We start from the raw sequence: 49,004 nt of genomic DNA, 5'->3' as shown, positions 1-49,004 counted from the left end.
GCGGCCTAAGTCAAAGTCCCCCCTCACCCGGCCAATGGGCCGGGAGCTCCCCCAGCGGGGGAGCATCTCTGCCGTGTCCCTACGCCGCCGGCAGGGCGCCGGCCTCGACGTTCAGGCGCCGCACCATCTCCATGGAGAGATAGCCGTCGGCGGTCAGGCCGCGGGCCTTCTGCCAGTTGCGCAGGGCCGTGCGGGTGTTGACGCCCACCACCCCGTCCGGCTCGCCCGGATTGAAGCCGAGCCGCAGCAGGGCGGTCTGGGCGCTGATCCGGTCACCGATGGCCAGCGGCGTCTCGTAGGGCCAGGCGGTGACCAGCGGCGCGCCGCCGGCGAACCGGTCGGCCAGCAGCCCCACGCCCAGCGCATAGGCCGTCGAGTTGTTGTAGGTGCGGATCGCGAAGTGGTTCGGCAGCAGCAGGAAGACCGGCCCGCTCGCGCCTGCAGGCGCCGCCAGCTGGGCCTTGGCCAAGAGGTCGGCGGCGGACCACGGGCGGCCGTCGGCGGGGCGCACGCCGATCTGGGCCCACCAGTCCGGCGTCTCGCGTGGACCCTCGGTCAGGCTGTAGTCGAAATCGGCGGGCAGGGTGACTTCGCGCGCCCAGCTCTGGCCGCGCACCCAGCCGCCCTTGGCCAGCAGGTTGGCCGCCGAGGCCAGGGCGTCGTTGCTGGAGCCCCAGATGTCGCGCTTGCCGTCCCTGTCGCCGTCCACGGCGGTGGCGAGGTAGTTGGACGGCAGGAACTGGGTCTGGCCCATGGCGCCGGCCCAGGAGCCCTTGAGCTGGGCGCGGGAGGCCTCGCCCGAATCGATGATCCGCAAGGCCGCGATCAGCTCGCCCTCGGCGAAGTTCCGGCGGCGGCCGTGATAGGCGAGGCTGGCCATGCAGCGGATGACGTCGAAGTCGCCCTGGACGGCCCCGAAGGCGCTCTCCATGGCCCAGACCGCGATCAGGATGTCGCGCGGCACGCCGTACTGCTGCTCTATACCCGGCCAGAACGGCAGCTCGCTCCGATAGCGCTGGCCGCGCGCGATGCGTTCATCGCTGACCGTGCCCTTTATATAGTCGCCGACCGGCTTGGAGAATTCCGGCTGGGCCGAATCCAGGCTGATCACCCGGGGATTGGGCGTAACCCCTGTCAGTTCCCGGTCGATCAGGCCTGCGGACAGCCCTGCGCCCATGGCGCGGGTGCGAAACTGGCCGCGCCATTCGTCGAACCCGGCGTCGCCTGACGAGGGCGGCGCGGCGGGTCCGGCCGGCGGCGTCGTGGGGGCCGGCGCGGGCGTGGCCTGCGCCAGGTTGGGCGAGGAGGGGCTGCTGCAGCCGGCGAGAAGCAAGACAAGGAATATGCGACGGTCCATAAGGCAGCCTAGCGGTGCGTCGCGCAGGCCTCAATCACAAGGCCGCGATGGACATCAATCGCGCCGGGCGTTGACTCAAAAGCCTCAGCCCCGTATACGCGCCCGCTCTGTAGATAACCCCCTGGGTGAAAACCCGGCGCCCGAGAATTAGGTCCATGAAGGTCAGAAGCTCGCTTAAGTCGCTCAAGACTCGCCACCGCGACTGCAAGCTCGTGCGTCGCAAAGGCGTCGTCTACGTCATCAACAAGACCAACCCCCGCTTCAAAGCCAAGCAAGGCTGAGATGCCTGAGGCGGCCGTCAAAGCCGTCTTGTGGGACATTGGTAATGTCATCGTGCGCTGGAACCCGCGCACGCTCTACGACAAGTTCTTCAAGGAACCGGCCGAAGCCGACCGGTTCCTTTCCCATGTCTGCACCATGGACTGGCACGTCGCCCACGACCTGGGCGTGACGTTCGCGGACAACCGCGCGCCGCTGCTGGCGCGCTTCCCGGAATATTCCGATGCGATCCACGCCTGGGAGACCAGGTGGTGGGAGATGTTCTCCGGTCCGATCCCGGAGACCGAGGCCGCCATCGAGGCGCTGCACGCCGCTGGCGTGCCCCAGTTCGGCGTGACCAACATGTCCCACGAGACCTTCCCGGGGACGATCGCCATGAGCCCGGCGTTCAAGCGGCTGCGGAACTATGTGGTTTCAGCCCACGACGGGGTGATGAAGCCCGATCCGGCCTTCTACGCCCTGGCCTGCGAGCGGTTCGGCCTGACGCCGGCCGAGGTGCTGTTCGTCGACGATTCGGCGTGGAACATCCGCGCCGCCGAGACCTTCGGCTTCGACGTGCATCACTTCACCGATCCGGCGGCGCTGCGCCCCGCGCTGGAAGCGCGTCGCCTCCTCTGACTGTGAACGGGCCTAAGCCGCCGCCGCCCTATGGGCAGCGCCGCCTCAGCCGTTCCTGACGAACTCCAGGAACTCCTGGCGGGTGCGCGGATCGTCGCGGACCACGCCCAGCAGATGGCTGGTGGTCAGGCGCGAGCCGGGCGTGTTGACCCCGCGCATGGTCATGCAGCTGTGCTCGGAGACGATCACCACCCCGACGCCCTTGGGCTGCAGGATGTCCTGGATCGCGCCGGCAATCTCGGCGGTGAGCTTCTCCTGGATCTGCAGCCGCCGGGCGAAGCCGTGGACGACGCGGGCCAGCTTGGAGATGCCCACCACGCGGTTGGACGGCAGGTAGCCGACATGGGCCTTGCCCAGGAACGGCAGCATGTGGTGCTCGCAGAAGCTCACCACCCGGATGTCGCGCAGCACCACCAGTTCGTCATAGCCCCCGACCTCGTCGAAGGTGCGCTCAAGATAGTCGCGCGGGTCGGTCTCGTAGCCGGAGAACAGCTCCTTATAGGCCTTGGCGACCCGCGTCGGGGTCTCCAGCAGGCCCTCGCGGTCGGGATCATCGCCCGCCCATTCGATCAGGGTGCGCACGGCGGCCTCGGCCTCGCTCTGGGTCGGACGGTTCTTGGAATGGGGCATGGGAAACTCCGCGTCGTTCCGTCTCAACGACTTGGCTGCAGCTAAGGTTCAGCGCGCGGATGACAGAGCCCGGTCTCGCCGCTAGGTTCGCGCGCCTTTCCGCCACCCCAGACCTGTGAGACCTTGATCCCATGTCCGACGACTCCGCCCACGGCGATATCCTGAACCAGGCCGCCCAGGGCCAGCTTAAGAGCATCATCGAGCGCATCGAGCGCCTCGAGCAGGAGAAGTCGGAGATCGCCGAGCAGATCAAGGAAGTCTTCGCCGAGGCCAAGGGCAACGGTTTCGACGTCAAGATCCTGCGCAAGGTGGTCCGCATCCGTAAGCAGGACCGCGCCAAGCGGCTCGAGGAAGAAGCTATCCTCGACCTCTACCTCTCGGCGATGGGAGAGATTTGAAGCGAGCCCCGCCAGACCGGAAGGAGCAGGCCAAGCGGGCCGCGCTCAACGCACTGAAGCGGGTCCGTCGCCAGGCGGACCGCGCTGATGTGAAACTTTCGGACTGGGAGGGGGAGTTCCTCGGCTCGGTCGAGGAACGCGTGAAGACCTTCGGTCGCGCCTTCGGGGATCCCGAGAAGGGCGCGGCCGGCGAGGCGCTCTCGGCGCTGCAGACGGTGAAGCTCAAGGAGATCGCCGCCAAGGCCAAGGGCGAGAAGAAGGAGCTGCAGAGGCGGCCCTTCAAGCGGCGAGCCAAGCCGTATTCCGAAGATTGACCAGCATAGGTCGCTCACCCCGCGCAGTCGGGGAACCCAAGGCTCGTCATCCTAGGCCTTGTGCCTAGGACCCCTCGAGCCGTCACTCGAACAGTGAAAGCCGGTAGCTCGACCTCGTCGCTCCGCCCCCTCAGTTCAGTTGAAGCCGCGGGAGGGGTCCTAGGCACAAGGCCTAGGATGACGAGGTGTGTGGGTTTGCCCCTAGGCCGCCGCCGTGGCGTCGTCGGCCTCGCCCTCGGAGGCGCCCTTGATGTTGTCTTCCAGCCCCTGCTCGCGAACCTTGCGATAGAGGGTGGAGCGGCCGATGCCGAGGCGGCGGGCCACCTCGCTCATGTGGCCGGCATAGATCTCGATGGCTAGGGCGATCAGGTCGCGCTCGATCTCCTCCAGCGTCCGCAGATGGCCGCGCTGGTCCAGGATGCGGACCGGCGCGTCGGCGGGCATTTCGGCGACCAGCTGCTCGGCGGTCGGCAGGCTGATCGGGCGTTGGTGGGCGACGGCCTCGTAGGCTTCCGGCGGCGGCGCCGCGACGCCCGAGATCGCCGGGAAGTCGAAGGGCTGCAGATAGGGCGCGTCGGCCAGGACGATGGCGCGATAGACCGCGTTCTCCAGCTGGCGGACATTGCCCGGCCAGTCATAGGCGGTCAGGAAGGCCAGGGTCTCGGCCGAGGCCCCGACCACGCTCTTGCCCTCTTCGATATTGAAGCGGCGGACGAAGTGCTCGACCAGGGCCGGAATGTCCTCGCGGCGATTGCGCAGGGCCGGGGCCTCGATCGGGAAGACGTTCAGGCGATAGAACAGGTCCTCGCGGAACAGGCCGTCCTTGACCGCCTGGGCGGGGTCTCGATTGGTCGCCGAGACGATGCGGACATCGACCTTGATCGAGCGCTTGGAGCCGACCGGGTCGATCTCGCTCTCTTGCAGGGCGCGCAGCAGCTTGACCTGAGTGTCCAGCGGCAGTTCGCCGACCTCGTCGAGGAACAGGGTGCCGCCGTTGGCTTCCTGGAACTTGCCGACGTGCTTGTCGGTGGCGCCGGTGAAGCTGCCCTTCTCGTGACCGAACAGGATGGATTCCACCAGGTTCTCGGGCAGGGCGCCGCAGTTCACCGCGATGAACGGCTTGCCGGCGCGATCCGACGAGCCGTGCACGGCGCGCGCGATCACTTCCTTGCCGACCCCGCTCTCGCCGGTGATCAGGATGGGGATCGAGGACTTCGCCGCCCGCTCGCCCATCCGCTTGACCATGGTCATGGCGGGCGAATTGCCGACCATGTCGGCGAAGCTGGCGCGGCCGGTGGCGTGCTTCTTCAGGCGGTCGACCTCGCCCTTCAGCGCACCCATCGACAGGGCGTTGCGGATCGAGACCAGGATGCGTTCAGGGCTCGCCGGCTTGATGAAGAAGTCGCTGGCCCCGGCCTGCATGGCCTGGACCACGGTGTCGATGCCGCCGGTGGCGGTGACCACGATCACCGGCTGGGGGAAGTTGCGCGCACGCATCTCCGTCAGCGTCTCCTGGCCGGTCATGCCGGGCATGACTAGGTCCAGCAGGATGACGTCGATCGGCGAGCCGGACTGCAGGCGCGCGATAGCCGTGTCGCCGTTCTCGGCGTGGATCACGGCGAAGCCTTCACGCTCCAGGACGGCCTGGATCAGTCTGCGCTGCGTCGGGTCGTCATCGACGACGAGGACCGTCTTGGTCATTTGAAACACCCACACCTGGAACGGACGCTCGTTTCGCCGATGGACTGGTCGAACGAGGCTCTTGTTGGCTCGAATTGATACAGGAGGGGGGTAAAGGCGGGGTTTCGGAGTCCTGAGTCGGGCGTTAACGGGCATGGTTAGGTTCGGTAAACCATGCCTGCGTCGATCAGGTTTGAATCCGCTCCAGCAGGGACTTGAGGGTCTCCACCTCGGCGGCGGAGAAACCTCGCACCAGTTCGCGGTCATGTGCGCGGACCAGGTCCACGATCTGCGGCAGCTTCACCTCGCCGAACGGCGAAAGGAACAGCGCCTGGGCCCGCGCGTCGCCGGGGGCCGGATGCTGCTTAATCAGACCATGCGCGATCAGGGCCCGGGTGATGGCGAGCGCGCCGGAGCGGGCGATGCCCATGAGGCTGGCCAGTTCGGTCTGCTTCAGGCCTGGGTTCGACGCGATCAGCACCAGGGCCGAGAAGCGCTGGGTGGTGACGCCGAGCCCGCCCAGTTGGGCGTCGAAGGCCTCGGTCATCCGGATCTGCGCCCGGCGCAGGCCATAGCCGATCAACTCGTCCAGGACCCCGTAGTCGACGCCCGGCCGATGCGGATCAAACCGCCGCTTTTCATCCTGGCTCATCGCGTCCTCGCCCTCGCATCGCCCTGCGGTCACTAGGCTGATCGCAACGGAGCGTTGAAGTCCAAACCCATATTGTTATGGTGCATAACAAATAGCGTTCGAGAGGACGACGGATATGCGCGTGATCATCGCCGGCGCCGGCATAGGCGGCCTGGCCACCGCCCTGGCCCTGCATGCGGCGGGGCACGAGGTGAGCGTCTTCGAGGCCGCTCGCGAGATCCTGCCGCTGGGCGTCGGCATCAACCTGTTGCCGCATGCGGCGCAGATCCTGGCCGAGCTTGGGCTGCTGGACGATCTGGTCGCGCAAGGCGTGGCGACCCGCGAACTTGTCTATTTTAACCGGCTGGGCCAGCGGGTCTGGGGCGAGCCGCGCGGTGTCCTGGCCGGTCACGCCGCGCCGCAGATTTCGCTGCCGCGCGGCGTGCTGCAATCGGTGCTGCTGGAGGCGGCCATCGCGCGGCTTGGCCCTGAGCATGTGGTCTGCGACCGGCGGCTGGCGGGGTTCGACCAGGACCAGCGCCAGGTGACAGGGCGGTTCGTGAGCGCCGGGGGCGAGGCCTTCACGCTGCCGGCCGACATTCTCGTCGCCGCCGACGGCATTCACTCGTTCGCCCGTTCGGCCTTCTATCCGGGCGAGGACCCGCCAATCTATTCGGGGCGGATCCTGTGGCGCGCCACGACCCTGGCGGCGCCCTTCCTGACCGGCGCCAGCATGATCATGGCCGGTCACCAGGATCAGAAATTCGTCGCCTATCCGATCAGTGCGCCGCGCGCCGACGGCCGCCAGCAGATCAACTGGATCGCCGAACTGCGCATCGCCCAGAGCTTGCGGCGCGAGGACTGGAACCGGCGCGGCGCGCTGGAGGATTTCCTGCCCCGGTTCGAGGACTGGCGGTTCGACTGGCTGGACGTGCCGGGCCTGATCGAAGGCGCCGAGGCGGTCTACGAATACCCGATGGTGGACCGCGATCCGTTGCCGCGATGGAGCCATGGCCGGGTCACGCTGCTGGGAGACGCCGCCCACCCGATGTATCCGATCGGCTCGAACGGGGCGAGCCAGGCGATCCTCGACGCGCGGGCCTTGGCTCAGGCCCTGGCGGCGAACGCCGAGCCGGCGGCCGGTCTCGCGGCCTACGAACAGGCGCGGCTCTCGGCCACCGCGGCCATCGTCCTGGCCAATCGCGGCAATGGTCCCGAGCAGTGCATGCAGCTGGCGCAGGAGCGTGCGCCAGGCGGCTTCGAGCGCATCGAGGACGTGTTCGCGCCTGGTGAGCTGGAAGCCATGGCCGCCCGCTACAAGGTGCTGACGGGCCTGCGCCCCAAGGAGGTTTCTCGATGACGCCCGCCCTCACGCCGCTGATGACCTTGGAGGTGCTGGTCGCCCCACCCGTCCAGATCGACGCCGGCAGGCGGTTCATTCCCATTGTCGGCGGCACGGTGGGCGGCGGCCTGACCGGCAAGGTCCTGGCCGGCGGCGGCGACTGGCAGAGCATCTGGCCGGACGGCCGGATGGATATCGCCGCCCACTACGTCCTGCAGATCGACGGCCACGGGACGGTGGAGGTGGCCTCCGACGGCTTGCGCCATGGCCCGCCGGCGGTCCTGGAGGCCCTGGCGCGTGGCGAGTCTGTTGATCCGGCCAGCTACTATTTCCGGACCGCCGTGCGCCTGCGCACCGCCGCGCCCGGCCTGTCGCGCCTCAACGCCCTGATGGCGGTCGCTGTCGGCGAGCGCGCGCCGGACTGCGTGCGGCTGCGCGTATTTGAACTTAGCTAAGGCAAGCGCCTTGGCGTCGCCGCCCTGGGGTGCAGGGCGGCGAGAGCCTTAGCCCAGGGCGCGCTTATAGAGCGCCAGCAGTTCGGCCCAGGCCTTTTCGGCGGCGGGCTCGTTGTAGACCTGGCTGCCTTTGACGGTCCAACCGTGGGCGGCGCCGGCATAGACCTCGACCTTGTTCGGACGCTTGGCGGCGTCCAGGGCGGTCTTGATCTTTTCCTTGGCGGTCGGGTCCTGCTTGTCGTCGTTGTCGGCGACCAGGACCAGATATTCCGCGTGGCTCCCCGGCAGGGTCAGGTGCGGGCTGTTGGGCTGGTCGGTGTAAAGACCCCCGCCATGGAAGCTGGCCACCGCGCCCACGCGGGCCGGGACCGCGCCGGCGGTGAAGAAGGCCAGCGGGCCGCCCATGCAATAGCCCTGGGTCCCGACCTTCTTCTTGCGGTTGGTCTGCGGCTGGGCGTCCAGGAAGGCGATATAGGCGGCTGCGTCGCGGGCGGTCCCCTCCGGGGTGACGGTGGCGCGCATCGGCGCCAGCTTGGCGCGATCGTCGGGATTGGCGAAGTTGAAGCCGCCCTCCACGACCGGCGCGCGCTTGACCCGGTAATAGAGGTTGGGAACCAGCACGACATAGCCCTCGGCGGCGAGCCGACGGCCCATCTCGCGGAACACCGGGCGCAGGCTGACCACGTCGGGCCAGATCACCACGGCGGGCCAGGAGCCCTTGCCCTGCGGATAGAACAGGGCGGCGTCGGCCATGCCGTCCGGCGTCTTCACCTCGACGTCCTTTTCGACCACCGGGGCCGCGGCGCGGGCCGAGCCGGCGATCCCGGCGGCGGCCACGGTCATCAGGCCGAAGGCGCGGCGCGAGACGGTCGGATCGTCGATCAGGCCCTGATGGATATCGTCGTCACACATGGCGTCTGCTCCCTTGGTTCTATGGCTGCGCAGTCTTGACGGTATATTGTGTGCTGGAAAAGGTCCCGCCTGTGCGTTTGCGCATGGCGGCGGTTCACAAACCAGTGGTTGCGCATTGTCGCAGCAAGCTGGACCTTGGCGTCCTGATCAACAGGAATATGACGCCATGTTCGTCGGCCACTACGCCGCTGCGCTCGCCGCCAAGGCCGTGGCGCCGCGCGCGCCGCTCTGGACCTATGTCATCGCCGCCCAGGCGATCGACATCGGCTGGGCCGGGCTGGTCATGGCCGGCGTCGAGAAGGTGCGGATCGACCCCAGCCTGCCGGGCAGCGCGCTCGACCTCTACCACATGCCCTTCACCCACAGCCTGCCGGCGGTGGTGCTGTGGTCGCTGGCGGCGCTGGGGCTGGCGCGGGCCTTCCGCTTGCCTTGGGGCGCGGCGATCGCCATCGCCCTGACGGTGTTCTCGCACTGGCTGCTCGACCTGCTGGTCCACCGTCCGGACCTGGAGCTGTGGTTCGGCGGGGCCAAGGTGGGTCTTGGTCTCTGGAACTATCCGGTCCCCGAACAGGCCGTCGAGATCGGGCTGCTGGGGCTGGGCGCCGCGGCCTGGGCTTGGACGCGCAGCAAGGGCGGACAGTCGCTGTGGCCGGTGCTGGTGTTCGCCACCATCCTGGTCGCCGTCCAGGTCATAGAGATGGTCATGCCGTCCAGCGGCGGGACCGAGAGCCTGGGGCCGAGCGCCCTGGCGGTCTATCTTGTGATGGGCGCGATCGCCTGGGCGCTGGACCGTAGGCGCGCCTGACCTCGCGGCACGCTTGCCCAGCCCGAACTTCCGCGCATAGTTCCCTAAAGGCCGCGATTGAACGGCCGCCTGGGAGGCGCACGGATGAAGACCCTGAAGTTGGCGGCGGTTCTCGCCGCGACCGCGTTGCTCGCCGCTTGCAGTCAGGCCGGCGGCGGAGGCGGCAAGGGCGCGGGTAATGTCGACGGCGCCCGCATCACGGCGGCCAACGCCAATGGCGAATGGCTGACGGCGGGCCGGACCTATGACGAGCAGCGGCACAGCCCGCTCGACAAGATCAACGCCGGCAATGTCGGCCAGCTCGGCCTGGCCTGGATGCACGAGTTCGACACCGACCGCGGCCAGGAGGCGACGCCGGTCATGGTCGACGGGGTGCTCTACACCACCACCGCCTGGTCCAAGGTCTACGCCTTCGACGCCAAGACCGGGGCGTTGAAGTGGTCCTACGATCCCAAGGTCGAGGGCAAGAAGGGCTTCGACGCCTGCTGCGACGTGGTCAATCGCGGCGTCGCGGTCTGGAAGGGCCGGGTCTATGTCGGCGCGCTCGATGGGCGCCTGATCGCCCTGGACGCGGCCACCGGCAAGGAGGCCTGGAGCGTCCAGACCACCGACACCGGCCGTCCCTACACGATCACCGGCGCGCCGCGGGTCGTGAAGGACAAGGTGCTGATCGGCAACGGCGGCGGCGAGTACGGCGTGCGCGGCTACCTGTCGGCCTATGACTCGGCCACCGGCAAGCTGGTCTGGCGCTTCTACACCACGCCCAACCCCAAGGGGCTGCCGGACAACGCCGCCTCCGACAAGATCATGAAGGAGAAGGGCGCGGCCACCTGGTTCGGCGAAGGCTGGAAGGACAGCGGCGGCGGCGGCACGGTCTGGGACTCGATGGCCTATGACCCGGACCTCGACATCCTCTACGCCGGGGTCGGCAACGGCTCGCCCTGGAACCATGTGAAGCGCTCGGACGGCAAGGGCGACAACCTCTTCCTGTCCTCGATCCTGGCGCTCAAGCCCGACACCGGCGAGTACGTCTGGCACTATCAGACCACGCCCGGCGAGAGCTGGGACTACACCGCCACCCAGCACATCATCCTGGCCGACCTGAAACTGAACGGTCAGGACCGCAAGGTGCTGATGCAGGCGCCGAAGAACGGCTTCTTCTATGTGCTCGACCGCGCCAACGGGCAGCTGATCTCGGCCAAGCCCTATGTGCCGATCACCTGGGCCTCGGGCGTCGATCCGGCCACCGGCCGACCGATCGAGAACCCCGGCGTGCGCTATGAGAACGCGCCGTCGCTGCAGATCCCGGCGCCGTTCGGGGCGCACAACTGGCACCCGATGGCGTTCAACCCGAAGGAGGGCCTGGTCTATATCCCGGCCCAGGTCGTGCCCTTCGCCTATACGCCGGACAAGAACTACAGCTTCCGACTGGGCGCCTGGAACGTCGGCACCGACTTCCTGGCCAACGCCCTGCCGAGCGACAAGGCCCAGATCGCCGCCGTCAAGGCGATGGTGAAGGGCGAGCTGATCGCCTGGGACCCGGTGGCCCAGAAGGCGCGCTTCACCATCCAGCATCCGTATTTCTGGAACGCCGGCGTGCTGTCGACCGCCGGCGGCCTGATCTTCCAGGGCGCGGCGGAAGGCGAGTTCGCCGCCTATAGCGCCAGCGACGGCAAGAAGCTGTGGTCCTACAAGACCGACAACGGCGTCATCGCCGCGCCGATGACCTACGAGTTGGGCGGCGAGCAGTATGTGGCCCAGATGGTCGGCTATGGCGGCGCCGGCGCGCTCTCGGCGCCGACCTTCCTGCCCGATCGTCCGCGCCTGCCGGGCCGGCTGATGGTCTTCAAGATCGGCGGAACGGCCACGGCCCCGGCCTATGTGCGGCCCGAACAGGTCGCCCTCGACCTGACTGGCGTGACCTCGACCGGCGACGCCAAGCACGGCTTCGCCCTGTTCCACCAGAACTGCCAGGTCTGCCACGGGCCGAACGCCGGCGGCGCCTTCCTGCCGAACCTGCGCCAGTCGCAGATGCTGCTGTCGGCCGACAGCTGGAAGTCGGTGCTGATCGACGGGGCCCTGGCCGAACGCGGCATGGCGAGCTTCAGCCGCTTCATCAACGCCAAGGACGCCGAGGACCTGCGCGCCTACGTGCTCAGCGAAGCCCGCGCCGCCCAGGCGCCGGCGCCGGCGGCGGCGTCGGCCAAGGGAGGGGCTACGCCGAAGAGCTAATCCCACTCGTCATCCTCCGGTCGTCTGAAAGACGATCCCGGGGGACCCAAGCTGAGTTGCAGAACTTGATAGGCCGCCGCCAACGTCCCCCGGATCTCGCTTCGCGAGCCCGGAGGATGACGAGGTGAGTGGGGGATAGGGCGACGCGAACTCCCCCACGCCACCTCAGCCCTAGGAGTGACACGGCCGAAGGTCTATCTGTCCCCCCATGAATGCACCCGTGAAACTCGACGCCCTTCCTGAGTGGAACCTCGCCGACCTCTATGACGGCCGGGACGACCCCAGGATCGAGACCGATCTGGCCGCCGCCAAGGCCGCCAACGACGAACTGATCAAGATGAAGGGGCGCTTCACTTCGCTGCGTTCCGACGCGCTGCACCTGGGCGAGTTGCTCGATCACGGGATCAATCTCTACGAGACCGCCACCAACGGCCTTTGGGGCGTAGGCGCCTACGCCTCGCTGGCGGCGTCGACCGCCCGCGACGACTCGGCCTGGGCCAAGTTCGAGGCCGACCTGCGGGCGCGGTCCTCGCAGATCGCCGCCGACAGCCTGTTCTTCACGCTGGAACTGAACCAGCTCGAGGACAACGAGATCGAGATGGCCTTCAAGGCCCATCCGCCCGCCGCCCGCTGGCGGCCCTGGATGCGCCGCGTGCGGCTGTCGCGGCCGCACGAGCTGTCGCCTGACCTGGAGCGCATGCTGATCGACCGCGGCCCGGCGGTCGCCAACTGGACGCGGCTCTATGACGAGACGCTGGCGCGCCTGACCGCCAAGGTCGGCCGCGAGACCCTGACCCTGCCCGAAACGCTGAACCGGATGTCGGACCCCGACGCCACGCGCCGCAAGCAGGCGGCGCAGGGCTTGGCCAAGGCGCTGGAAGAGCGCACCCCGACCCTGGCGCTGTCGATGAACACCCTGGCCTTCGAAAAGCAGGTCGAGGACCGCTGGCGCAAGTACCCCGAGCCGGCCGCCTCGCGTCACCTGGCCAACGAGGTCGACGCCGACGCCGTCGAGGCGCTGGAAGCCGCGGTGGTCGAGGCCTATCCCTCGGTCAGCCATCGCTACTACGCGCTGAAGGCCAAGGTCATGGGCCGCAAGACCCTGGACTATTGGGACCGCAACGCCCCGCTCGATACCGCCCAGCCCCGCACCTATAATTGGGACGAGGCCAAGGGCATGGTGCTGGAGAGCTTCTCCGACCTGGCGCCGAAGTTCGCCGACACCGCGCGGACCTTCTTCAACGAGCCCTGGATCGACGCACGTCCGCGGGCCGGCAAGCAGTCGGGCGCCTATTCGCACCCGGTGACCGCCAACCGGCACCCCTATGTGTTCATGAACTATATGGGCGAGCGCCGCGACGTCCTGACCCTGGCCCACGAGCTGGGTCACGCGGTCCACCAGACCCTGTGCAGCCCGCTCGGCACCCTGCTGGCCGACACGCCGCTGACGCTCGCCGAGACCGCTTCGATCTTCGGCGAGGGCCTGGTGTTCGAACGCCTGCTGGCCGGCGCCTCCAAGCCGGAGCGCATGGGCCTGCTGGCCGGCAAGATCGAGGACGGCCTCAACACTGTCGTGCGCCAGATCGCCTTCCACCGCTTCGAGACCCAGTTCCACGCCGCGCGCCAGGAGGGCGAGCTTTCGCCCGACCACATCAGCGGCATCTGGCTCGACGTCATGGCCGAGAGCCTTGGCCCGGCGGTGAAGCTGAACCCCGGCTACGAGCACTACTGGGCCTATGTCAGCCACTTCGTGCACGCGCCCTTCTACGTCTACGCCTACGCCTTCGGCGATCTGCTGGTGCGCGGGCTGATGGAGAAGCGTCGCGAGGATCCGGTCGCCTTTGCCCCGCTCTATGAGGACTTGCTCGCCGCCGGCGGCACCCGAACCTATGTCGAGGCGTTGAAGCCATTCGGACTGAACCCGCGCGAGAAGGCCTTCTGGGCCGCGGGGGTGTCGCAACTGGAACGCCTGGTCGACGAGTTCGACGACCTGGTCTGAGGAAGACGCAGATGACCTCGAATGTCTCCAATCCCTGGCCGGAACTCGATTTCACCAAGGACAGGGAGACCTTCGAGGCTCTGCACCTCTGGAGCCAGATCGTCGGCAAGGCCCGCACCGCCTGCGCGCCCTGGCTCAATCACGGCTGGCAGGTGGCGCTCTATGTCAGCCCACGCGGCCTGACGACCTCGTCGGTTCCCAATGGGGCGGCGATCTTCGACATCGAGTTCGACTTCATCGACCACCTGCTGCGGGTGCGGACCAGCACCGGCTATGGCGGCGCCTTGCCGCTGGCCGGGCAGACAGTGGCCAGCCTCTATCGCGAGTTGGAGGGCATGCTGGCCGAGGCCGGCGTCCCGACGCAGATCAACGGCGCGCCGAACGAGATCGCCGACCCGACGCCCTTCGCCGCCGACGACCGGCCGCGCCGCTACGACCCTGACGCCGCCTCGCGGCTATGGCGGGCGCTGATCCAGATCGACCGGGTGCTCCAGGTTTTCCGCACCGGCTTCCTCGGCAAATCGAGCCCGGTGCATTTCTTCTGGGGCAGCTTCGACATGGCGGTGACGCGGTTCTCGGGCCGGCCCGCGCCGCCGCATCCGGGCGGCGTGCCGCACCTGCCCGACGCCGTGGCCCGCGAGGCCTATTCGCACGAGGTCTCCAGCGCCGGCTTCTGGCCGGGCGGCGGGCTGATCGACTATCCGGCCTTCTATTCCTACGCCTATCCAGAGCCGGCGGGGTTCAGGACCGCGCCGGTCGCGCCGCAGGCGGCGCTGTTCCACGAGGGGCTGGGCGAGTTCATCCTGCCCTATGAAGCGGTGCGCACGGCGCCAGATCCAGACGCCGCCCTGCTGGCCTTCCTGCGCAGCACCTATGCGGCGGCGGCCGACGCCGGGGCCTGGGATCGCGCGGCGCTCGAATGCGACTTGGGAACGCCGGGCGTGCCGCGGCCGTGCTGAGGCCGCTCCCTGCGGTTGCTGCAGCGCCGATCAGCCCCTAAGCCTCGCGGGTCTAAAAGGGTCTGATTTCCATGAGTAAGCACTGGTCTCGCGTCGAGTATCTGCATCTCGCCGTCACCAATCCGAACATCCACCTTCGCGGTACGCACAGCTATTACAGCGACGCCTGGACGGGCGGGTTCGAGGACAGCGTGGTCCGCTATCACTACGGCGACGCCTACAGCCGCGAGGCCTGGACCCCGCAGTGGCCGATCGATCAACTCCACATCGGCGACTATGTCTGCATCGGCGCCGAGGCGGTCATCCTGATGGGCGGCAATCACACCCATCGTACCGACTGGTTCAGCCTCTATCCCTTCGAGGACGTGATCCTCGAGGCCTATCAGGGCAAGGGCGACACGGTGATCGCCGACGGCGCCTGGATCGGCATGCGCGCCATGCTGATGCCCGGCGTGACCATCGGCGAGGGCGCCATTGTCGCGTCCGGCGCAATCGTCACCAAGGACGTTGCGCCCTACATGATCGTCGCCGGAAATCCCGCCACGCCGGTGCGCTCTCGCTTTGAGGCGCGCACTGTCGAGCGACTGCTCGAGCTCAAGATCTACGAGTGGCCGCAGGCCAAGTTCGACGCGTTGCGGCCGATGGTCTGCGCCGCCGACATCGAGGCGCTCGCCGCTGAATCAGCCCGTTGGGACGAGGCGCAGGCGCGCGCCTAGCGCCCCGCCTTCGCCCGCACGAACGCGGCGAAGCCTTCGAGATAGCCCTTCAGCATTTCCTCGATGGCCGGGTCGGCGAAGCCCTCGTCAGGGGCCAACGCCTTGTGGGCGCGTGAGACCATCAGCCGGCCGCCGAAATAGGGCTCGGTGCCCAGGGTCCGCAGCACCGGCAGCCAGGCGTTCTGGCTGAGGATGGTGCCGAACCCGCCCGGCGAGGCGCCGATCAGGCCGACCGGCTTGGCGCCGAACACGCGGGCGATGTCGCCCGCGGGCCGGGTCAGCCAGTCGACGGCGTTCTTGAACACGCCGGGGATGGAGTTGTTGTACTCGGGCGTCACCAGCAGCAGGCCGTCGGCGTCGGCGATATCGTCCTTCAGCGCGGCGACCAGCGGCGGAACGCCCTCGGCGGCCTCGACGTCGCCGTCATAGAGCGGGATGCCGCGGATCGTGCCGGCGGTGATCGTGACGCCCTCCGGCGCCAGGGCGACGGCGGCGCGTAGCAGTTGGGTGTTGAACGAGCCGCTGCGCAGGCTCCCGGACAGGCCGACGATGCGGATGGGGGAGGCGGTCATGGGGGATCCTCAGGGAGGTGAGCATCCATTGGTAAACGCAGAAAGCCCCCTCCGTCTCGGCGCTTCGCACCGATCCACCTACCCCAGAGGGGGAGGATCTGATCGGGTTAGATGCTCCCCCTCTGGGGGAGCTGTCAGCCCCCGGGACCGACTGCAGGTCGGCCCGAGGATAAACTCCGCTGACTGAGGGGGCTCTTTCGCGCCCTAGATCAGATCACCCCCCGCCGCCGAGGCGGTGGTGCCGTGCTGCTGGTAGGCCTTGATCACGTTGCGGCCGACCGTCCAGCGGTGGACCTCGTCGGGTCCATCGACCAGCCGTTGCGAGCGGATGTGGGTGTACCAGCTGGCCAGCGGCGTATCCTGGCTATAGCCGAGCGCGCCGTGCAGCTGGATCGCGGTGTCGACCACCTTGTGGACCATGTGGGCCAGGAACACCTTGGCGATGGAGTTCTCCTGCCGCAGGTCCAGGCCCTTCTCGGCCTTGTAGGCGATGTGCAGCAGCATCAAGCGGGCCATGTAGAGTTCGCTGGCGCACTCGGCCAACATGAACTGGACGCCTTGGCGCTCGTGCAGCGGCTTGCCGAAGGTCTCGCGCTGGGTGACGTGGGCGGCGGCCATGTCCAGCGCCCGCTGGGCCATGGCGACATTGTGCATGCCGTGGCGCAGGCGGCCGTAGGCCAGGCGATGCTGGCCCATGTTGAAGCCCTGTCCCTCGCCGCCCAGCAGGTTCTCGGCCGGGACCACCAGGTCCTTGATTTCGATCTCGGAGTGACCGCCGCCCATGATGTGGCTGAGCGGGCTCTCGACCGCCATGGTCTTGATGTCGCGCTTGATGTTGTAGCCGGGGTTCGGCAGCTCGACGATGAAGGTCGAGAACTGCTGATGGCGCGGGGCGTCAGGATCGGTGCGGGCCATCACCACGGCGATGTCGGCGGCGCTGGCGGCCGACGAGAACCACTTCTCGCCGTTCAGCACATAGTTCTCGTTGCCATCCTTGACCGCGGTGGTGCGCATGCCGGTGGCGTCGGCCCCGGCCGCCTTCTCGGTCATCGAGTAGCAAACCCGCTTTTCACCGGCCAGTAGCGGCTTGAGGTACTTCTCCTTCTGGAACTCGGTGCCGTGCGCCAGCAGGGTCAGCATGGTGGCGTCGTCGGGGCCCTGGCTGTTCATCGACAGCGCGCCAAGGTGGCTCTGGCCTAGCTCCATCTGCACCAGGGCGTTGGCGAGCGGCCCCAGGCCCATGCCGCCGTACTCGGTCGGGATGAAGGGCAGCCACAGACCCCGGGCGCGGGCCTTGGTCCGTAGCTTGGCCAGCAGCTCCTTGTAGTCGGCGCCGGCGTGCAGTTCCTTTTCGGCGGGGATGCACTCGTCCTGCACCCATTGGCGCACCTTGGCGCGGACGGCCTTGGCCTCTTCCGGAATCTCGAAATCGATCGCCATGGCGGGTCTCTCCCTATTTGAACTCTTGATTTGTGGCCGAGAGCGTCGGTCCATGTGAACCTCTCCAGCAAGCTTGATTAGCTGGGCTGCCGCCGGGGCAGGCCAGATATCGTGGTTTTCGAACGTCCTTCCGCGAGTGAAGGCGAACGGCCCGGCCGCCTTGACGCCGCCGGCCGAAAAACAAGGGGGAAGCGATGCACTACAAGGAGCTGAAGCAGGCCTGGTCGGAACTGATCGCGCCGGGGTCGCCCTTCGAAATCGCCGAGGTCGAGGTCCGGGGCCAGGCCTTGCGGATGTTCCGCCACGCCCCGCCCTCGGTGCGGGAGGTCTGGCTGTCGACCGCCCAATATGGCGACCGCGACTATCTGGTCTACGAGAACGACCGTCTGACCTACGCCCAGGCCCACGCCCAGGTGAACGCCATCGCCGCCTGGCTGGCCGCGCAGGGCGTGAAGTCCGGCGACCGGGTGGCCATCGCCATGCGCAACTACCCCGAATGGATGCTGCTCTACTGGGCCTGCGTCTCGACCGGGATCGTGGTCGTGGGCATGAACGCCTGGTGGGTCACCGACGAGATTGAATTTGGGATCAAGGATTCCGCGCCCAAGGTGATCTTCGCCGACGCCGAGCGGCTGGCCCGCATCCTGGAGCGTCCTGACGCCGTCAAAGGCGTCCCGCTGGTGGCCGTGCGCACCGATCCGGTTCCTCCCGGTGTCATCGCCTTCAGCGACGTGATCGCCGGCGGCGGCGAGATGCCGGTGGTGAGCGTCGATCCCGACGCCGACGCCTGCATCTTCTACACCTCGGGCACCACCGGCTTCCCGAAGGGCGCCCAGCTCACCCATCGCGGCTGCGTCGCCAACCTGATGAACATGGGCTTCTCGGCCCAGGTGCAGGGCCTGGCCACCGCGCGCGCCACCGGCGTCGCGCCCGATCCCAACGCGCCGGTTCCGGTTCCCGTGGGCCTGGTCGTCACCCCGCTGTTCCATGTCACGGCCAACAATTGCGCCGCCTACGCCGTCACCGCCGCTGGCGGCAAGATGGTCCTGATGTACCGTTGGGACGCGGGCGAGGCCCTGAAGCTGATCGCGGCCGAGAAGGTCACCGCCATGAGCGGCGTGCCGACCATGGCGCGCGAACTGATCACCCACCCGGACTTCCCGACGACCGACACCTCCAGCCTGGTGACCCTGGGCGGCGGCGGCGCGCAGCTCCAGCCGGACCTGGTCGGCAAGATCGACGAGCAGGTGAAGACCGCCCGGCCGAACACCGGCTACGGCATGACCGAAACCTGCGGGATCATCACCTCGGTCTCGGCCGACTTCTTCGTCGACAAGCCGGCCAGTTGCGGCCCGGCCATGCCGGCCTTCGAGGTCAAGTGCGTCGACGACGACGGCAAGACCGTCCCGGTCGGCGAACTGGGCGAGCTGTGGGTCAAGGGCGCGCCGGTCATCAAGGGCTACATCAACCGCCCCGACGCGACGGCCGAGTCGATCACCGACGGCTGGCTGCACACCGGCGACGTCGCCCGCATCGACGAGGACGGCTTCATCTTCATCGTCGACCGCAAGAAGGACATGGTCCTGCGCGGCGGCGAGAACGTCTATTGCGCCGAGGTGGAGGCCAATATCTTCCGCCATCCGTCTGTGGCCGAGGCCTGCGTGTTCGGGGTGCCGGACCCGCGCCTGGGCGAGGAGGTCGGGGCCGCCGTGGTTCTGCGTCCGGGCGAGAGCCTGTCGCCGGAAGCGCTGCGGGCGCACCTGGCAGGCATCAGCGCCAAGCATAAGATCCCGCGCTATGTCTGGTTCCTGGACGAGGCCATTCCGCGCAACGCCAGCGGCAAGTTCCTGAAGCGGCAGCTTCGCGAAACGCTGAAGCCGGAGGCGGCGGTTTAGACCAGTACGATGGTGTCATCCCGGAAGCCGCGCAGCGGCTGTCCGGGATGACAGTCTTAGGCAAGCTCGCCGCCGCTAGAGCCCCAGCACCGCCTTGGCCATGATGTTGCGCTGGATCTCGTTGGTGCCGGCGTAGATCGAGGCGGCGCGGTCGTTCAGGTATTTGGCGGCGGCCGTCAGGCTGTGGTCGGGGCCGACATGGCCCTGGTCGGCCGGCGGGCGATAGTTCGGGGTCGGTCCGCCGGGCCGCGTGGCGTGCGGTTGATACGGCTGCGCATAGACGCCGGCGGCCTCGACGGCGAGTTCGGTCAGCCGCTGGCTGATCTCGGTGCCGACGGTCTTCATCATTGAGGACTTGGCGCCGGGCGCGTCACCCTGGCTAAGGTTCGACAGAATCTGCAGCTCGACGGCCGCCAGGGCGTCGATCTCGATGGCCAGGGCGCTCAGGCGCGCCATGAAGCCGTGGTCGCCGGTCAGGCCCTCGGCCGTCGCCATCGCGCCGATGCGGCCTAGCCGCGCCTTCAGCCCCGGCGTGGCGACGCCGCCGCCGCGCTCGAACTCCATCAGGTACTTGGCCACGGTCCAGCCCTCGCCGATCTTGCCGACCACATTGGCCTTGGGCACGCGGACCTCGCTGAAGAACACGTCGTTCTGGATGTGCTCGCCCGACAGCATCAGGATCGGGCTGACGCTGACGCCCGGCGTGGTCATGTCGATCAGCAGGAAGGTGATGCCCTGCTGGGGGATACGCTCCTGCGAGGTGCGGACCAGGCAGAAGATCCAGTTGGCGGCGTCGGCGTGGGTGGTCCACAGCTTGTGGCCGCTGCAGATGAAGTCCTCGCCATCCTCCACCGCGCTCATCCGCAGGGAGGCGAGGTCCGAGCCGGAGCCTGGCTCGGAATAGCCCTGGCACCACAGGTGTTCGCCCGACAACATCCGCGGCAGGAAGTGGGCCTTCTGCTCCGCCGTGCCGTGGCCGATCAGCACCGGGCCGCACATGCCGATCCCCATCGGCGACAGGGGCGGCGCGCCGGCGGCGGCCAGTTCGCTGGCGTAGATGTAGCGCTGGGCCGCGCTCCAGCCGCAGCCGCCGTATTCGACCGGCCAGGCCGGGGCCGCCCAGCCGCGCGCATGCAGGATCTTCTGCCAGGCCGTGGCCAGGTCGTGCGGGGCGTAGACGCTGGTCATCAGCGCCGTGGCGCGCCGCATCTCCGGGGTCAGCTCGGCGTCCAGAAAGGCGCGGACCTCATCGCGAAACTTCAGTTCCGCCTCGCTCCAGCGAACGTGCATCGCGCGCCTCCCATGGCCTTTTGAGACATGTTGAGCAGATGCCGCCCCGGCAGGCTACTCCCGCAGGAACAGCGCGATCAGCGCGTCGGCGTGCGCCTCGATCTCTGCGTCGGTGGCGGTGTCGACGCCGTAGGCGTGGCGCACCTCGCCGGCCAGGGTGAAGGGGGCCTGGGCGGCGGCGGCGATCATGTAGATCAGGTGGCGCGGCTCCATCCGTGGCAGGCGGCCCTCGTCCATCAGCATGGTCAGGGTCTTGCGCCCGGCCCGGTGCTGGGGCCGCACGATCTCCTCGGCGATCCAGGCGGTGCGGTCGGAATCGCCGACCGTCTCATGGACCATGATCCGCGCATGCTCGGGGTGGTGGGCGCAGTAACGGACATAGTCGCGTAGATATTGCTTGAAGCGGTCGACCAGCGGCTGGCCCCGCGTGGCGCGCCAGCTGATGGCGCGCTCAGTGTTCATCCTGTCGATCAGATCGCGCAGGGCCGCCCGCCAGAGCGTCGCCTTGTCGGTGAAGTGGTAGCGGACCAGGCTGTGCTCGACCCCGGCCTTGGCGGCGATGTCGCGCAGCGCCACGCCTTCGAAGCCGCGCTCGGAAAACAGCGTCAGGGCCGACTGCAGGATAGCCTCCCGCGTCTCCTCGACCGACCGCGCGTTGCGGGCCGGCCGGCCTCGCTGTTTCGCCGCCAACATCGTCATGCGCTGATTATTGCCCGCTTGGGTAAAAATAGATAGCCTTGGGCCGTCGCCTCTGAGGAAACGCCAAGATGACCGCCCAGCCCTGGATGGATACGAGCCGCTCGCCCGACGAACGGGCCGCCCTGTTGATCGAGCAGCTGACGCTGGACGAGATGATCTCGCTGGTCCACGGGCCGATGCCGTCCATGCTCGACACCCCGCCGGCCGACGCGGCGATGGGCGCGGGCTATATCCCCGGCGTCGCGCGACTGGGCATCCCGCCGCTGAACGAAACCGACGCCAGCCTGGGCGTCGCCAATCCGCGCAAGATCCGTAAGGGCGACGGCGCCACCGGCCTGCCGTCGGGCCTGTCGCTGGCCTCGACCTGGGACCCGCAGCTGGCCTATGCGGCCGGTGCGATGGTGGGATCCGAAGCGCGCGACAAGGGCTTCAACGTGCTGCTGGGCGGCGGCGCGAACCTGACCCGCGAACCGCGCAACGGCCGTAACTTCGAATATCTGGGCGAGGACCCGCTGCTGGCCGGCGTGCTGGTCGGCGAGGCCATCAAGGGCGCGCAGTCCAACCAGATCGTCTGCACCCTGAAGCACTTCGCCCTGAACGATCAGGAGACCTGCCGCCACGTGGTCGACGCCCGTATCGACGAGGGCGCGCTGCGTGAAAGCGACCTGCTGGCCTTCCAGATCGCCATTGAGATCGGCGCGCCCGGCTCGGTCATGTGCGCCTACAACCGCGTGAACGGCGAGTGGGCGGGCGAGAACGACTTCCTGCTGAACCAGGTGCTGAAGACCGACTGGGGCTACCCCGGCTGGGTGATGAGCGACTGGGGCGCGGTGCACACCACGGTCAAGGCGGCCTTGGCCGGCATGGACCAGGAGAGCGGCGAACAGCTCGACCGCGAAGTCTATTTCGGCGAACTGCTGAAGGCGGCGGTGCAGCAGGGCGAGGTGCCGTTCGAGCGCCTGTCCAACATGGTCCACCGCATCCTGCGCAGCCTGATCGACAAGGGCGTGTTCGATAAACCCGCCGAGAAGCGGCCGACCGACTACGAGGCCAACGCCAAGGTCGCCCAGGCCGCCGCCGAGGCCGGCGTGGTGATGCTGAAGAACGACGGCGTGCTGCCGCTCAAGGGGACCTTGCGCAAGATCGCGGTGATCGGCGCCCATGCCGATGTCGGCGTGCTGTCGGGCGGCGGGTCGTCCCAGGTGCTGCCGGTCGGCGGCGCGGGTCTGGAGATCCCGGTGACCATGGGGATGTCCTCGGCTTTCTCGCAGGTCACCTATCATCCCTCGGCGCCGCTGGCGGCGATCCGCGGCCTGACCCGCAACACGCAGGTCGTCTATGCGAGCGGCGAGGACCACGCCGCCGCCGCCGCCCTGGCCAAGGACGCCGACGTCGCCATCGTCTTCGCCGATCAGTGGGCGACTGAGGCCGAGGACCTGCCGACCCTGTCGCTGCCGAACAACCAGGACGCCCTGATCGAGGCCGTCGCCGCGGCCAACGCCAAGACGGTGGTGGTGCTGGAAACCGGCACGCCGGTCCTGACGCCCTGGCTGGATAAGGTCAGCGCCCTGCTGCAGGCCTGGTATCCGGGCACGCGCGGCGGCGAGGCCATCGCCCGCATCCTGTTCGGCGAGGTGAACCCCTCGGGCCGCCTGCCGATCAGCTTCCCGCGCGATGTCGCCGATCTGGTGCGGCCGGAAATCCCCGGCATGATCTTCGGCCCGCCGGTCGAGGGTAAGACCCTGCCGACCTCGTTCCCCGGCGTGCAGCAGCACAAGGGCCGGTTCTCAGTCGAGCACCCGGAGGGCGCCGACGTCGGTTATCGCTGGTTCGCCAAGACCGGGAAGCCGACGCTGTTCCCGTTCGGCTTCGGGCTCTCCTACACGGCTTTCGCCTATGCCGGCCTGGCGGTGGAGGGCGGTGAGACCCTGACCGTGAACCTGGACGTCACCAACACCGGCGCGGTCGCGGGTATCGACACCCCGCAGGTCTACGCCCTGGTGACCGGCTCGGACGGCAAGGAGAGCCAGCGCCTGATCGGCTGGTCGCGCGTGACGCTGGCGCCGGGCGAGACCAGGCGCGTGACGGTCGTCGCCGACCCGCGCCTGCTGGCCAACTACGACGCTGCCCTGCCGGGCTGGCGGATCGCGGAAGGCAAGGTCGGCGTGGTGGTCGGGACCTCAGCCGAGGCCCTGACCCTGCGCGGTGAAGCGACGCTCACAGCGCGGACGATGAAGCCGTAGCATCATCGATCGTCATCCTCCGGGCTCGCGAAGCGAGATCCGGGGGACCCAAGCTGAGTTGCAGAATTTGATAGGCCGCTTGGGTCCCCCGGATCGTCTTTCAGACGACCGGAGGATGACGAGGTCTGGGGATTACCGCGAGTACCCCTCCGGATACGCGCCGCCGAGGGTCTTGTAGCGGTCGCGCAGCTCGAGTTGGCGCGAGGTCATCGGCTGGCTTTCGCCGCGGATGAAGACAGCGGTGGCCTGCGACAGCGGCTCGAAGGGGTCTGCGGTCCAGATCACCAGGTCGGCGTCATTGCCGGGCTCCAGCGAGCCGATCTTGTCGGCCACGCCGAAGATGCGTGCTGGGTTGAGGGTCACCGCCGCCAGCGCCGCGTGATAGGGCATGCCATAAGCCACGGCGTTGCCGGCGTTGTAGCGCAGCTCGCGAACCCGGTGGGCGCCGCCTTGCCCCTCGATGGCCAAGGTCACCCCGGCGGCGTGCAGCTTGGCGGCGTTCTCGAGCGAGGACCCCAGCATCTGGAAGCTCTCGGGTCGGTCGCTCAGCGGATTGACTAGCACCGGCACGCCGGCGGCGGCGATCTCGGCGGCCGCCATCCAGCCTTCCTCGGCGCCGTTCAGGATCACCTTAACCCGCTCTTCGCGGGCGAACTTCAGCACGGCGCGGATATCGGCGACCTTGTGCACGCTGGCGATGATCGGCATCCGGCCCTCGACCACCGGGATCAGCGCCTCCAGGTCGTTCTTCGACAGCGCCAGGTCGCGGACCCCGGCCCGGTCGTAGGCGGCCCTGTTGCGCATGTAGTCGCGCACGTCGCGGAACGCGGCCTTCAGGGCGACGATCTCGGCCCCCCGCGCGCCGCCGGCCACATGGGCGCCGCCGTCGCCGAACGGCACCACCATGCCGACCTTGGGCTTCATCAGAATGTCGGCGCCTTCGCCAAGATGGATCACCGCCGCCTGGCCGGCGAACAGGGCGTGTGACGGCGATCCGCCGCCGCTCCCGGCCGTATACTGGTCGGCGCTCTCGCCGTCGTCGGCGTGGAAGTCATTTTCGCCGGCGCCCGCCGAGGAGGGGGTGACGATGGCGCGGGTGATGCCTGACAATCGCGCCACCGGGATCAAGGTCGAGGCCGGGTTCAGCGCGTACTGAACGTCGAAGGCCGCGCCGATGTCGGGATTGTTGACGCTCAGATCATCGCCCAGCGAGCGGACCTCGACGGCGCCCAGAAGGGTGTTGGCGGCCACGAAGCCTGGCGTCACCGTCCCGCCCTTGGCGTCGATGATGCGGGCGCCCGCCGGGATCGAAACATTGGCGCCGACCGAGGCGATCTTGCCGCCCTGCAGGACGATCGTTCCCTGCGGAATGTCGCCAGCCGGGCCGACGGTCAGGATGCGGGCGTTGGTGATGGCCACGGTTTGCGCGAGCACCGGGGTGGCGATGGCGGCGAGCAGCGCGGCCAGGCTGATCGAAATCTTGCGCATCAGCGGTTGGCTCCCTGGCCAAGTTCGAAGTCCGACCGCGCCTGGTAGCGCGGGTCATGCCGGTCGTAGGCGATCGCCCCGTCCAGATAGACCCGCTCGGCGCGGGCGTAGATCGAGAAGGGGTTCTTGTCCCAGATCACCACGTCGGCCCGCTTGCCGACCTCCAGCGCCCCGGTGTCTTTCAGGCCCAGCGCCTTGGCCGGATTGGCGGTGATCCAGGCCATGGCCTGGCCCTCGGTGATGTTCAGCCCCGCCGCGCGGCCGGCGGCCAGGGCCTCGGCGGCTTCCTGGTTCAGGCGCTGGATGACGTCGGGGTCGTCGGACTTGATGATCGCGCAGCCGCCGGCGGCGTGGACCAGGGCGGCGTTGGCCTCGATGCCGTCCCAGGCCTCCAGCTTGTTGCCCCACCAGTTGGCCCAGGTGGCCGTGCAGATGTCGTTCTTCGCCAGGATGTCGGCGATCTTGTAGGCCTCCGAGGCGTGGTGGAAGGCGGTGATCTTGTAGCCGAACTCGTTGGCGATCCCGATCATCTGGACCATCTCGTCGGCCCGGTAGCAGTGGTTCTCGACCAGGATCTCGCCGCTCAGCACCCCGGCCAGGGTTTCGAGCTGCAGGTCGCGCTTAGGCGGGTCGGCCTTTTCGCCGCGGCCGGTCTTGGCGCGGTAGTCGTCCCATTTGCGGGTGTAGTCGGCGGCGTTGATCCAGGCGTTCCGATAGCCGGCGACATTGCCCATCCGGGTCGACGGCGCGCGGCCCTTTGCGCCATAGACCCGCTTGGGGTTCTCGCCGCAGGCCATCTTCAGGCCGTAGGGCGCGCCTGGATATTTCATGTCCTGGACCGTGCGGGCCGGGATGTTGCGCAGGGTGACCGAACGGCCGCCGATCAGGTTGCCGGAGCCGGGCAGCACCATCAGCGTGGTCACCCCGCCGGCGCGGGCCAGGTTGAAGCCCGGATCCTGCGGCCAGACCGAATGCTCGGCCCAGACCCCGGCGGTGTTGGGGTCGGTCAGCTCGTTGCCGTCGGAATGGGCCGCTACGGCGGGCGAGGGATAGACGCCGAGGTGCGAGTGGGCGTCGATCAGGCCAGGCGTGATGTACTTGCCCGAGGCGTCCACGAAATCGTAGCTGGCCGGGGGCACGATGCCGGCGCGGACCGCCTCGATCTTGCCGTCGCGGATCAGCACGGTTCCTCCGTCGATCCGCTCCCCGGTCCCGGTGAACACCGTGGCGCCGAACAGGGCGGTCGGGCGGCTGGGCAGGGGGCGATAGGTCGAGGCGAAGGGGTCGCCGTTGTGGGCGGAATCCAGGCCCTTGGGCAGGGGGCGGGCCTTGGCGGTTTCGCCGCCCGCAGGCGTCTTGGCGGGCGCCGTCGTCGTGGCGCATCCGCCCAAGGCCGCAGCCGCGATCATCGCGACCGCCGTCTCGAACACTCTCATGCCTAGCCACCCATCCCCGTCGAACTGCGCGCGACGATAGGACGAACCAACCCCGGCGGCAAAGGCGGGCGGCAGGTTTTCCCGCCGCCCGCCCGTCAAGCCGGTGAAACCGTGCGCGGTCTCTAAATCAGCAGTCGCCGAGGCGTTCGGCGGTGATCTTCATGGTCATCTCGCGCATGGCCGGGGTCGGCGCGGGGTCCATCACGGTCTTGCTTTCCGTCGTGTAGCGGGTCGAGAAATCGCCCGAGAAGCGGCTGTCGACGGTCATCTTCCCACCCGAGTGCGTGCAGACCGCATGACCGACATAGTCGGCGCCCTGACGGGTCATCGTCTGTTCGGTGCAGGTCACGCCGGCCTGCTGCTGGGCGGTCTGCATCTCCTTGAAGCTGGTCTTGGGCAGGCAGACCTCCATGGTGATGGGCTTGGGCATCGAAGCCATCTCGGTGGTCATGCGCCACTTGCCGGGCTTCGGGCCCTCGGCCAGTTCCGCCGGCATGGTCGTCGTGGCCGGGGCGGCCGTCGCCGGTTCACCGCTCTTGGCGGTTTCTTCCTTCTTGGAACAGGCGCTCGCCAACAGCGCCACCATCAGCATGCTCATCGCAATCCGCATCGTCTTCTCCCTGTCGTTTTCAAGTCGCGCCGGGCCGGCCGCGGGCGGCGGGGGCGGATCGGCGCTTGCCATTTTTCAAACGCCCGTTCATCAGCTTTGGCGATGTCCGATGATCTCACCGAAGTTCAAACCGCTGTCGTCCCTGACGGCTACGTCATCAATCTGTGGCAGCGCGGGTTTGGCCGCACCGTGGGGCCGTTCTATTCGCGACGCGACAGCGCCACGAATGGCGAAACCATGGCCTTTCGCGTGGAGGAACACCACGCCAACGGGATGAATAATTGTCACGGCGGCATGCTGATGAGCTTCGCCGACATGGCCTGGGGCCGGGTGATCTCCAACCAGCGTGAGATCGGCTGGGTGACGGTCAGGCTCACCACCGACTTCCTCTCGGGCGCCCACATGGGCGACTGGGTCGAGGGGACCAGCGAGATCATCGCCGAGCAGGACGACGTGTTCACCGTTCGCGGCAAGATCTGGTGCGCGGACCGCACCCTGATCACCGGCACCGGCGTCTACAAGGGTATCCGTTCGATCGTGCGTAAGGCCGGCGAACGGGAAGCACGAGGAGTGGCGTAATGGCTTTGGACCCCGCGATCAAAGAAGGCGCGCCTGTCGGCTACGAGGATCAGCCGATTCACTCCCCGCCCGGCGCGCTGCCGCCCGAGGTTCAGGCCCCGTTGGCGCCGTTCTCGGGGCGCGAGCCTGACGCGCCGCAGTGGTTCACCGACGCCATCGCCCAGGAGCCGGAGCGCCGCTTCGTCACCTCCATGGGTTCGCAGATCGAGCTGCTGACCTGGGGCGAGGTGGGCAAGCCCGGCCTGCTGCTGGTGCACGGCAACTCGGCCCACGCCGACTGGTGGAGTTTCATCGCCCCGTTCCTGGCGGCCGACTACCGCGTGGCCTCGATGTCGCTGGCCGGCATGGGCGCTTCCGACTGGCGCGAGACCTACGCTTTCCAGGACTTCGCCGAGGACGCCGAGGTCTGCGCCCAGGCGGCGGGCCTCTACGAAGGCGGGCGTAAGCCGGTCTATATCGGCCACTCGTTCGGGGGCTCGCAGGTGTTCTACGCCGCCGTGCAGCACCCCGAACGGATGCATGCGGCGATCCTGGTGGATGTCGGCTTCGGCGGTCCGCCGGCGGACTCGCCCGAAGGCAAGCGCTTGCTGGAGGAGCAGCGCCAGCGGGTCGCCAACATCCCGACCGCCGACCGCGCCCAGCGGGTCTATCCGACCATCGCCGCGGCCCTGGCCCGGTTCCGGTTCATGCCGCCCCAGGCGGCCGGCAACCTGTTCGTGGCCGACTTCATCGCCCGCCGCTCCTTGAAGCGCGCGCCGATGGAGGATGGTTCGGGGGAGGGGTGGTCGTGGCGCTTCGATCCCAACATGTGGAACAAGCTCGACCGTTCGGCGATGATGGCCTTGACGACCCAAGGGCGGCCTGCGGTCGCCACGCCGCTGGCCCACATCTACGGCGAGCGTTCGGTGGTGATGGCGCGCCGTGACAGGGGGGAGGTCACGCCCCTGCCGGAAGACATCATCGAGATCGCCATCCCCGACTCCGCCCACCACATCATGGTCGATCAGCCGCTGGCCCTGGTGGCGGCGCTGCGTTCCATGCTGGCGGTCTGGCCGGCCTGACGCCAGCCCTTGAGGCCGGGCTGCTGTTCGTGTAGTCCGGCTCCAACTGAATTCTTCGAAGAGAGAGACGGGCCCGCCATGGCTTCCGAATACCACCGCGGCGACATGGAAATTCAAGAACAGGCCTCGACCTATCGCCTGTTCGTCAGCCTCGCGAAGTGGGGCTCGCTGGCGATCGCCGCCTTCCTGATCTTCATCACCCTGTGGTTCTGCACCGCGACCGGCTTCCTGGGTTCGGCCGCTGTCGGCCTGGTCCTGGCGGTCGGTGGTTTCATCGTCATGCGCGAGCACGGCGAACCCGCCCACTAAGGCGAACATCGTCTGAAGCTGTTTGAAGGGCGGGCGCGAAAGCCCCGCCCTTTATGCTGTCTGGCGTTCGGCGCGCCGCGAGCGCCGGCTGGCCGGCGCCAAGCGCAGTTCTTTTCACAGGCCGCCGATTTTTTCTGGATTGAGCCGCGGGGTGACGTAGCGGAAGAGGGCGCGCGTCAGCAAGCGTGCGACCGATCCGGGTCAACAAACAACCAGAGGCGGCTGGGCGCCGCCAAACCCCGAAGCCTAAAGGGGTTCAGGATCAAACATTTGTTTGAAGCCCGGCGTTCGATTGCTGGACAATAGCCAACGGCGGCTTCTATGTTCGCCGCAAGTTCGAAGACTGACATGGGGGGAACAGGGCGCATGACGACCATCGCCGTCACCAAGGAACGCCGCGCCGGAGAGACGCGTGTGGCCGCGACTCCAGAGACGGTGAAGAAATTCATCGGCGCCGGATTCTCGGTGGTGATCGAGGCGGGCGCCGGCGCTGCGGCGTCCTATCCCGACGCCGACTATGAAGCCGCGGGCGCGACCCTGGCCAAGACCATCAAGGATGCGATCGGCAAGGCCGATATCCTGCTGAAGGTCCGCAGCCCCGTCGACGAAGAGATCGCGCTCTTGAAGGCCGGGACCATCGTTGTCGCCACCCTCAATCCGCACATCGAGAAAGACGCCCTGAAGGCGCTGGCCGCCAAGGGCGCCACCGCCTTCGCCATGGAGTTCGTGCCGCGAATCACGCGGGCCCAGGTGATGGACGTGCTGTCCTCCCAGGCCAACCTCGCCGGCTATCGCGCCGTGATCGAGGGCGCCGAGGCCTATGGCAAGGCCCTGCCGATGATGATGACGGCGGCCGGCACCATCGCCGCGGCCAAGGTGTTCGTCATGGGGGTCGGCGTCGCCGGCCTGCAGGCCATCGCCACCGCCCGCCGCCTGGGCGCGGTGGTCACCGCCACCGACGTGCGGCCCGCCACCAAGGAGCAGGTCGAAAGCCTGGGCGCCAAGTTCCTCGCCGTCGAGGACGAGGAGTTCAAGAACGCCCAGACCGCCGGCGGCTACGCCAAGGAAATGAGCGCCGAGTACCAGGCCAAGCAGGCCGAGCTGCTCTCCACCCACATCGCCAAGCAGGACATCGTCATCACCACGGCGCTGATCCCCGGTCGTCCGGCCCCCAAGCTGGTCAGCGCCGAGCAGGTCGCCTCGATGAAGGCCGGCTCGATCCTGGTCGACCTGGCCATCGAGCAGGGCGGCAACGTCGTCGGCGCCAAGCTGGGCGAGACGGTTGTCACCGCCAACGGCGCCAAGATCCTTGGCGCGCCCAACCTGCCCGGCCGCATCGCGACCGACGCCTCGGCGCTCTATGCGCGCAATCTCTTCGCCTTCGCCGGCCTGTTCCTCGACAAGGAGGGCAAGTTCGCCCCCGACTACGAGGACGAAATCCTGAAGGCTGCTCTCGTCACCCAAGGCGGGGCGATCATTCATCCCGCCCTGACTGCTTAAGAGGACCCTCATGGAAGCCGTCGACCCTACAGTCTTCCGACTGGCGATCTTCGTGCTCGCGATCTTCGTGGGCTACTACGTCGTCTGGAGCGTCACCCCCGCCCTGCACACGCCGCTGATGGCGGTGACCAACGCCATCTCCTCGGTGATCATCGTCGGGGCCCTGCTGGCAGCCGCCGCTCACGGAGTGGACGGCGAGCTGACCAAGAACGTCATGATCTCGAAGGGCGCCGGCGCCGTCGCCGCGGCCTTCGCCGCCGTGAACATCTTCGGCGGCTTCCTGGTCACCCAGCGCATGCTGGCCATGTACAAGAAGAAGGCGAAATAGGCTCATGAACGCCAATCTCGCGGCCATCGCCTACATCGTTTCAGGCGTCCTCTTCATCCTGGCCCTACGCGGCCTTTCCAGCCCCACGACCAGCCAGGCGGGCAACCGCAACGGCATGATCGGCATGGCTATCGCCGTCGGCACCGCGCTGCTCACCCTCTGGGGCCAGGGCAAGCTCGATCCGCTGACGCTGGGCCTGATCCTCGGCGGCGTCGCCATCGGCGGCGCGGTCGGGGCGGTCATCGCCCGCAAGGTCGCCATGACCTCGATGCCGCAGCTGGTCGCCGCCTTCCACAGCCTGGTCGGCATGGCCGCCTGTCTGGTCGCGGTCGCCGCTATCCATACCCCGGCCGCCTACGGCATCGTCGGCGCGGACGGCATGGTGCACCTCAACTCGCTGATCGAGCTGTCGCTGGGCCTGGCCATCGGCGCCATCACCTTCACCGGCTCGGTGATCGCCTTCGCCAAGCTGAACGGCAACATGAGCGGCGCGCCGATCATGCTGCCGGCCCGCCACCTGCTGAACATCGCCATCGCGGTGGGCATCGTCGCCCTGATCGTGGTGCTGGTGATGAGCGGCGGCCAGGCGATCTGGGCCTTCTGGGGCATCTTCGCCCTGGCCCTGCTGATCGGCGTCACCCTGATCATCCCGATCGGCGGCGCGGACATGCCGGTCGTGGTGTCGATGCTGAACAGCTATTCCGGCTGGGCGGCGGCGGCGCTGGGCTTCACGCTCGAGAACGTCACCCTGATCATCACCGGGGCCCTGGTCGGCTCGTCCGGCGCGATCCTCTCCTACATCATGTGCAAGGCGATGAACCGCAGCTTCATCTCCGTGATCCTGGGCGGCTTCGGCGCCGAGGACGTGGTGGCTGGCGCCGGCGGCAAGGTCGAGACCCGGCCGGTCAAGAAGGGTTCGGCCGAAGACGCCGCCTTCATCATGAAGAACGCCTCCAAGGTCATCATCGTCCCGGGCTACGGCATGGCCGTCTCCCAGGCCCAGCACGCGCTGCGCGAAATGGGCGACATACTGAAGGCGGAAGGCGTGGAGGTGAAGTACGCCATTCACCCGGTCGCCGGCCGGATGCCGGGCCACATGAACGTCCTGCTGGCCGAGGCCAACGTGTCCTACGACGAGGTGTTCGAGCTGGAGGACATCAACTCCGAGTTCTCCACCGCCGACGTCGCCTTCGTCATCGGGGCCAACGACGTCACCAACCCGGCGGCCAAGACCGACCCGACCTCGGCGATCTACGGCATGCCGATCCTCGACGTCGAAAAGGCCCGCACCGTGCTGTTCGTGAAGCGCGGCATGTCCTCCGGCTACGCCGGGGTCGAGAACGAACTCTTCTTCCGCGACAACACCATGATGTTGTTCGGGGACGCCAAGAANGCCCAGGCCCTGGGCGCGCCGTTTTTCGTTTGGGCGACGGTCCCTCAGAGTCTGCGTCGGTATAGTTTCGTGTAACCGCTTCTTCAGAAACTTACGGCAAAGGCTGTTCCGGAGCGCGACAATACGCGCTGCGGCCACAGGTTTACCCCGCCACGTTTTCGTCTAGAAGGTCGGTCAATAACCGCTCGCGTGATAACGAGAAACCGTCGCAGCTCGGCCGCCTAACCTCTAGCGGACTCCAGTAAAGCTCGACTGTACTGGAAGAGGTCTATTCTTGAGTTCAGTGAATTTGGCCGTGGCTGGCCGCTTGCGCCATTTCTGGGTCGAGGGCGTCCTGGCGACAGCTCTGACCCTCAGCGTGGTCACCGCCGCCTACGCCACCACCGTGCTCGCGCCGATCGAGCGCGCGCCTGAGCCGACCTACGCCCAGATCGTCGCGCCGGTTCCGGTGGAACCCCCGCCGCCGGAGTTCGCCTTCGGCGAGCCGGTGCCCGGACAGCAGGTGAACTCGCCCTTCGGCCTGCGCCGCATGCCTTGGGAGCGTCACGGCCGTCTGCATGAGGGCGTCGACATCGCCGCCCCCTCGGGCAAGCCCGTCGTGGCGGTGGCTGACGGGGTGATCACCAAGGCCGGCTCCAGCGCCTCCTATGGCCGCTATGTCGAGGTTCGCCACGACGAGGACCTAGTCAGCTTCTACGCCCATCTGGGCCGCATCGACCCGCGCGCCAAGGCCGGCGTGACGGTGAAGGCCGGCACGATGATCGGCAAGATCGGCTCCAGCGGGACCTCGACCGGCCCGCACCTGCATTTCGAGATCCGCCAGAACGGCCGGCCGCTGAACCCCGTGTCCTTCATCGACCGCGAGTTCGCCACCGCCGAAGATCTGCCCCTGAAAGCCGCCGCCTACTATTCCAAGCGCGTACGCGTCGCCCAGGTCTCGACGATCCCGGCGAGCAAGCGCGGCGCGATGCCGGAGGCGCGCAAGACCAAGGACGGCCGGGTCGCGGCCACCCTCCTTGCGGCGGCGGAATAGCAGTAATCTAGAGCCGCACGCGCCCGAAGGCGCGGTCGGCGACGAAGGCCGCGAACAGGATCGCCCCGCAGGCGGAGGCCACGAACCAGGCCGGGTGCGGAATGCTGGTCATGGTCCAGGCCGCGAAGCAGAAGATCAGCAGGCTGGTGATGCGGCCGGCCAGGGCGCGGCGCCCGGCGATCAGGTTGGCGCTGGAGGCGCCGGCCAGAACGCCCAGGAACCAGGCCAGCAGCACGGCGAACTTGGCCTCGAGCGGCACCTTCGACATCACGGTCTGCAACTGTGCCGGATCGGTCAGGTCGACGCCGGGTGGCGGCGGGAAGATGGTGTGGCCCATGCCCTCCACCACCCCGGTGACGACAGCGCCGACGATTATGCCCAACACCACGCTCAGGATCAGCCGCAACATCGTCTTCGTCTCCAGGATCGACCTGGGCGCAACCTCGGCTAGATTGGCGCGATGCTCAAGGTTCTGCGATGACGGCCCAGCGTTTCCACCCCACTCGAGGCCAGTTGGTCGACATCGGCGGGCGTCGTTTGCGGGCGGTTCGCGCGGGGCCGAAGTCTGATCGCCCGCTGATCGTCCTGGAATGCGGCGCCTTCGGCTGCGCCGCCGACTGGGCGGTGGTGCAGGAACGCCTCGCGGCCAAGGGCCTGGCCAGCGTCGCCTATGATCGCGCCGGACTTGGTTTTTCCGACCCCGGTCCCGAACCGCGCGACGGCCGCGCCATCGCCGCCGACCTGACGGCCATGCTGGCGAAACTCGGAGAGCCGGGTCCGTTCGTGATGGCCGGCCACTCGATGGCCGGGCTGATGTTGCGGGTCTTCGTCCCGCATCACCGCGACCAGATGCTGGGGGTGGTCCTGGTCGACGCCGTGACGCCGGAGATGATGGACGTCCGGGCTGCGGCGCTGGGCGTGCACGCCTATCGCGGCGCGATGAAGCTGGTCGGGCTGTGGTCGGGGGCGGGCTTCATGCGGCCGGTGTCGCTGGTGATCGGCGACCTGATCGGCCTGGAAGGCGAGGCCTCGACTGAGAAGCGGCGGATCTACGGATCGGCGACCCACACCCGGTGGGCGGCCGAGGAGGTGCTGAACTGGCCGCGCACCGCAGGCCAAGGGCGCGAAGCTGGGACCTTCGAGCCCGATCTGCCCGTGGCCGTGGTGACGGCCGGCGCGGCGCGGATGTCGGCGGCGCTGAAGGCCCTGCAGGTCGTGCCGGCCCAGGCCTCGCGGCACGGCTATGTCGATCACGTGCGCGGCGCCAACCACGCCAGCCTGCTCGGCAAGACCTTCGCCGATCCCATCGTGAAGGGCGTCGAGCACGTCCTGGCCGTCGTCGGCCGCTAGCTCTTCCATCCAGATCGTCATCACCGGGCTTGTCCCGGTGACCCATATCCGCCGGCCTAGGAGATAGACCCCGAGCGCCGCGTCTATGGATGGCCGATCCGAGAGGTCGGCCATGACGAGCCGGTGGGGGGTGTCTAAGGCTCGCGCGTGACCACGCCGCAGGCGGACAGCAGGCGGCTTTGGACCAGCGAGCGGATGAAGACGCCCGGCGCATCTCCGAGCACGGGCGATGTCGCTCCCCCATCGCCGTCGATGATCGCCGGCAGCGCGCCCCGCGCCCGCGCCGGTACGCCGCGCAGGGCGTCCCGCTGGCTCGGCGGCAGATGGGCGATGTGGCCGGCGAGCGCCTCGATCCGCACCGGCCGCGCCGCGCGGATCTCGAACCGCCCGTCCCAGACGCCGGCGCCGTGCAGGTCCAGCGGCGGCGCGCCGCCCCGAGCCAGTTCGCCGACTTCACGCATGAAGCGCGCCTCCGCCGCGTCGGCCTCGATCCGCGCGCCGCACAGGGTGGCGGCGACGGGCTCGCGCCCGTTCAGCAATGCGGTCAGGCGCGCCAGGCGGTCGCGACGCGGGGGTCGGTCGGTTCCGGCCGCGCAGAGACTGGCGACGGCGATCAGCCGCGCGGCCCCGGGCGCCGACAGGGCCGCGCGAGGGATGGTGATCACGCCGGCCTGATCGACGAAGACCGCGCGCGCTAGGTCCGCCAAATCGTCCATCGGCGCGGCGCCGGCCGTGACGGTCTTGGGCGTCATCGCCGCTCTGGCACGGGCGCGGGCGAAGCGCAGATCCTCGTTGCTGGGGTCTTCGATCCAAGTTTCCCCCCGCGTCGTCAACCAGTCGCGGATCTCCGCCCGGCCAAGCGCGAGCATGGGACGCAGCAGGAAGACCTCCCGGCCCTCCGGCCAGACCGGCGAGGGCGCCCATTCACGCGGCGACGGGGTGGTTGAGCCGCTGGCGCGCATCAGGGCGGCTTCATCGAGGTCGCTGGCGGTGTGGCCCAGCAGGATCACCCGCGCGCCAAGTTCTCGCGCGGCGTCGGCCAGCAACCGGTGTCGCGCCGTCCGCGCGGCCGCGGGCAGGCCCTGGCTGGGCTTTTCGCCCATCCAGTGCAGGGCGCGGAACTCCAGGCCCAGGCGCGCGACCAGGGCGGCGCAGCTATGCGTCCAGCCGAGGCTCTCCGGGCGCAGGCCATGATCGACGGTGAGCACGACCAGCCGCCGCTGATGTGTCCGCGCCCAGTCGGCGGCGATCAAGGTCAGGGCGTGGGAATCGCCGCCGCCCGACAGCCCGACCACGAGCGGCGCGGTGGCCTCGGGGCGCAGCCGTCGGTGCAAGACGGCTTGGACGCCGTCCATCAGGTCAGGCGCGTGCGCGCCTAGGCGGCGCACTTGGCCTGGGTGCGCGCGGCGGCGGCGCGGCTTTGCACCGCCGGCGGGGCCTTGGGATAGCGGCGGGTGAGCTCGGCCAGGGTCTGGCAGGCGTCGGCGGGTTTCTTCAGGGCGATCAGGGCGCGGGACAGTTCAACCACGGCGTCGGGCGCCCAGCTGGTGGTCGGCCATCCGCGGATCGCGCCGATATAGGCGCCGGCGGCGTCGGCATGGGCGCCGCGCGCGGTGAGGGTCTTGCCCAGCCAGTAGCGGGCCTCGGGGCCCTTGGCGGTGTCGCCGTGCTCGGCGACATAGTCGCGGAAGCCGTTCTCGGCGACGGCGTAGTCGCCGGCCAGCATCGCCTGGCGCGACTGGCTGAAGATCTCGGCGGCGCTGAGGCCGGCGGTGGGCGAGGGACCGCCCGCCAGGCCGCCGGACAGGTTCGCGGGCGCCGCCTCAGAGGCGGCGCGGCTCTCCAGCGCAGTCAGCCGGTCGCTCAGGGCCTTGTTCTCGGCGCGCAGGGTCTCGGTGTCGCGTTTGGCGAGCTCGGCCTGGCGGGTGGCGTTCTCGATGTCGCCGGTCATCCGGGTCAGGCTCTGTTCCAGCTCGGCCATGCGGCGCGAGACTTCCTGCAGCTGGTAGTCGGTCTCGGCCGGTTGCACGACCACCGGCTTTCCGGAGTCGCGGCCCTGGAAGACGATGGAGCGCAGCTCGCGCATCACCTGTTCCATGCGGTCGAGACGGCGGGCGTCACGGGCGTCCAGCGGGTCCATCGGGACCTGGGCGAGCGCGGTCGTGGCGATCAGGCTGAGCGCCAGGGGCAGGGCGAGGCGTCGGAACATCATGGGCGGCATCATCTACAAAAACGGACGGCCAAATTGGGGCTGTTTGGCCCCGGCGGCGATATGGCGTTCAAACGCAAAGAGGGGACCCGCTGGGCCCCCTCTCGCATTCGTTCGCAGGGGCAGGTCTTACTGCGCGCCGCCGACGATCGCCGTGTGGGCGTTCCGGTTGCGCTGGTAGGACTCTTCACCCGTGCCCGGATCGATCGGACGTTCCTTGCCGAACGACACCGTCGCGATGCGCGACGGGGCGACCCCGCGCGAGACCAGGTGCTCGCGCACCGAGTTTGCGCGGCGCGAGCCGAGGGCGAGGTTGTATTCGCGGGTGCCGCGTTCGTCGGCGTTGCCTTCGATACGGATCTGCACGTTCGGATAACGCACCAGCCAGGCGGCTTGGGCGTCCAGCAGCGGGGCCGCATCGGCGCGGACTGAATAGCTGTCGAGGTCGAAATAGACGCGGTCGCCGACATTGACGACGAAGTCTTGGGTCGAACCCGGGATCACCGAGCTGGTCGGCGGCGGCGCGGTCGGGGCGGGCTCAGGGGCCGGCATTGGGGCCGGAGCGGGCGTCGGCTCCGGGGCAGGGGTCGGCTTGGGACGCGAGGCGCAGGCTGTCACGGACAGGGCGGCGGCCGCGACCAGGGCCAGTCGAAGGGCGTGCTTGGTATTGAAGCTCTGCACGTTGGCTTCTCCTATTTAAAGTTTCGACGATGGCGGGTCCCCACAGCCATTTCTTGTTTCTATCTGGCTTTTAGGGGACCGGACATTTGAAAAGACCGTCAGGCGGGAAAATTACACCTGACAGGACTGGTTAATTCTGCAGGGGCGACCAGGCGGGATCGGACCCCGACCCCGGATAGGGAGCGGCGCGGAGGATCCGCCCCGTGACGTCGACCGTCCACAAACGCGGACCCGAGCCGGGCGTTTCGCGGCTGAACATCAGCACCCGGCCGTTGGGGGCCCAGGTCGGGCCCTCGTCCATGTAACTGCTGGTCAGCAGCCGCTCGTCGGAGCCGTCGGGGCGCATGATGCCGATGTGGAACTCGCCGCCCGATTGCTTGGTGAAGGCGATGAAGTCCCCAGTCGGGCTCCAGACCGGCGTGGTGTAGCGGCCCGAGCCGAAGGAGATCCGCCGGCTGCCGCCGCCGCTGGAGTCCATCACATAGAGCTGGGCGGTCCCGCCGCGGTCGGAGTTGTAGACGATCCGCGCGCCGTCCGGAGAGAACGACGGCGAGGTCTCGATGGAGGGATCGGAGGTCAGTTTGGCGCTGGTCCGGCTGCGCAGGTTCATCACGTAGATGTCGCTGTTACCGTTGCGCTCGACCGAGAAGGCGACCCGGCCGCCGTCGGGCGAGAACCTTGGCGCGAACACCATGCCGGGGAAGTTGCCCAGGGTCTCGCGGCGCGCGGTCTCCAGGTTGAACAGGTAGATCGAAGACCCCTCGGGCCGCAGGGCCATGTAGGTGATCTCCTGGCTGGTCGAGGAGAACCTGGGCGTCATGACGATGTAGGAGCCGTCGGTCAGGTAGCTGGGATTGGCCCCGTCCTGGTCCATGATCGCCAGCTGCTTCTTGCGGTCGAGACGGCTGCCACTTTCCGACACGAAGACGATGCGGGTGTCGAAATAGCCCTTCTCGCCGGTCAGCCGCTCATAGACGGCGTCGGAGATCTTGTGCGCCAGCTTGCGCCAGTTCTCGGGCGTGGTGGTGAACTGCAGGCCGAGCAGCGGCTGCTCCGAATAGACGTCCCACAGCCGGAAGTTCACGGTCAGGCGTCCGCCCTCGACCGTGGCCTGGCCGTTGACCAGCGCCTGGGCGTTGATGGTTTTCCAGTCGGCGAACCGCGGCTGGACGTTCACGTCCGGGTTCTTGTCGAGATAGGCCGCCTGGTTGATCGGCGCGAACAGGCCCGAGCGTTCCAGGTCGCCGGTGATCACCTGGGCGATCTCCGCGCCCTGGGCGCCGCCGAACACCGGGATGGCGATGGGCAGCGGCTTGACGTCGCCGCGGTTCACGTCGACCTCGATCTGCGCCTGGGCGGGAACCGTGATCGCCACGGTGGAGAGCAGTGCGGCCGCGAGCGCGAGCGCCAGAGTCTTCAGTCGCATGGGACAGATCTCCTTCTAGGAACAGGCTTCGCGGGCGTTGAAATTGACCGCGATGCGGTCGCCGTAGAATTGACGCGGCAGATCGCGGAACGGGGCGGCGGCGTAGACGGCGCGGATGGCGCGCTCGGCGGCGGCTTTCTCCACGGGATTGGCGGATCGCTCTTTGCCGCCGGCGTCGACCTGGCCGACCACCTGCCCGCCGGAGCCGAGCGTGAAGAGCACGCGCAGGCGCACGTCGCGCCCGCCATCCACTTCGCAATTCGGATTCCAGCGGCGCTGCAGTTCGTCGGTCATGCCCGCGACAGCCGCCGCGGCCTGGGCGGCGCCCAGGTCGGGCCGCGCCTCGCGGGCGGTTTCCGGGCGGCTCGCGCCCTTGGCGGCCGATGAGCGTTGCGAGCCGGCCGACTTGGCGACGCTGGCGGCCAGGGCGTCGAGATCCAGGCCCGGCGACTTCGGCGCGGGCTTGGCCGGGGCCGCCTTGGGCGGCGGCTTGGCCGGCGCGGGCTTCGGGGTCAGGGCTGGGGCGGGCTTGGGCGTCGGAACCGGGGTCGGCGCGGGCTTTGGGGCCGGGGCGGGCGGAACCGGCGTTGGGCCTGGCTCGGGCGCGGCCGGCGTCGCGGGCGCGTCGGGAACCGGGGCCTCGGTCTGGGCTGGCGCCTCTTCAGGCGCCTGGACGGCCGGGGCCAGGTTGGTGGTCGGCGCGTTGGCGACGATGTTGATCGGCACGGCGGTCCCGGCCGGCAGCTCCCGGTTCCAGGGCCAGGCGATCAGGGCGGACGCGATCACCCCTGCGTGCAGCAGGGCTGAAGCCGCCATCGCTCCGGAGAATTCGGACTTCTGCCGCGCCATCTTGGCCTCAGCGCTGTTCACCGCCCGACGATGGGCCGCCGGTGTCGGTGATCAGGTTGATCGTGGTGAAGCCCGAGGTCGACAGCGCGGCCATGACCTGGGCGACCACGGCGTAGGACGAGCGGCCGTCGGCGCGGACATAGATCGGCTTGGTCGACTGCTCGCCGACCATGGCGCGCAGGCGTGGGGCCATGCTGGAAAAGGCCACGGCCTCCTCCTGGATATAGATCGCGCCGTCGGCGCGGATCGACACGGTCAGCGGCTCGGACTGGTCCTCCATCGCGCCGGCCTCGGTCTTCGGCAGCTCGACGGGCACGCCGACGGTCAGCATCGGGGCCGAGACCATGAAGATGATCAGCAGCACCAGCATCACGTCGACCAGCGGGGTGACGTTGATCTCCGACAGCGCGCCGCGCGAGCGGCGGCCGCGACGACGGCGTGAGCCGCCGGTGGCGGAAAAGGCGTCGTGGGTCGAGAGCGCCATCGCCTAGCCCCGCTCGGCCAGGCGGCGCTGGATGGCGGTGGACAGGTCGTCGGCGAAGCCCTCCAGCCGCCCGCCGTACTTGCCGGCGTCGGTCGAGAACTTGTTGTACGCGATGTAGGCAGGGATGGCGGCGATCAGTCCGACGGCGGTGGCGAACAGCGCCTCGGCGATCGAGGGGGCGACGACCGCCAGGTTGGTCGACTTCTCCACGGCGATCGCCTGGAAGGCCTTCATGATACCCCAGACCGTGCCAAACAGCCCTACGAAAGGTGACGCCGTGGCGACGATGGCCAGCGAGCCCAGGCCGTTCTCGACCCGGGCGCTTTCGCGGGCGATCAGGGTGTCGAGGGTGCGGTCGATGCGCTGGATCAGGAAGGCGGTCTGGCTCTCGGAGACCAGGCCGCGGCCGCGGGCGTCGCGCCATTCCTTCAGCGCGCCTTGCAGCATCCGGGGCAGGGCCTGGGTCGGGCGCTCGCCGGCCTCGGCGGCGATGTCCTCCAGCGGCCGGCCGGTGGCGACCTGATCCTCGAAGTCGCGGGCTTCCTTGTTCAGCTTGGTCAGCCGCACGCTCTTGTCGAGAATGACGGTCCAGGACCACAGCGAAGCCAGGATCAGCCCCACCATCACCGACTTCACGACCCAGTCGGCGCGGATGAACAGATTGATGAAGCTGAAGCTCTCGGCGGTGATCGGGGCGGCGTCCATGCTCTCCAGGGGCTCCGTTTGGAATGAGGCGCACGAGTTCAAGCCTCGCGCGGTGGCGAACTTAAGGCCGCCAAGTCTGGTTAACCGGCTTCTAACGCGGAAATGGTGAAGGCGGTTTTACGGAAACCTTACGCGAACAGCGGGCGCAGGGTGTCCAGCATGCCCGGCGGCGGCTTTCGCGGGCGCCCATTGAGGTCGATGCAGGCCGCCTCGACCACCGCCTGGCAGACCAGTTCCTCGCCGCGGGTGATTCGCTGGCTGATGAACAGCCGCGGGCCGCGGGCCGAATCGTAGGTGGTGCGGACGGCCAGGGCGTCGTCGATCCGCGCCACCCGCTTGAAATCGATCTCCATACGGACGATCGCGAAGGCCGCCGGATCGGGCCGGTCCAGCAGGTCGGCGTGCCGCACCCCCGCCACCCGCAGGAAGTCGGACCGGCCGCGCTCGAAATAGCGGACATAGTTGCCGTGATAGACGACGCCGGTGAAATCGGTGTCCTCGTAATAGACCCGCACCGGCAGGACATGCTCGCGGCCCTCAAGGACGCCGGCGGAGGGTTCGATGCTCATCGGGGCAGGGTAGGGCGGGGCGGCGTTCGCCTCAAGTCAAAGTCCCCCTCAGTCAGCTGCGCTGACAGCTCCCCCAGCGGGGGAGCATCTGGGGCGGAGCTATTCGTCGAACAACGTCGGTTGGCCCGGCGTGGGGACCTGCGGCGGGGGCGTGAGGCCGAGGTGGGCGTAGGCCTTGGCGCAGGCCATGCGGCCTCGGGGGGTGCGTTGGATGAAGCCTTGCTGGAGGAGGAAGGGTTCGATCACGTCCTCGACGGCGTCGCGGGCCTCGGCGATGGCGTAGGCCAGGGTCTCGACCCCGGCCGGGCCGCCGCCATAGTTGTCGATCAGGGCCTGGAGATAGCGGCGGTCGAGGGCGTCGAGGCCGGCCTGGTCGACGTCGAGCCTGGCCAAGGCGCGGGCCGCGGCCTTGCCGTCGATGACGTCGGAGCCGTCGGCGGCGGCGAAGTCGCGCACCCGGCGCAGCAGCCGGCCGGCGACGCGCGGCGTGCCGCGCGAGCGGGCAGCGATCTCGGCCGCGCCGTCCAGGGCCAGGGACAGGCCCATCTTGGCCGCCGCCCCGGTCAGCACCTTGGTCAGTTCGGCCTGGGTGTAGAACTCCAGCCGCAGCGGAATGCCGAACCGGTCGCGGAGCGGCGTGGCCAACAGGCCGGCCCGCGTGGTCGCCGCGACCAGGGTGAAGGGCGCCAGGTCGATGCGGATCGAGCGGGCGGACGGCCCCTCGCCGATGATCAGGTCCAGGACGTGGTCCTCCATGGCCGGGTAGAGGATCTCCTCCACATTGGCGGCCAGGCGGTGGATCTCGTCGATGAACAGGACGTCGCGCGGTTCGAGATTGGTCAGGATGGCGGCCAGGTCGCCGGCCTTGGCCAGCACCGGGCCGGAGGTGGCGCGGAAGTTCACCCCCAGCTCGCGGGCGACGATCTGGGCGAGCGTGGTCTTGCCCAGGCCCGGCGGGCCGAACAGCAGCACATGGTCCAGCGCCTCGGACCGCGCCTTGGCCGCCTCGATGAAGACCTTGAGGTTGCCCTTGGCCTGCTCCTGGCCGACGAATTCTGCGAGCGTCTGCGGGCGCAGGGCTTTGTCGTGCACGACGCCGGCCTCGAACGGCTGGGCGTCGGGGGAGATGATGCGGGTCATGAGCGGGGCTGGCCCTTGGACTTAGATCCTCCCCCGCTGGGGGAGGTGGCCCGCGCAGCGGGGCGGAGGGGGCTTGCTGAAGGAATCATGGTCCCCCTCACCCGGCCAAGCGGCCGGGAGCTCCCCCAGCGGGGGAGCATCTGACGCGGAGCAGCGCAACTCATCGCCCAAGCTCCTGCAGCCCGGCCTTGATCAAGCCCGAGACCTCGGCGTCCTCGCCCAGGCGCAGGGCGGCTTGCTCGACCACGCGGCGGGCGTTTACCTCGGCGACGCCCAGGCCCATCAGGGCCGCGACCGCTTCGCCCACGGCCGACGGCGGCGGCGGGACGGCGGGGGCCAGGGCCCCGGCGTGGAAGGCGGCGACATGGCCGTCGGTCAGCGGCTTGTCCTTCAGTTCGGTGACGATCCGCAGGGCCAGTTTCGGCCCCACGCCGTTGGCGCGGCCGACCGCGGCCTTGTCCTCGCGCGCCACCGCCCCAGCTAGCTCGGCCGGCGGCAGCACGTCCAGCACCGAGAGCGCGGCCTTGGGCCCCACGCCCTGGATCGCCTGGAGCAGCACGAAGGCGCGGCGCTCGTCGCGGCCGAGGAAGCCGTAGAGCTTCATGCCCATCGATTCCGACCACTGGCTCTCGACGTGCAGCACCGTCTCCTCGCCCATGGCGGGCAGGTGACCGAGCGTGCGCGAGCCGCAGCGCACCACATAGCCGACCCCGGCCACGTCGATCAGAGCCTCTTCTTCGCCGACCTCGGCGACCAGGCCGCGCAGCCGCCCGATCATGCCGCCGCTCCCAGATTGCGCGCCTTGCGATGGTGGGCGTGGGCGATGGCGACGGCCAGGGCGTCGGCGGCGTCCGACGTGGTCTTGCCGGCGGTGGGCAGCAGGCGGGCGATCATGAACCCGACCTGGTCCTTGTCGGCCGCGCCGGTGCCGACCACCGATTTCTTGACCACGGTGGCGGCGTATTCGGCCACGGTCAGGCCGGCGCGGGCCGGCACGATCATCGCCATGGCGCGCGCGTGGCCCAGCTTCAGGGCCGAGGCGGCGTTGTTGTTCATGAAGGTCTCCTCGACGGCCGCCTCGTGCGGGGCGTGCAGGGCGACGACCTCGCTGATCGCCTCGAACAGCACCAGCAGCCGCTCGGCGAAGGGCAGGCTGTCCTTGGGCGCGATCACCCCGTGCGCCACATGGACCAGCCGCGAGCCCTCGACGGAGATCACTCCCCAGCCGGTTTTGCGAAGGCCCGGATCAAGGCCGAGGATGCGGAGAGGGGCGTGCATGGGAATCGGCGCGTTCGTCATCTGTTCCAATGAGGGATACAGGACGTCGGCAGGGTTAAGCAAACGTTGAGGGGCGGGACGGCGGCGGCGTTGGATTTGCCCGCCGCCTGGCCCGCTGGCGGCGTTCCGGCGCCCGGCCGGGCGGCCTGTCCTTGACTTCAAGTCTCCTTCGATATATCTAGATGCTGTCGATCGAGGAGATGCGCTTTCGCATCCCGGTCACGGCCGCAGCTTGGGACAGATCCCAGGCGCCCATCGCCGGCCCCCCTTCGACTTTCAACCACACCACACAACACAGCCGCGCAGCCTGACAGACGTCAGGTCTCGCCTGCGGCGTAGGAAAGCTAAATTTGACCAACCTTTTGACAGCTGACGGCCACCCCCTGGCGTCCGACCTCAGATACCTCGTGGCGCCGATAGAATTGCTCAGAACGACCCTGAGGCCGCCCCTGGCCCGCGTGGCGCCGGCCGCCCCCGACAGCCAGTTCGAATTTCTCCCGCGCCGGGACGCTGGGGCCAATCCCTCGGCGTCGTAGTTCGCGCGGGGGCGCGGTCCCGAGATGCTCGCAGAGCTATTGCTCGGAGATCTGCTGGGACGAGGCGATGGTCAGCGTCGGCACGGTCTATAGCTGGCTGCATCACCATCCGCAGCTCGCGCGCGATTACGGCGAGGCGCGGCGGGTCCAGGCCTTCATGTTGCGGGAGCGGTCGGTGGAGCTGGTGCTGGCGACCGGGCCGGGCGGACAGCGCGCCGCCGACAAGGTGCTGGCGCGGATGCGCCAGCGGATGGCGGTGTTGACGGCGAAGGCCTGGGATTTGAAGGCGCGGCCGGGGGGCTCTGGTTGGTGAGGCGGGCGGGACGTAGAGCGGCGTGCGCCGCCCCCTCACCTGACCTCTCCCGAGGGAGAGGGATTTTTCTCTCTTCTCCTCTCCCCGTTGTTGGGGAGAGGTTGGGTGAGGGGTCTTTGGGCTGTCGGCCTAGATGCNCTTTGACGTCTTCAGCAAGCCCCCTCCGTCGCGCTGCGCGCGCCACCTCCCCCAGCGGGGGAGGATCTGAACGTTCGCGGACTGTCCCTCTCCCGAAGGAGAGGGACCTCGGGACTAGTTGGCTTCCTCGGCCATGCTTTCGCGGAAGTCGTCGGCGGGGACGAAGGCGGCGCCTTCTTCGTCGAGGATCCAGATGCCGACGAAGGCGGCATGGGTTGGGTCGAGGTCTTCCTCCAGCAGGTCGCCGTCATAGAGGCCGACATTGCTGTAGTCGAAGTCCAGGGTGAGCTGGTGGGCCATGCCGACCATCTCTTCGGCCATGCGCCGCGAATAGCCGATGGCTTCGCTCTGGTCGCCGAAATCGTCGGTGAGGGTGTTCACCTCGGCGGCGTCGCTGCCTTGGGTCGCACTGGTGGTGACGATGGTGTAGGCGGGCATGATCATCTCTCGCAGGGCTGATAGTCCCCCACACCTAACCCGTTCCTGGGCGGAAGCGGGCGACATTCTGCAAGAGCTTCGCCGTGGCCGGTGATCAGGCGCCGCCGCGGGCGTCCTTCTTGGTGGTGCGATAGGCCTTTTGAAGCGCGGCGCTGCGGCGGCGTTCGACGTTCTTGGCCGTCCGCTCGGCCTTTTCTTCCAGCGCCGCCAGTTCAAGCCCGAGCTTCTGGAAGTGCGCCCAGCGGTCGGGGGCCAGGGCGCCGCTCTCCAGCGCCGCGCGCACGGCGCAGCCCGGTTCGCCGGCATGGGCGCAGTCGTTGAACCGGCAGTCCTGGGTCAGCCGCTCGATGTCGTCGAACACCACGCTGGCGCCCTCCTCGGCGTCGATCAGGCCGACCTCGCGGATGCCGGGGGTGTCGAGGATCAAGGCGCCGCTGGGCAACAGGACCAGCTCGCGGTGGCTGGTGGTGTGGCGGCCCTGGTCGTCGGACTCGCGGATCGCCTGCATCGCCATCTTGTCCTGGCCCAGGAAGGCGTTGACCAGGGTGGACTTGCCGACTCCGGACGAGCCGATCAGCACGCAGGTCTCGCGCGGGGCGACCTGGGCGAGGAGGGCGTCCAGGCCCAGGCCCTGGCGCACCGAGACCATCAGCACCGGGCAGTCGCCGGCCAGGGCGGCGATCTGCGCGGCCTCGCCTTGCGGATCGGGGCAGAGGTCGGACTTGGTCAGCACCACCACGGGGCGGGCGCCGCTCTGCCAGGCCGCGGCGAGATAGCGCTCGATCCGGCGCGGGTTGAGGTCGGCGTTCATCGAGGTGACGACGAAGGCGACGTCGATATTGGCGGCGAGGACCTGGGGCCGGCGCAGGTGGGCGGCGCGGCGGACGAACGCGGTGTGGCGCGGCAGGATGGCGTGGATGGTGGCGGTGCGCTGGGTCATGTCCAGCGACAGCGCCACCCAGTCGCCGACCGCCGGATGGCCCATCTCTCCGGCCTCGTGACGCAGGCGGCCCGAGGCCTTGGCCTCGATCTCACCTTCATCGGTGAGGACCAGGTAGCCGCCGCGTTGCTGGACGACGATGCGGCCAGGGGTGTGGCCGTCGGCCGCGTGCGGCGCGAAGGCCAGCGCCAGGGGATCGGACCATCCGTATTGCTGGAGGAGGTTCGCCGGCACGTCCCTAGCGCCGGTCGCGGCGGAAGCGGGCGGCGTCCATGGCCAGGGACGACTTCATCGGGTCGGGCTCGACCTCGGCCTGGAACGGCAATTCGCCGGCGACGCCGCGCAGGGCCAGCCAGAGCTGGGGGGCGAAGTGGTCGAGCATCCGCAGCGGGCGGCGCTTGTCGTCGGTGACGTCCCAGCCCTCGGCCTCGAAGGCCTCGACCTGCTCGCGCAGCGGGCGGCGGTCGATCTTGTCCCAGCCCTCGGGGCGCGGGACGTCGTCGGCCTCGTCCTGGGTCAGGCCGAAGACGGCGCGGGAACAGTCGTCGATCTCGGGGAACTGCGCGCGGGCGTCGGCGTCGGCGTAGCGCGGCTGCATCAGCGCTTTTTGCTCGAGCTCCTTGAGGCCGGGCAGGTCGATGAGGCGGCGCAGGGGGGCGGGATCAGGCATGCCGGACGGAACGTCAGCCGCCGCGCCGCGTCAAGGTCGCAGGCGGCTACTTCGTCCCGATCACCATGGAATCGGGGCCGGCCAGGGGCTGGACGTGGGCGCCCGTGAAGCCGGCGTCCCTCATCCAGCCGATGCAGTCGGCGCCGGTGTAGTCGAAGCCGCCCAGGGTCTCGATCAGCATGTTGAGGCTCATCAGCAGGCCAAAGGCGTTCTGGCGCCGGTCGTCGTCGATGATGGCGTCATAGACGATCAGGCGCCCGCCGGTCGGCAGGGCGGCGTGGGCCTTGGCCAGCAGGACGCGCTTCTGCTCCAGGTCCCAGTCGTGGAGGATGTGGCCCATGATGATGACGTCGGCGCTGGGCATCGGTCCGGTGAAGAAGTCGCCGGGCTGGAAGCTGACCCGGCCGGCCAGGCCGTTCTGCGCGATATAGGCGTCGAACACCGGTTGGACGACCGGCAGGTCGAAGCCGGTGGCGCTCAGGTGGGGATGGGCCATGGCGATCGTCGCCGTCGCCCCGCCCTGGGCGCAGCCGACGTCGACGAATGACGTAACCTCGCTCCAGGGGAAGAGGACGGCCATGGCCTGGGCGGCCGGCAGGCTGACCCCGGTCATGCCGCGCAGGAAGCTCTCCAGCACCGCGGGGTCGGCGTAGATGGTGGCGAACAGGTCCTGGCCGCCGTGCTTGGCCTCGTTCTGCGGCGCACCAGTGCGCAGCCCCTCGGTCAGGCCGTCCCAGAAGCGGTAGAGGCGCAGATTGGCCATCTCCAGGATGCCGCCGACATAGGTCGGCTTGGCGCGGTCGAGATAGAGCGCGGTCTCCGGGGTGTTGGCGTAGAGGCCGTTCTCGCGGGCCAGGACGCCCAGCGCCACCAGGGCGTCGAAGAAGTCGCGGGCCGAGCGGGGATGCAGGTTCAGCCGCGCGGTGAGCGCCTCCAGCGGCTGGGCGCCGGCGGCCAGTTCGGTGAAGACCCCAAGCTCGACGGCGCTGAGCAGGGCTTTCGAGCCCCAGAACCCCCAGCCCAGCTCCATGATCGCCTGGGGCGTGATCGTGCGCGCGTCCATGCCGTGCCTCCCTCGCAGAAGCGCCCCGGCTGGACGGTCGATCCAACGCACGCGACAGTCAAGCCGCGTTCGCTGAACGATGTTCGGTGTTGTTATCCCGCCGCCAGCTGGGCCGCCTCGGCCGCGCAGTCGCGGTCGGGTTTCAGGCCCTTGGCGCGGGCGGCGGCGACCTCGGCCTTGGCGGCCTCGACGTCGGCGCGGAAATCGGGATCCGACTGTAGCTTGGCGACGGTGGCCGCGCCCATCATGCGGCCTTCCTCGGTGTCGCTGAGCCAGTGGACGTTGCAGACCACCCGGCTCTGGGTGAAGGCGCGGCCCCTGGCCAGGATCTCGTTGGCGCGGTCGGGTGCGACCTGGGTCAGGACCAGCGCCCAGCCCCAGCCGACGGCGCTGTGGCCCGAGGGATAGGAGCCGTCGTTGCGCAGCACCTTCTCCTCATGCGGCGTGCAGATCGGCGCGCCGTTGAGCGTGAACGGCCGGGCCCGCTTGTACTTGTTCTTGGTTGGATAGGTGGACAGGCCGTTGTCAGCCAGGGTGCGGCGCAGCAGCTGGTAGAGATAGGGGGTGTCGGCCTGGCTGATCTTCACGTCCATGGCGCAGGCGAAGGTCTCGGCGGCCTTGGGGAATTTCAGCTCGGCGTCCTCCGTCGCCAGGCTCCAGCGTGGGGTTCCGTGGAGGGCGAGCGCGGCCTTGGAGGCCTCGTCGTCGCGGGCCTGGGCGGCCGAGCCCGGCGCTGGGGGCGGCGGCAGCAGCGAGAGGCTGGAGGGCGCGGTTCCGGGCAGCAGGTAGCCGGGGAGGTAGCCGGGCAGCAGCTCCTTCAGCGGCTTGGGGCCTTGCGCCAGGGTCTGGGGTCCGGCGCTGGTGGTGGCGCAGCCCGCCATCAGGGCCGAAGCCGCCAAAGTCATCAGCCATGCGCGCATCTGGTGTTCCCCGTGTCCTGTGATTCCGCGCGACATTAAGCGGTTTTCCCTGCGGCAACCTAGGCTGGCGGCGCCGCTAGGTTTCGTCAGAT

General features: G+C 68.7%; 50 protein-coding genes and 1 pseudogene. 22 read left to right on the top strand and 29 right to left on the bottom strand.

Annotated elements, in window-relative coordinates; all coding sequences use genetic code 11:
* Positions 1 to 79 precede the first annotated feature (79 nt).
* Positions 80 to 1,357, bottom strand: coding sequence for a lytic murein transglycosylase (locus tag ASE02_RS18120; RefSeq protein ID WP_056735998.1), 1,278 nt, complete (start codon positions 1,355 to 1,357; stop codon positions 80 to 82).
* 155 nt (positions 1,358 to 1,512) lie between these two features.
* Between ASE02_RS18120 and ykgO the strand changes: the two genes are divergently transcribed.
* Positions 1,513 to 1,638 (top strand): type B 50S ribosomal protein L36, encoded by a 126-nt coding sequence (ykgO, locus tag ASE02_RS18115; RefSeq protein ID WP_056735996.1) that lies wholly within the window; start codon positions 1,513 to 1,515, stop codon positions 1,636 to 1,638.
* A 1-nt stretch (position 1,639) separates the two neighbouring features.
* On the top strand, positions 1,640 to 2,254 hold the full coding sequence (locus tag ASE02_RS18110) for an HAD family phosphatase (protein WP_056735994.1): 615 nt from the start codon (positions 1,640 to 1,642) through the stop codon (positions 2,252 to 2,254).
* Between the two features lie 45 nt (positions 2,255 to 2,299).
* Here ASE02_RS18110 and folE read toward each other — a convergent pair whose 3' ends face one another.
* Entirely contained in the window at positions 2,300 to 2,884 is a 585-nt protein-coding gene (folE, locus tag ASE02_RS18105) for a GTP cyclohydrolase I FolE (protein ID WP_056735992.1), read from the bottom strand.
* A 131-nt stretch (positions 2,885 to 3,015) separates the two neighbouring features.
* On the opposite strand from folE, the gene ASE02_RS18100 reads away from it, so the two are divergent.
* Positions 3,016 to 3,282: a DUF2312 domain-containing protein gene (locus ASE02_RS18100; RefSeq protein WP_056735991.1), complete on the top strand. Its 267-nt coding sequence runs from the start codon at positions 3,016 to 3,018 to the stop codon at positions 3,280 to 3,282.
* Positions 3,279 to 3,596 carry a hypothetical protein gene (locus ASE02_RS18095; RefSeq protein ID WP_056735989.1) on the top strand — a complete coding sequence of 106 codons (318 nt, stop codon included), beginning with the start codon at positions 3,279 to 3,281 and terminating at the stop codon, positions 3,594 to 3,596. The genes ASE02_RS18100 and ASE02_RS18095 overlap by 4 nt, the downstream gene beginning before the upstream one ends.
* Before the next feature lie 201 nt (positions 3,597 to 3,797).
* On the opposite strand, the gene ASE02_RS18090 is transcribed toward ASE02_RS18095, so the two are convergent.
* Complete coding sequence (locus ASE02_RS18090; RefSeq protein WP_056735987.1) at positions 3,798 to 5,297, bottom strand: sigma-54 dependent transcriptional regulator; 1,500 nt, start codon at positions 5,295 to 5,297, stop codon at positions 3,798 to 3,800.
* A 166-nt stretch (positions 5,298 to 5,463) separates the two neighbouring features.
* The gene (locus tag ASE02_RS18085) at positions 5,464 to 5,928 is read right to left on the bottom strand and encodes a MarR family winged helix-turn-helix transcriptional regulator (RefSeq protein ID WP_056735985.1); all 465 of its coding nucleotides are present in this window, start codon (positions 5,926 to 5,928) and stop codon (positions 5,464 to 5,466) included.
* 115 nt (positions 5,929 to 6,043) lie between these two features.
* On the opposite strand from ASE02_RS18085, the gene ASE02_RS18080 reads away from it, so the two are divergent.
* Together ASE02_RS18080 and ASE02_RS18075 are read left to right on the top strand one after the other, a co-directional pair.
* On the top strand, positions 6,044 to 7,267 hold the full coding sequence (locus ASE02_RS18080; protein WP_056735983.1) for a flavin-dependent oxidoreductase: 1,224 nt from the start codon (positions 6,044 to 6,046) through the stop codon (positions 7,265 to 7,267).
* Positions 7,264 to 7,704 (top strand): DUF3237 family protein, encoded by a 441-nt coding sequence (locus ASE02_RS18075; protein ID WP_056735981.1) that lies wholly within the window; start codon positions 7,264 to 7,266, stop codon positions 7,702 to 7,704. Before ASE02_RS18080 ends, ASE02_RS18075 begins: the two co-directional genes overlap by 4 nt.
* Before the next feature lie 48 nt (positions 7,705 to 7,752).
* On the opposite strand, the gene ASE02_RS18070 is transcribed toward ASE02_RS18075, so the two are convergent.
* On the bottom strand, positions 7,753 to 8,616 hold the full coding sequence (locus ASE02_RS18070; RefSeq protein ID WP_056735980.1) for a dienelactone hydrolase family protein: 864 nt from the start codon (positions 8,614 to 8,616) through the stop codon (positions 7,753 to 7,755).
* A 166-nt stretch (positions 8,617 to 8,782) separates the two neighbouring features.
* On the opposite strand from ASE02_RS18070, the gene ASE02_RS18065 reads away from it, so the two are divergent.
* The 5 genes from ASE02_RS18065 to ASE02_RS18045 all read left to right on the top strand — a co-directional run bounded on the left by ASE02_RS18065 (position 8,783) and on the right by ASE02_RS18045 (position 15,327).
* On the top strand, positions 8,783 to 9,421 hold the full coding sequence (locus ASE02_RS18065) for a metal-dependent hydrolase (RefSeq protein ID WP_056735978.1): 639 nt from the start codon (positions 8,783 to 8,785) through the stop codon (positions 9,419 to 9,421).
* A gap of 84 nt (positions 9,422 to 9,505) precedes the next feature.
* On the top strand, positions 9,506 to 11,653 hold the full coding sequence (locus ASE02_RS18060; RefSeq protein ID WP_056735976.1) for a PQQ-dependent dehydrogenase, methanol/ethanol family: 2,148 nt from the start codon (positions 9,506 to 9,508) through the stop codon (positions 11,651 to 11,653).
* Between the two features lie 208 nt (positions 11,654 to 11,861).
* Positions 11,862 to 13,652: a M3 family oligoendopeptidase gene (locus ASE02_RS18055; RefSeq protein WP_056735974.1), complete on the top strand. Its 1,791-nt coding sequence runs from the start codon at positions 11,862 to 11,864 to the stop codon at positions 13,650 to 13,652.
* Positions 13,653 to 13,663: 11 nt separating this feature from the next.
* Positions 13,664 to 14,611, top strand: a complete 948-nt coding sequence (locus tag ASE02_RS18050; RefSeq protein WP_056735972.1) for a DUF5996 family protein — start codon at positions 13,664 to 13,666, stop codon at positions 14,609 to 14,611.
* Positions 14,612 to 14,682: 71 nt separating this feature from the next.
* Complete coding sequence (locus ASE02_RS18045) at positions 14,683 to 15,327, top strand: CatB-related O-acetyltransferase (protein WP_056735970.1); 645 nt, start codon at positions 14,683 to 14,685, stop codon at positions 15,325 to 15,327.
* On the opposite strand, the gene ASE02_RS18040 is transcribed toward ASE02_RS18045, so the two are convergent.
* A complete protein-coding gene (locus ASE02_RS18040) occupies positions 15,324 to 15,899 on the bottom strand; it encodes an NADPH-dependent FMN reductase (protein ID WP_056735968.1) in 576 nt (191 codons plus the stop codon). The genes ASE02_RS18045 and ASE02_RS18040 overlap by 4 nt on opposite strands.
* A 204-nt stretch (positions 15,900 to 16,103) precedes the next feature.
* Positions 16,104 to 17,339 (bottom strand): acyl-CoA dehydrogenase family protein, encoded by a 1,236-nt coding sequence (locus ASE02_RS18035; RefSeq protein ID WP_056735966.1) that lies wholly within the window; start codon positions 17,337 to 17,339, stop codon positions 16,104 to 16,106.
* Positions 17,340 to 17,533: 194 nt separating this feature from the next.
* Between ASE02_RS18035 and ASE02_RS18030 the strand changes: the two genes are divergently transcribed.
* On the top strand, positions 17,534 to 19,234 hold the full coding sequence (locus ASE02_RS18030; RefSeq protein WP_056735964.1) for a class I adenylate-forming enzyme family protein: 1,701 nt from the start codon (positions 17,534 to 17,536) through the stop codon (positions 19,232 to 19,234).
* A gap of 75 nt (positions 19,235 to 19,309) precedes the next feature.
* On the opposite strand, the gene ASE02_RS18025 is transcribed toward ASE02_RS18030, so the two are convergent.
* Together ASE02_RS18025 and ASE02_RS18020 are read right to left on the bottom strand one after the other, a co-directional pair.
* Positions 19,310 to 20,524, bottom strand: coding sequence for an acyl-CoA dehydrogenase family protein (locus tag ASE02_RS18025; RefSeq protein WP_056735962.1), 1,215 nt, complete (start codon positions 20,522 to 20,524; stop codon positions 19,310 to 19,312).
* Between the two features lie 54 nt (positions 20,525 to 20,578).
* Positions 20,579 to 21,223 (bottom strand): TetR/AcrR family transcriptional regulator, encoded by a 645-nt coding sequence (locus ASE02_RS18020; RefSeq protein ID WP_056735960.1) that lies wholly within the window; start codon positions 21,221 to 21,223, stop codon positions 20,579 to 20,581.
* A gap of 68 nt (positions 21,224 to 21,291) precedes the next feature.
* Here ASE02_RS18020 and ASE02_RS18015 point away from each other — a divergent pair, with 68 nt between their 5' ends.
* On the top strand, positions 21,292 to 23,466 hold the full coding sequence (locus tag ASE02_RS18015; RefSeq protein ID WP_056735958.1) for a glycoside hydrolase family 3 protein: 2,175 nt from the start codon (positions 21,292 to 21,294) through the stop codon (positions 23,464 to 23,466).
* A gap of 132 nt (positions 23,467 to 23,598) precedes the next feature.
* Here ASE02_RS18015 and ASE02_RS18010 read toward each other — a convergent pair whose 3' ends face one another.
* From ASE02_RS18010 to ASE02_RS18000, 3 genes are all read right to left on the bottom strand, one after another.
* Positions 23,599 to 24,954, bottom strand: coding sequence for an amidohydrolase family protein (locus ASE02_RS18010; protein WP_056735956.1), 1,356 nt, complete (start codon positions 24,952 to 24,954; stop codon positions 23,599 to 23,601).
* Complete coding sequence (locus tag ASE02_RS18005; protein WP_056735954.1) at positions 24,954 to 26,390, bottom strand: amidohydrolase; 1,437 nt, start codon at positions 26,388 to 26,390, stop codon at positions 24,954 to 24,956. The genes ASE02_RS18010 and ASE02_RS18005 overlap by 1 nt, the downstream gene beginning before the upstream one ends.
* Before the next feature lie 127 nt (positions 26,391 to 26,517).
* Complete coding sequence (locus ASE02_RS18000) at positions 26,518 to 27,000, bottom strand: DUF3617 family protein (RefSeq protein WP_162257198.1); 483 nt, start codon at positions 26,998 to 27,000, stop codon at positions 26,518 to 26,520.
* A 102-nt stretch (positions 27,001 to 27,102) separates the two neighbouring features.
* Between ASE02_RS18000 and ASE02_RS17995 the strand changes: the two genes are divergently transcribed.
* The 7 genes and pseudogenes from ASE02_RS17995 (at position 27,103) to ASE02_RS17965 (ending at position 33,203) form a co-directional block, all read left to right on the top strand.
* Positions 27,103 to 27,579 (top strand): PaaI family thioesterase, encoded by a 477-nt coding sequence (locus ASE02_RS17995; RefSeq protein WP_056735951.1) that lies wholly within the window; start codon positions 27,103 to 27,105, stop codon positions 27,577 to 27,579.
* Complete coding sequence (locus tag ASE02_RS17990; RefSeq protein WP_082602196.1) at positions 27,579 to 28,640, top strand: alpha/beta hydrolase; 1,062 nt, start codon at positions 27,579 to 27,581, stop codon at positions 28,638 to 28,640. The genes ASE02_RS17995 and ASE02_RS17990 overlap by 1 nt, the downstream gene beginning before the upstream one ends.
* A 78-nt stretch (positions 28,641 to 28,718) precedes the next feature.
* Positions 28,719 to 28,949 carry an aa3-type cytochrome c oxidase subunit IV gene (locus ASE02_RS17985; RefSeq protein WP_056735949.1) on the top strand — a complete coding sequence of 77 codons (231 nt, stop codon included), beginning with the start codon at positions 28,719 to 28,721 and terminating at the stop codon, positions 28,947 to 28,949.
* A 366-nt stretch (positions 28,950 to 29,315) separates the two neighbouring features.
* Positions 29,316 to 30,449 carry a Re/Si-specific NAD(P)(+) transhydrogenase subunit alpha gene (locus tag ASE02_RS17980; protein ID WP_056735947.1) on the top strand — a complete coding sequence of 378 codons (1,134 nt, stop codon included), beginning with the start codon at positions 29,316 to 29,318 and terminating at the stop codon, positions 30,447 to 30,449.
* Positions 30,450 to 30,459: 10 nt separating this feature from the next.
* On the top strand, positions 30,460 to 30,777 hold the full coding sequence (locus ASE02_RS17975; protein WP_056735944.1) for a proton-translocating transhydrogenase family protein: 318 nt from the start codon (positions 30,460 to 30,462) through the stop codon (positions 30,775 to 30,777).
* Positions 30,778 to 30,781: 4 nt separating this feature from the next.
* Positions 30,782 to 32,169 (top strand): annotated as a pseudogene (locus ASE02_RS17970) (NAD(P)(+) transhydrogenase (Re/Si-specific) subunit beta); the annotation flags it as partial.
* A 284-nt stretch (positions 32,170 to 32,453) separates the two neighbouring features.
* On the top strand, positions 32,454 to 33,203 hold the full coding sequence (locus ASE02_RS17965; RefSeq protein ID WP_235536765.1) for a M23 family metallopeptidase: 750 nt from the start codon (positions 32,454 to 32,456) through the stop codon (positions 33,201 to 33,203).
* Positions 33,204 to 33,210: 7 nt separating this feature from the next.
* Here ASE02_RS17965 and ASE02_RS17960 read toward each other — a convergent pair whose 3' ends face one another.
* Positions 33,211 to 33,612: a hypothetical protein gene (locus ASE02_RS17960; RefSeq protein WP_056735941.1), complete on the bottom strand. Its 402-nt coding sequence runs from the start codon at positions 33,610 to 33,612 to the stop codon at positions 33,211 to 33,213.
* Between the two features lie 68 nt (positions 33,613 to 33,680).
* Between ASE02_RS17960 and ASE02_RS17955 the strand changes: the two genes are divergently transcribed.
* Positions 33,681 to 34,553, top strand: a complete 873-nt coding sequence (locus tag ASE02_RS17955) for an alpha/beta fold hydrolase (RefSeq protein WP_082602195.1) — start codon at positions 33,681 to 33,683, stop codon at positions 34,551 to 34,553.
* A 134-nt stretch (positions 34,554 to 34,687) separates the two neighbouring features.
* Here ASE02_RS17955 and tilS read toward each other — a convergent pair whose 3' ends face one another.
* The 11 genes from tilS to ruvC all read right to left on the bottom strand — a co-directional run bounded on the left by tilS (position 34,688) and on the right by ruvC (position 43,894).
* Complete coding sequence (gene tilS, locus ASE02_RS17950; protein ID WP_056736569.1) at positions 34,688 to 35,908, bottom strand: tRNA lysidine(34) synthetase TilS; 1,221 nt, start codon at positions 35,906 to 35,908, stop codon at positions 34,688 to 34,690.
* Between the two features lie 20 nt (positions 35,909 to 35,928).
* Positions 35,929 to 36,765 carry a tol-pal system protein YbgF gene (gene ybgF, locus ASE02_RS17945; protein WP_056736567.1) on the bottom strand — a complete coding sequence of 279 codons (837 nt, stop codon included), beginning with the start codon at positions 36,763 to 36,765 and terminating at the stop codon, positions 35,929 to 35,931.
* A 126-nt stretch (positions 36,766 to 36,891) separates the two neighbouring features.
* Positions 36,892 to 37,443 carry a peptidoglycan-associated lipoprotein Pal gene (pal, locus tag ASE02_RS17940; RefSeq protein ID WP_056735937.1) on the bottom strand — a complete coding sequence of 184 codons (552 nt, stop codon included), beginning with the start codon at positions 37,441 to 37,443 and terminating at the stop codon, positions 36,892 to 36,894.
* A gap of 130 nt (positions 37,444 to 37,573) precedes the next feature.
* Entirely contained in the window at positions 37,574 to 38,869 is a 1,296-nt protein-coding gene (gene tolB / locus ASE02_RS17935) for a Tol-Pal system beta propeller repeat protein TolB (protein WP_056735935.1), read from the bottom strand.
* Positions 38,870 to 38,884: 15 nt separating this feature from the next.
* A complete protein-coding gene (locus ASE02_RS17930; protein WP_235536750.1) occupies positions 38,885 to 39,739 on the bottom strand; it encodes an energy transducer TonB in 855 nt (284 codons plus the stop codon).
* Positions 39,726 to 40,202 (bottom strand): ExbD/TolR family protein, encoded by a 477-nt coding sequence (locus ASE02_RS17925; RefSeq protein WP_056735933.1) that lies wholly within the window; start codon positions 40,200 to 40,202, stop codon positions 39,726 to 39,728. Before ASE02_RS17925 ends, ASE02_RS17930 begins: the two co-directional genes overlap by 14 nt.
* A 3-nt stretch (positions 40,203 to 40,205) precedes the next feature.
* Positions 40,206 to 40,907: a protein TolQ gene (gene tolQ, locus ASE02_RS17920; protein ID WP_056735931.1), complete on the bottom strand. Its 702-nt coding sequence runs from the start codon at positions 40,905 to 40,907 to the stop codon at positions 40,206 to 40,208.
* A gap of 128 nt (positions 40,908 to 41,035) precedes the next feature.
* Positions 41,036 to 41,476, bottom strand: coding sequence for a YbgC/FadM family acyl-CoA thioesterase (locus ASE02_RS17915; protein WP_056735929.1), 441 nt, complete (start codon positions 41,474 to 41,476; stop codon positions 41,036 to 41,038).
* Positions 41,477 to 41,575: 99 nt separating this feature from the next.
* Positions 41,576 to 42,616: a Holliday junction branch migration DNA helicase RuvB gene (gene ruvB, locus ASE02_RS17910; RefSeq protein ID WP_056735926.1), complete on the bottom strand. Its 1,041-nt coding sequence runs from the start codon at positions 42,614 to 42,616 to the stop codon at positions 41,576 to 41,578.
* 160 nt (positions 42,617 to 42,776) lie between these two features.
* Positions 42,777 to 43,394, bottom strand: a complete 618-nt coding sequence (ruvA, locus tag ASE02_RS17905; RefSeq protein ID WP_056735924.1) for a Holliday junction branch migration protein RuvA — start codon at positions 43,392 to 43,394, stop codon at positions 42,777 to 42,779.
* Positions 43,391 to 43,894 carry a crossover junction endodeoxyribonuclease RuvC gene (gene ruvC / locus ASE02_RS17900; protein ID WP_156406114.1) on the bottom strand — a complete coding sequence of 168 codons (504 nt, stop codon included), beginning with the start codon at positions 43,892 to 43,894 and terminating at the stop codon, positions 43,391 to 43,393. Before ruvC ends, ruvA begins: the two co-directional genes overlap by 4 nt.
* A gap of 510 nt (positions 43,895 to 44,404) precedes the next feature.
* Between ruvC and ASE02_RS17890 the strand changes: the two genes are divergently transcribed.
* Entirely contained in the window at positions 44,405 to 44,743 is a 339-nt protein-coding gene (locus tag ASE02_RS17890; RefSeq protein WP_369818592.1) for a hypothetical protein, read from the top strand.
* A gap of 252 nt (positions 44,744 to 44,995) precedes the next feature.
* Here the strand turns inward: ASE02_RS17890 and ASE02_RS17885 are convergent, their stop codons facing one another.
* The 5 genes from ASE02_RS17885 to ASE02_RS17865 form a co-directional block, all read right to left on the bottom strand.
* Positions 44,996 to 45,319, bottom strand: coding sequence for a hypothetical protein (locus ASE02_RS17885; RefSeq protein WP_156406113.1), 324 nt, complete (start codon positions 45,317 to 45,319; stop codon positions 44,996 to 44,998).
* Positions 45,320 to 45,413: 94 nt separating this feature from the next.
* Complete coding sequence (gene rsgA / locus ASE02_RS17880; protein WP_056735911.1) at positions 45,414 to 46,493, bottom strand: ribosome small subunit-dependent GTPase A; 1,080 nt, start codon at positions 46,491 to 46,493, stop codon at positions 45,414 to 45,416.
* Positions 46,494 to 46,497: 4 nt separating this feature from the next.
* Complete coding sequence (locus tag ASE02_RS17875; protein ID WP_056735909.1) at positions 46,498 to 46,929, bottom strand: hypothetical protein; 432 nt, start codon at positions 46,927 to 46,929, stop codon at positions 46,498 to 46,500.
* A 46-nt stretch (positions 46,930 to 46,975) separates the two neighbouring features.
* A complete protein-coding gene (locus tag ASE02_RS17870; protein ID WP_056735907.1) occupies positions 46,976 to 47,992 on the bottom strand; it encodes a methyltransferase in 1,017 nt (338 codons plus the stop codon).
* Between the two features lie 92 nt (positions 47,993 to 48,084).
* Entirely contained in the window at positions 48,085 to 48,912 is an 828-nt protein-coding gene (locus ASE02_RS17865; RefSeq protein ID WP_056735905.1) for a phosphatase PAP2 family protein, read from the bottom strand.
* Between the last annotated feature and the right edge of the window lie 92 nt (positions 48,913 to 49,004).

Source organism: Phenylobacterium sp. Root700 (assembly GCF_001429025.1).
Classification (GTDB): Bacteria; Pseudomonadota; Alphaproteobacteria; order Caulobacterales; family Caulobacteraceae; genus Phenylobacterium.
This window is presented reverse-complemented; position numbering and strand designations above follow the sequence as displayed.

Bases quoted from the DNA above. Each gene is read 5' to 3' on its own strand.
- tolQ (WP_056735931.1), bottom strand. From the start codon at position 40,907: ATGGACGCCGCCCCGATCACCGCCGAGAGCTTCAGCTTCATCAATCTG.
- ASE02_RS18085 (WP_056735985.1), bottom strand. From the start codon at position 5,928: ATGAGCCAGGATGAAAAGCGGCGGTTTGATCCGCATCGGCCGGGCGTC.
- ASE02_RS18110 (WP_056735994.1), top strand. From the start codon at position 1,640: ATGCCTGAGGCGGCCGTCAAAGCCGTCTTGTGGGACATTGGTAATGTC.
- ybgF (WP_056736567.1), bottom strand. From the start codon at position 36,765: ATGATGTTCCGACGCCTCGCCCTGCCCCTGGCGCTCAGCCTGATCGCC.
- ASE02_RS18100 (WP_056735991.1), top strand. From the start codon at position 3,016: ATGTCCGACGACTCCGCCCACGGCGATATCCTGAACCAGGCCGCCCAG.
- ASE02_RS18020 (WP_056735960.1), bottom strand. From the start codon at position 21,223: ATGACGATGTTGGCGGCGAAACAGCGAGGCCGGCCGGCCCGCAACGCG.
- ASE02_RS17975 (WP_056735944.1), top strand. From the start codon at position 30,460: ATGGAAGCCGTCGACCCTACAGTCTTCCGACTGGCGATCTTCGTGCTC.
- folE (WP_056735992.1), bottom strand. From the start codon at position 2,884: ATGCCCCATTCCAAGAACCGTCCGACCCAGAGCGAGGCCGAGGCCGCC.
- ASE02_RS18050 (WP_056735972.1), top strand. From the start codon at position 13,664: ATGACCTCGAATGTCTCCAATCCCTGGCCGGAACTCGATTTCACCAAG.
- ASE02_RS17875 (WP_056735909.1), bottom strand. From the start codon at position 46,929: ATGCCTGATCCCGCCCCCCTGCGCCGCCTCATCGACCTGCCCGGCCTC.
- ASE02_RS18045 (WP_056735970.1), top strand. From the start codon at position 14,683: ATGAGTAAGCACTGGTCTCGCGTCGAGTATCTGCATCTCGCCGTCACC.
- ASE02_RS18080 (WP_056735983.1), top strand. From the start codon at position 6,044: ATGCGCGTGATCATCGCCGGCGCCGGCATAGGCGGCCTGGCCACCGCC.
- ruvB (WP_056735926.1), bottom strand. From the start codon at position 42,616: ATGACCCGCATCATCTCCCCCGACGCCCAGCCGTTCGAGGCCGGCGTC.
- ASE02_RS17925 (WP_056735933.1), bottom strand. From the start codon at position 40,202: ATGGCGCTCTCGACCCACGACGCCTTTTCCGCCACCGGCGGCTCACGC.
- tilS (WP_056736569.1), bottom strand. From the start codon at position 35,908: ATGGACGGCGTCCAAGCCGTCTTGCACCGACGGCTGCGCCCCGAGGCC.
- ASE02_RS18060 (WP_056735976.1), top strand. From the start codon at position 9,506: ATGAAGACCCTGAAGTTGGCGGCGGTTCTCGCCGCGACCGCGTTGCTC.
- ASE02_RS17995 (WP_056735951.1), top strand. From the start codon at position 27,103: ATGTCCGATGATCTCACCGAAGTTCAAACCGCTGTCGTCCCTGACGGC.
- ASE02_RS17960 (WP_056735941.1), bottom strand. From the start codon at position 33,612: ATGTTGCGGCTGATCCTGAGCGTGGTGTTGGGCATAATCGTCGGCGCT.
- ASE02_RS18025 (WP_056735962.1), bottom strand. From the start codon at position 20,524: ATGCACGTTCGCTGGAGCGAGGCGGAACTGAAGTTTCGCGATGAGGTC.
- ASE02_RS17990 (WP_082602196.1), top strand. From the start codon at position 27,579: ATGGCTTTGGACCCCGCGATCAAAGAAGGCGCGCCTGTCGGCTACGAG.
- ASE02_RS17955 (WP_082602195.1), top strand. From the start codon at position 33,681: ATGACGGCCCAGCGTTTCCACCCCACTCGAGGCCAGTTGGTCGACATC.
- ASE02_RS17985 (WP_056735949.1), top strand. From the start codon at position 28,719: ATGGCTTCCGAATACCACCGCGGCGACATGGAAATTCAAGAACAGGCC.
- ASE02_RS18120 (WP_056735998.1), bottom strand. From the start codon at position 1,357: ATGGACCGTCGCATATTCCTTGTCTTGCTTCTCGCCGGCTGCAGCAGC.
- ASE02_RS18075 (WP_056735981.1), top strand. From the start codon at position 7,264: ATGACGCCCGCCCTCACGCCGCTGATGACCTTGGAGGTGCTGGTCGCC.
- ASE02_RS17865 (WP_056735905.1), bottom strand. From the start codon at position 48,912: ATGCGCGCATGGCTGATGACTTTGGCGGCTTCGGCCCTGATGGCGGGC.
- ruvC (WP_156406114.1), bottom strand. From the start codon at position 43,894: ATGCACGCCCCTCTCCGCATCCTCGGCCTTGATCCGGGCCTTCGCAAA.
- ASE02_RS17915 (WP_056735929.1), bottom strand. From the start codon at position 41,476: ATGAGCATCGAACCCTCCGCCGGCGTCCTTGAGGGCCGCGAGCATGTC.
- ASE02_RS18055 (WP_056735974.1), top strand. From the start codon at position 11,862: ATGAATGCACCCGTGAAACTCGACGCCCTTCCTGAGTGGAACCTCGCC.
- ASE02_RS18065 (WP_056735978.1), top strand. From the start codon at position 8,783: ATGTTCGTCGGCCACTACGCCGCTGCGCTCGCCGCCAAGGCCGTGGCG.
- ruvA (WP_056735924.1), bottom strand. From the start codon at position 43,394: ATGATCGGGCGGCTGCGCGGCCTGGTCGCCGAGGTCGGCGAAGAAGAG.
- tolB (WP_056735935.1), bottom strand. From the start codon at position 38,869: ATGCGACTGAAGACTCTGGCGCTCGCGCTCGCGGCCGCACTGCTCTCC.
- ASE02_RS18005 (WP_056735954.1), bottom strand. From the start codon at position 26,390: ATGAGAGTGTTCGAGACGGCGGTCGCGATGATCGCGGCTGCGGCCTTG.
- ASE02_RS18030 (WP_056735964.1), top strand. From the start codon at position 17,534: ATGCACTACAAGGAGCTGAAGCAGGCCTGGTCGGAACTGATCGCGCCG.
- ASE02_RS18015 (WP_056735958.1), top strand. From the start codon at position 21,292: ATGACCGCCCAGCCCTGGATGGATACGAGCCGCTCGCCCGACGAACGG.
- ASE02_RS17885 (WP_156406113.1), bottom strand. From the start codon at position 45,319: ATGCCCGCCTACACCATCGTCACCACCAGTGCGACCCAAGGCAGCGAC.
- ASE02_RS18090 (WP_056735987.1), bottom strand. From the start codon at position 5,297: ATGACCAAGACGGTCCTCGTCGTCGATGACGACCCGACGCAGCGCAGA.
- ASE02_RS18040 (WP_056735968.1), bottom strand. From the start codon at position 15,899: ATGACCGCCTCCCCCATCCGCATCGTCGGCCTGTCCGGGAGCCTGCGC.
- ASE02_RS17870 (WP_056735907.1), bottom strand. From the start codon at position 47,992: ATGGACGCGCGCACGATCACGCCCCAGGCGATCATGGAGCTGGGCTGG.
- ASE02_RS18010 (WP_056735956.1), bottom strand. From the start codon at position 24,954: ATGCGCAAGATTTCGATCAGCCTGGCCGCGCTGCTCGCCGCCATCGCC.
- ASE02_RS18070 (WP_056735980.1), bottom strand. From the start codon at position 8,616: ATGTGTGACGACGATATCCATCAGGGCCTGATCGACGATCCGACCGTC.
- ASE02_RS18035 (WP_056735966.1), bottom strand. From the start codon at position 17,339: ATGGCGATCGATTTCGAGATTCCGGAAGAGGCCAAGGCCGTCCGCGCC.
- ASE02_RS17980 (WP_056735947.1), top strand. From the start codon at position 29,316: ATGACGACCATCGCCGTCACCAAGGAACGCCGCGCCGGAGAGACGCGT.
- ykgO (WP_056735996.1), top strand. From the start codon at position 1,513: ATGAAGGTCAGAAGCTCGCTTAAGTCGCTCAAGACTCGCCACCGCGAC.
- ASE02_RS18000 (WP_162257198.1), bottom strand. From the start codon at position 27,000: ATGCGGATTGCGATGAGCATGCTGATGGTGGCGCTGTTGGCGAGCGCC.